The organism is Nodosilinea sp. AN01ver1, from assembly GCF_050565655.1.
In the GTDB taxonomy this organism is placed as follows: domain Bacteria; phylum Cyanobacteriota; class Cyanobacteriia; order Phormidesmidales; family Phormidesmidaceae; genus Nodosilinea.
Genome location: NZ_JBNXVS010000029.1, coordinates 1 through 57671, shown reverse-complemented (window position 1 = coordinate 57671; position 57671 = coordinate 1). Strand labels below are relative to the sequence as shown.

General features: G+C 58.8%; 42 protein-coding genes (1 of these 42 running past the window's edge). 16 read left to right on the top strand and 26 right to left on the bottom strand.

What is annotated here, in order from left to right:
* The 7 genes from atpH to ACQ4N7_RS19885 form a co-directional block, all read right to left on the bottom strand.
* Positions 1 to 212 carry the start of an ATP synthase F1 subunit delta gene (gene atpH, locus ACQ4N7_RS19915; RefSeq protein ID WP_430713236.1) on the bottom strand. It extends 346 nt beyond the left edge of the window, so only the first 212 of its 558 coding nucleotides appear in the window; its start codon is at positions 210 to 212; its stop codon lies off the left edge, out of view.
* Between the two features lie 2 nt (positions 213 to 214).
* Positions 215 to 736: a F0F1 ATP synthase subunit B gene (locus ACQ4N7_RS19910; RefSeq protein WP_430713235.1), complete on the bottom strand. Its 522-nt coding sequence runs from the start codon at positions 734 to 736 to the stop codon at positions 215 to 217.
* Between the two features lie 68 nt (positions 737 to 804).
* Positions 805 to 1296 carry a F0F1 ATP synthase subunit B' gene (locus tag ACQ4N7_RS19905; RefSeq protein WP_430713234.1) on the bottom strand — a complete coding sequence of 164 codons (492 nt, stop codon included), beginning with the start codon at positions 1294 to 1296 and terminating at the stop codon, positions 805 to 807.
* A 121-nt stretch (positions 1297 to 1417) separates the two neighbouring features.
* On the bottom strand, positions 1418 to 1663 hold the full coding sequence (atpE, locus tag ACQ4N7_RS19900) for an ATP synthase F0 subunit C (protein ID WP_017299905.1): 246 nt from the start codon (positions 1661 to 1663) through the stop codon (positions 1418 to 1420).
* Positions 1664 to 1826: 163 nt separating this feature from the next.
* Entirely contained in the window at positions 1827 to 2576 is a 750-nt protein-coding gene (gene atpB / locus ACQ4N7_RS19895; protein ID WP_430713233.1) for a F0F1 ATP synthase subunit A, read from the bottom strand.
* Between the two features lie 65 nt (positions 2577 to 2641).
* Entirely contained in the window at positions 2642 to 3133 is a 492-nt protein-coding gene (locus ACQ4N7_RS19890; protein WP_430713232.1) for an ATP synthase subunit I, read from the bottom strand.
* A gap of 125 nt (positions 3134 to 3258) precedes the next feature.
* Positions 3259 to 4485, bottom strand: coding sequence for a class I SAM-dependent methyltransferase (locus tag ACQ4N7_RS19885; RefSeq protein ID WP_430713231.1), 1227 nt, complete (start codon positions 4483 to 4485; stop codon positions 3259 to 3261).
* A 574-nt stretch (positions 4486 to 5059) separates the two neighbouring features.
* Between ACQ4N7_RS19885 and ACQ4N7_RS19880 the strand changes: the two genes are divergently transcribed.
* The 8 genes from ACQ4N7_RS19880 to ACQ4N7_RS19845 all read left to right on the top strand — a co-directional run bounded on the left by ACQ4N7_RS19880 (position 5060) and on the right by ACQ4N7_RS19845 (position 16169).
* Complete coding sequence (locus ACQ4N7_RS19880) at positions 5060 to 8272, top strand: phycobilisome rod-core linker polypeptide (RefSeq protein WP_430713230.1); 3213 nt, start codon at positions 5060 to 5062, stop codon at positions 8270 to 8272.
* Positions 8273 to 8683: 411 nt separating this feature from the next.
* Positions 8684 to 9169: an allophycocyanin subunit alpha gene (apcA, locus tag ACQ4N7_RS19875; RefSeq protein WP_035986290.1), complete on the top strand. Its 486-nt coding sequence runs from the start codon at positions 8684 to 8686 to the stop codon at positions 9167 to 9169.
* 64 nt (positions 9170 to 9233) lie between these two features.
* A complete protein-coding gene (gene apcB / locus ACQ4N7_RS19870; protein WP_106866397.1) occupies positions 9234 to 9719 on the top strand; it encodes an allophycocyanin subunit beta in 486 nt (161 codons plus the stop codon).
* Between the two features lie 254 nt (positions 9720 to 9973).
* Entirely contained in the window at positions 9974 to 10177 is a 204-nt protein-coding gene (locus ACQ4N7_RS19865) for a phycobilisome linker polypeptide (RefSeq protein WP_017299912.1), read from the top strand.
* Between the two features lie 236 nt (positions 10178 to 10413).
* On the top strand, positions 10414 to 11631 hold the full coding sequence (locus ACQ4N7_RS19860) for an FtsW/RodA/SpoVE family cell cycle protein (protein WP_430713229.1): 1218 nt from the start codon (positions 10414 to 10416) through the stop codon (positions 11629 to 11631).
* A gap of 75 nt (positions 11632 to 11706) precedes the next feature.
* The gene (locus tag ACQ4N7_RS19855; protein WP_430713228.1) at positions 11707 to 12450 is read left to right on the top strand and encodes a cytochrome c biogenesis protein CcdA; all 744 of its coding nucleotides are present in this window, start codon (positions 11707 to 11709) and stop codon (positions 12448 to 12450) included.
* Positions 12451 to 12526: 76 nt separating this feature from the next.
* Positions 12527 to 13942: a cytochrome c biogenesis protein gene (locus tag ACQ4N7_RS19850; RefSeq protein WP_430713227.1), complete on the top strand. Its 1416-nt coding sequence runs from the start codon at positions 12527 to 12529 to the stop codon at positions 13940 to 13942.
* A 121-nt stretch (positions 13943 to 14063) separates the two neighbouring features.
* A complete protein-coding gene (locus ACQ4N7_RS19845) occupies positions 14064 to 16169 on the top strand; it encodes a cation:proton antiporter (protein WP_430713226.1) in 2106 nt (701 codons plus the stop codon).
* 131 nt (positions 16170 to 16300) lie between these two features.
* On the opposite strand, the gene ACQ4N7_RS19840 is transcribed toward ACQ4N7_RS19845, so the two are convergent.
* Positions 16301 to 17866, bottom strand: coding sequence for an N-acetylmuramoyl-L-alanine amidase (locus ACQ4N7_RS19840; RefSeq protein WP_430713225.1), 1566 nt, complete (start codon positions 17864 to 17866; stop codon positions 16301 to 16303).
* A gap of 461 nt (positions 17867 to 18327) precedes the next feature.
* Here ACQ4N7_RS19840 and ACQ4N7_RS19835 point away from each other — a divergent pair, with 461 nt between their 5' ends.
* Positions 18328 to 20664, top strand: coding sequence for a glycoside hydrolase family 9 protein (locus ACQ4N7_RS19835; protein ID WP_430713224.1), 2337 nt, complete (start codon positions 18328 to 18330; stop codon positions 20662 to 20664).
* 296 nt (positions 20665 to 20960) lie between these two features.
* Here the strand turns inward: ACQ4N7_RS19835 and folE are convergent, their stop codons facing one another.
* From folE to ACQ4N7_RS19795, 8 genes are all read right to left on the bottom strand, one after another.
* Complete coding sequence (folE, locus tag ACQ4N7_RS19830) at positions 20961 to 21668, bottom strand: GTP cyclohydrolase I FolE (protein WP_430713223.1); 708 nt, start codon at positions 21666 to 21668, stop codon at positions 20961 to 20963.
* Between the two features lie 81 nt (positions 21669 to 21749).
* Entirely contained in the window at positions 21750 to 22487 is a 738-nt protein-coding gene (locus ACQ4N7_RS19825; RefSeq protein ID WP_430713222.1) for an SDR family oxidoreductase, read from the bottom strand.
* Positions 22488 to 22775: 288 nt separating this feature from the next.
* Complete coding sequence (gene accA / locus ACQ4N7_RS19820; protein ID WP_430713221.1) at positions 22776 to 23756, bottom strand: acetyl-CoA carboxylase carboxyl transferase subunit alpha; 981 nt, start codon at positions 23754 to 23756, stop codon at positions 22776 to 22778.
* 175 nt (positions 23757 to 23931) lie between these two features.
* Positions 23932 to 24975, bottom strand: coding sequence for a long-chain acyl-[acyl-carrier-protein] reductase (locus tag ACQ4N7_RS19815; RefSeq protein WP_430713220.1), 1044 nt, complete (start codon positions 24973 to 24975; stop codon positions 23932 to 23934).
* 258 nt (positions 24976 to 25233) lie between these two features.
* Positions 25234 to 26172, bottom strand: a complete 939-nt coding sequence (locus ACQ4N7_RS19810; RefSeq protein WP_430713219.1) for a DUF6208 family protein — start codon at positions 26170 to 26172, stop codon at positions 25234 to 25236.
* Positions 26169 to 32702: an alpha/beta fold hydrolase gene (locus tag ACQ4N7_RS19805; RefSeq protein ID WP_430713218.1), complete on the bottom strand. Its 6534-nt coding sequence runs from the start codon at positions 32700 to 32702 to the stop codon at positions 26169 to 26171. The genes ACQ4N7_RS19810 and ACQ4N7_RS19805 overlap by 4 nt, the downstream gene beginning before the upstream one ends.
* A 23-nt stretch (positions 32703 to 32725) precedes the next feature.
* Positions 32726 to 35014, bottom strand: coding sequence for an AMP-binding protein (locus ACQ4N7_RS19800; protein WP_430713217.1), 2289 nt, complete (start codon positions 35012 to 35014; stop codon positions 32726 to 32728).
* 409 nt (positions 35015 to 35423) lie between these two features.
* On the bottom strand, positions 35424 to 35606 hold the full coding sequence (locus ACQ4N7_RS19795; RefSeq protein WP_430713216.1) for a hypothetical protein: 183 nt from the start codon (positions 35604 to 35606) through the stop codon (positions 35424 to 35426).
* 270 nt (positions 35607 to 35876) lie between these two features.
* Between ACQ4N7_RS19795 and ACQ4N7_RS19790 the strand changes: the two genes are divergently transcribed.
* A complete protein-coding gene (locus ACQ4N7_RS19790; RefSeq protein WP_430713215.1) occupies positions 35877 to 36866 on the top strand; it encodes an ABC transporter ATP-binding protein in 990 nt (329 codons plus the stop codon).
* Between the two features lie 256 nt (positions 36867 to 37122).
* Here the strand turns inward: ACQ4N7_RS19790 and ACQ4N7_RS19785 are convergent, their stop codons facing one another.
* The 3 genes from ACQ4N7_RS19785 to ACQ4N7_RS19775 form a co-directional block, all read right to left on the bottom strand.
* The gene (locus ACQ4N7_RS19785; RefSeq protein ID WP_430713214.1) at positions 37123 to 38571 is read right to left on the bottom strand and encodes a glycoside hydrolase family 13 protein; all 1449 of its coding nucleotides are present in this window, start codon (positions 38569 to 38571) and stop codon (positions 37123 to 37125) included.
* A 218-nt stretch (positions 38572 to 38789) separates the two neighbouring features.
* A complete protein-coding gene (locus ACQ4N7_RS19780) occupies positions 38790 to 39203 on the bottom strand; it encodes a nuclease A inhibitor family protein (protein WP_430713213.1) in 414 nt (137 codons plus the stop codon).
* 2 nt (positions 39204 to 39205) lie between these two features.
* Positions 39206 to 39667, bottom strand: coding sequence for a peroxiredoxin (locus tag ACQ4N7_RS19775; protein ID WP_430713212.1), 462 nt, complete (start codon positions 39665 to 39667; stop codon positions 39206 to 39208).
* A gap of 80 nt (positions 39668 to 39747) precedes the next feature.
* On the opposite strand from ACQ4N7_RS19775, the gene ACQ4N7_RS19770 reads away from it, so the two are divergent.
* Positions 39748 to 41205 carry a DASH family cryptochrome gene (locus ACQ4N7_RS19770; protein WP_430713211.1) on the top strand — a complete coding sequence of 486 codons (1458 nt, stop codon included), beginning with the start codon at positions 39748 to 39750 and terminating at the stop codon, positions 41203 to 41205.
* A 553-nt stretch (positions 41206 to 41758) separates the two neighbouring features.
* Here the strand turns inward: ACQ4N7_RS19770 and ptsG are convergent.
* Both ptsG and ptsP read right to left on the bottom strand, forming a co-directional pair.
* Positions 41759 to 43612: a glucose-specific PTS transporter subunit IIBC gene (ptsG, locus tag ACQ4N7_RS19765; protein ID WP_430713210.1), complete on the bottom strand. Its 1854-nt coding sequence runs from the start codon at positions 43610 to 43612 to the stop codon at positions 41759 to 41761.
* A 447-nt stretch (positions 43613 to 44059) separates the two neighbouring features.
* Positions 44060 to 46624, bottom strand: coding sequence for a phosphoenolpyruvate--protein phosphotransferase (gene ptsP, locus ACQ4N7_RS19760; protein WP_430713209.1), 2565 nt, complete (start codon positions 46622 to 46624; stop codon positions 44060 to 44062).
* 362 nt (positions 46625 to 46986) lie between these two features.
* Here ptsP and ACQ4N7_RS19755 point away from each other — a divergent pair, with 362 nt between their 5' ends.
* The 3 genes from ACQ4N7_RS19755 (at position 46987) to ACQ4N7_RS19745 (ending at position 49303) form a co-directional block, all read left to right on the top strand.
* Positions 46987 to 48042, top strand: a complete 1056-nt coding sequence (locus ACQ4N7_RS19755) for an ABC transporter permease (protein WP_430713208.1) — start codon at positions 46987 to 46989, stop codon at positions 48040 to 48042.
* Between the two features lie 12 nt (positions 48043 to 48054).
* Positions 48055 to 48354 carry a hypothetical protein gene (locus tag ACQ4N7_RS19750; RefSeq protein ID WP_430713207.1) on the top strand — a complete coding sequence of 100 codons (300 nt, stop codon included), beginning with the start codon at positions 48055 to 48057 and terminating at the stop codon, positions 48352 to 48354.
* 82 nt (positions 48355 to 48436) lie between these two features.
* A complete protein-coding gene (locus ACQ4N7_RS19745; RefSeq protein ID WP_430713206.1) occupies positions 48437 to 49303 on the top strand; it encodes a hypothetical protein in 867 nt (288 codons plus the stop codon).
* A gap of 28 nt (positions 49304 to 49331) precedes the next feature.
* Here the strand turns inward: ACQ4N7_RS19745 and ACQ4N7_RS19740 are convergent, their stop codons facing one another.
* The 3 genes from ACQ4N7_RS19740 to ACQ4N7_RS19730 all read right to left on the bottom strand — a co-directional run bounded on the left by ACQ4N7_RS19740 (position 49332) and on the right by ACQ4N7_RS19730 (position 52546).
* Positions 49332 to 50525: a bifunctional sterol desaturase/short chain dehydrogenase gene (locus ACQ4N7_RS19740; protein ID WP_430713205.1), complete on the bottom strand. Its 1194-nt coding sequence runs from the start codon at positions 50523 to 50525 to the stop codon at positions 49332 to 49334.
* A 141-nt stretch (positions 50526 to 50666) separates the two neighbouring features.
* Positions 50667 to 51677 carry a hypothetical protein gene (locus ACQ4N7_RS19735; protein ID WP_430713204.1) on the bottom strand — a complete coding sequence of 337 codons (1011 nt, stop codon included), beginning with the start codon at positions 51675 to 51677 and terminating at the stop codon, positions 50667 to 50669.
* 89 nt (positions 51678 to 51766) lie between these two features.
* Positions 51767 to 52546: an RNA polymerase sigma factor SigF gene (locus ACQ4N7_RS19730; protein WP_430713203.1), complete on the bottom strand. Its 780-nt coding sequence runs from the start codon at positions 52544 to 52546 to the stop codon at positions 51767 to 51769.
* 697 nt (positions 52547 to 53243) lie between these two features.
* Here ACQ4N7_RS19730 and msrP point away from each other — a divergent pair.
* Complete coding sequence (gene msrP, locus ACQ4N7_RS19725; protein ID WP_430713202.1) at positions 53244 to 54233, top strand: protein-methionine-sulfoxide reductase catalytic subunit MsrP; 990 nt, start codon at positions 53244 to 53246, stop codon at positions 54231 to 54233.
* A 185-nt stretch (positions 54234 to 54418) separates the two neighbouring features.
* Here msrP and cobW read toward each other — a convergent pair whose 3' ends face one another.
* The gene (gene cobW, locus ACQ4N7_RS19720; protein WP_430713201.1) at positions 54419 to 55474 is read right to left on the bottom strand and encodes a cobalamin biosynthesis protein CobW; all 1056 of its coding nucleotides are present in this window, start codon (positions 55472 to 55474) and stop codon (positions 54419 to 54421) included.
* A gap of 104 nt (positions 55475 to 55578) precedes the next feature.
* On the bottom strand, positions 55579 to 56322 hold the full coding sequence (locus ACQ4N7_RS19715) for a substrate-binding periplasmic protein (protein ID WP_430713200.1): 744 nt from the start codon (positions 56320 to 56322) through the stop codon (positions 55579 to 55581).
* Positions 56323 to 56583: 261 nt separating this feature from the next.
* On the opposite strand from ACQ4N7_RS19715, the gene ACQ4N7_RS19710 reads away from it, so the two are divergent.
* The gene (locus tag ACQ4N7_RS19710) at positions 56584 to 57480 is read left to right on the top strand and encodes a phytanoyl-CoA dioxygenase family protein (protein ID WP_430713199.1); all 897 of its coding nucleotides are present in this window, start codon (positions 56584 to 56586) and stop codon (positions 57478 to 57480) included.
* Positions 57481 to 57671: the final 191 nt, after the last annotated feature.

Here is a 57671-nt window from a genome sequence, read left to right as displayed (position 1 = left end):
TCAGCAATCTGGCGCAGCACTTCTTTTTTAGAATCGGGAGCCATCAGCGGGTTGGCCAAAAACCCAATTAGCTCATCAGAACTGGCCAACACCTCCAGAAGATTGGCGACTTCGCCACCTACCTGATCAGCAGCGTTGTTGTCATCAGCCACCGACATCAGAGCCTTGGCGTAGGGACCAGCAATTTCAGAACTCAGCGTTGTGTCGTTCATGGCTATTCTCCTTTAAGCGAGGCAATACTGGAATCCACCAGACGCCGCTGCAAATCCTCGTTCAGCCGATCCGGCAGAGCGGCTTCGCTGCGCTCGATGGCCAGGGCCGCAATCCGCTGCTGCAGCTCTCGCATGACCCGAGCTTCCTGAGAGCTGAGGTCTTGAGCGGCATTAGCTCGCATGCGTTCTACGTCGATTTGAGACTGCTTTAGGATCTCCTCGCGACTGCGCTCTGCTGTTGTCTGGGCTTCGGCCAAAATCTTTTTAGCTTCTGTTTGAGCCTGAGCCAGCTTTTGCTGCTGCTCTGCCAGCGCGGCGGCGGCCTCCTGCTTACGCTGCTCGGCCTCAACAATCGCTGTTTTAATCGCCGACTGACGGGTCGATAGGGTTTTCCCTAAAAACTTGCCGCCAAAGTAATACAGCACGCCAATAATAATGACCAAATTAATCAGGTTGGTTTCTAGGATATTGAAATCCACCCCAAAACCACCTGCTTCCGCCGCCAGTAACCAACCAATAGTCATATCCCTACTTTCCGTCAACGACGCGGGCAACTCCGGAAGAGCCTAGCCATCCCGGCATTACCAATAGCCTAGGCCGCTAAAGAACCCAGCAGCTTGTCTAAAATTTGCTGACTCAGGCCATCCACCTGCTGCTCTAGGGTGGCCATTGCCTGACTCTTTTGCTCGTCTAGCTCGCGCTGCACCTGCTCCCGCTGGGCCTGAGCTTCCTGCTGAGCAGCAGCAATGGTTTGAGACGCGATTTTTTGCGCTTCTTCCTGGGCCTCGGCAATTACCGTTTGGGCCTGGCGACGGGTTTCAGCCAGCTCTTGTTGATACTGCTTGGCAATCTGCTCAGCCTTGGCCAAGCGCTCTGCCGCATCAACCTGGTTGGAACTAATGTAACCGTCACGCTCGTCTAAAACTTTACCCAGAGGCTTGTAGAACAGCGCGTTGAGCGCCACTGCCAGCAGCACAAACTGAACTGCCATCAGCGGCAGAGTGGCGTCGAGGTCAAATAGACCACCGCCTTCTTCAACTGTTTCAGCGGCCTCAACCGCCAGTAACCAAACAAAGTTCATCATTGTGGGTATGCCCTTTAACCCGGCCCAGGGCCAGCACTACAGAGTGAAATTCCACAGGGAAATCGCCAGTGTCGAAGGCAGGGAAAGGTACAGCACCTCTCCCTAGCCCGTCGATGACTATCTATGCGAAGGGGTTGGCAAACAGCAGCACCAGGGCTACTACCAGACCGTAGATGGTGAGTGCTTCCATGAAAGCCAGGCTCAGCAGTAGGGTGCCGCGAATCTTACCTTCAGCTTCGGGCTGACGGGCAATACCCTCTACCGCTTGACCAGCTGCATTACCTTGACCAATACCAGGGCCGATCGCTGCCAGGCCAACGGCCAGAGCAGCTGCGATTACGGAAGCGCCTGCAATAATAGGATCCATGTCTTACCTCGATTTGGACAATCAACAACTCATTAAGTCAGGTCGTAGACAACGCTCGATAGGCGTTTCTTGTGGGTGCGGCCCTAAGACCACGTCGGCTGGCAGCACCTGCCCTACCAGCCAATACCAAACTGAATGCCCCCAAGCGGAAATTACTTCGGGGTCATCCATGCTCTTCACCACCATGCCCCTCGATGGCCTCGCCGATGTAGGCCGCAGCCAGGGTTGCAAAGATCAGCGCCTGAATGGCACTGGTAAACAAACCCAAGACCATAACCGGCAGCGGTACGAAGAGAGGTACCAGCAAAACCAGCACAGCGACCACCAGTTCATCGGCCAGGATGTTTCCAAACAGACGGAAACTTAGGGAGAGGGGCTTGGTGAAATCTTCCAAAATGTTGATGGGCAGCAAAATTGGCGTTGGTTCGATGTACTTGGCAAAGTACCCCAAACCGCGCTTGCTGAAACCAGCGTAAAAATAGGCCAACGACGTCAACAGGGCCAGAGCCACAGTGGTGTTGATGTCGTTAGTGGGAGCAGCTAGCTCACCCGCTGGCAGATGGATGAGCTTCCAGGGAATTAGCGCTCCAGACCAGTTGGACACAAAGATAAATAGAAACAATGTGCCGACGAAGGGAACCCAGGGCCGGTATTCCTTTTCGCCAATCTGGTTTTTGGCCAGGTCGCGGATGAACTCCAGGGCGTACTCCATGAAGTTCTGTAGACCGGACGGGATGCGCTGAATGTTGCGGGTGGCCAAAAATGACACCAGCAGCAGCACGCCAATTACAAACCACGAGGTCAAAAAGACTTGACCATGGAGCTTAAGGCCACCAACCTGCCAGTACAAATGCTGGCCAACCTCTAGCTCTGCCAGGACTAAGGGATGAATCATTAACATATTGAGCGCCATCTCTTAAATCAACTTCTCCTTAAGACCTACCAGGAAAAAGCATGCTATGCTGGGGAACCACCGATCTAGGTCGAACCAGGTTCCTGGAATGACTCCGACGATGATTTTGGCAGCACCGCAGTCCAGAGGGTGTAAGCAATTAACGCCCCCTTATAGGTCAAAAAACCCAGAAAAACGGGTACGACCTGAAGCTGCTGCCACTGAGTAGCCACCAGCACCAGCCCGACCACAAGGGCTAATCGGCCACTGCCTAGCCTGGCGCTGCCGCGCCCGATGTTGGCCACGCTTTTTGCCAACATCCTCAAGTAAACCACACCACCGCACGCTCCTATTAAATAATTCAGAGCAATTGGTAGCGAGTAGGCTAACCAGACGGAGGCAAAGATCACGCCGCTAAATGACAGGGTGGTCAGCAACAAATTTTGCTGTAGCTGATAGTACTCTGCCATAGCATCTGCTGAAGCCGGAGGAAGATCTTGACCGTCGGGTTGACCCAGGTCTAGGTCTGTCTCAGCTAGAGCAATGGGGTCGGTGTGTTCGGAGGGCAATGGGGCCACAAAAGCGCCTAATCCTTAGCCGTTAAAGGGTTTGACCTGCGCATGCAGGCCATGGGAGATCATATCACGGCAATAATACTTAATAGACGCTTCCCAAAAGTAAATCCGCTATCTTCGACCTAACTTTATGGATTGTGCTGTGGCAGATGCAACAAGATCAGCTGGCGCTGGTGCAGCTGGCGCACGTCTTCAAGACTTAGCCCGCTCTGGCTCAGCAGGTCTGAGACCGTTGCAGAGGGCTGCTTGTGAAGGCCGTTTTGACCATCGCAGGCCTGCAAAAACTCAAACTCCTTTTCATCTAGCGAAATGATTTGATAGTTGTGATCGAAAATACTTTGGCTGGGCCAGCCCTCCATACAGGGATTGCGGATGGGAATGGCCGCCAGCAGGTCGGCGTCGTTCTGCCAGCTAGTGCGAGGGTAGGGGGGGCGAGCCAGGAACCACTCAAAGTGGGTGATCTCTGGGTCGAGTAGTTCGATCAGACGGTACTGGTCTTTTTCAGTTAGGCGTTGGGCGCGCGCCAGCAGGGCCGGGTCTGAGGCCAGCAGGCGATCGAGCTGCCAGACTTGAGGGTTTGAGAAGCCCACAAACTCCAGCCCCGAGGCCTCGATCAGCTCAAACAAGCTATCGAGGGTGTAATCGACTTCCTGCGGGTGGACATACATATCGGCAAAGCACTCGTCGCGATGGTTTTCCATCGCCCAGCGATCGCGCTCTCGCTGCTTGAGTCGGTTGCCCTCAGGCAGGCTAGCGAAAATCTGCCGACCCACCTGTACCCCGTCGCGGTAATCGCCCCGGTGGCTGCCCTGAACCAGGGCGATCGCGCGCTGCATCAGCGAGATTTCCCAGCGGCCGATGGCAGCGTAAACAAATAAATGAATGAATCCGCCAGGGGCCAGCTTAGTTGCCAGCGCCCGTAGCCCTTTGAGCGGATCGGGCATGTGGTGGATAACGCCGACGCAGTTGATCCAGTCGAATTCGCCCTCAATTTGGTCAACGTCGTAGATGCTGAGCTGGCGAAACTGAACGTTGGTAGCCCCAGAGGACTGGCAGCGCTGGGTGGCGGTAGCGATCGCCCGCTCGCTTAAATCAATGCCCAGCACCTCAGCCTCTGGGTTGAGGTGACTGATGTACTCGGTACTGACCCCAGTACCACAGCCCGCATCCAGCACCCGCACTGCGGCTGAGGCAGGAGCTGCCCCCGTGCAAAAGCTGTGTACCGTAGGCCAGTACCAGCGCCAGTTGTACCCTGGCGGGGCCTCGTCGAGAATCGGCTCAGGTGGAAAAGGATAGGTGTTGTAGAGGCGAGCTACCGCATCGCTAACCACCTGGGTTGTTGTCGAGTCGTCCATAGCTAATTTGTTGGTTCACGTTACATAACAATTGAGGCGGTCAGGTCATTGATAATGTCGCCACAGCCGAGTCGGTGAACTTTCAAGCCAGCACTCCTCAGAATGAGCCCGCCTCAACCCTGAGTTTACAGTCGGCCAGCAGGGCAAACCCTTTTCAAAAGCAGCTTCCACACGTTAGGACTCTCAGCTTTATCACGAAACGTTACAAAACTTATCCGCCCTCTCAGGGGGGTAGTGACCATCATCTATGATGACCAAAGGCATTTGCCAGGTCGGATGTTACACAGTTTTTAATAATCTGTGTTGCTGTCCTGAAACGGTTTAATCTGATTCCAGGTCAGCGAACAGCCCGCCATCCATAGATACCGCATTCGGTGCCCGGCTTGGGTACCCGGCAGGTGAGGTTAACAACGCTTTACCTTCAAGCGGGTTCAGTGATTTTGCCCTTGCTCAGGGAGCCTTCCTGATCGATGCCCCTGACCAGTGCAGGATTCTGCGCCCTCTACCTCTAAACCGATTGATAGATTCTTTAATTGATGCCGTCATTGTCCGCATAGGGAGCCTTTGAAAACGCATGAGTGTTAAAGCAAGTGGTGGAAGTGCACCGGCGCGGCCCCAGCTCTACCAAACTCTGCCGGTGGCCACGATTTCCCAGGCCGAGCAGCAAGATCGCTACATGGGCCGAGGTGAGCTAAATGAGCTATCAGGCTTTTTTAATTCCGGCCTCAAGCGGGTGCAGATTGCTGAAATCTTGACCCGTTACTCCGAGTTGATTGTCTCCCAGGCGGCCAACCGCATCTTTACCGGTGGGTCTCCCCTGGCCTATTTGGAACGGGTTGACAGCGAGTCGCCGGTCGAAAAAACTCGGGCTGGCACCGTTTTGAATGAATCAGAGGCTTCCCGGTTGGGCACCTCAACTTTCATTGAGAGCGGCGGCGGTCTGTTTCAAAACCTGTTCAGCTCTACACCCTCAGGGCCGGTTCCGCCTGGGTTCCGCCCGATTAGCGTGTCTCGCTACGGCCCCAGCAACATGACCAAGTCGCTGCGCGACATGAGCTGGTTCCTGCGCTACGTAACCTACGCTATTGTGGCGGGCGACCCCAACATTATTTCGGTTAACGTGCGCGGTCTGCGGGAAATTATTGAGGGTGCCTGTTCCTCAGCGGCGACCATTGTGGCCATTCAAACGATGAAGGCCGGGGCTCTACGCTATCTGAATGGCGACTCCGAGGCCCAGGGCATTGTTGACCAGTATTTCGATGTGCTGCTGAGCGAATTTAAAGCGCCCACCCCGTCAAACAAGCTGCGTCAGCGGCCCTCCAGCGATCTGCAGGGGCTGGAGCTGCCTCAGATCTACTACAACGCTGCTGAGCGTCGGCCCAAGTACGCCATGAAGCCAGGGCTGTCGGCGGTTGAGAAAAATGATGTGGTGAAAGCCGCCTATCGTCAGGTTTTTGAGCGCGACATTACTCGAGCCTATTCCCTTTCGGTTTCTGATCTAGAGTCGAAGGTGAAGAACGGCGAAATCTCCATGAAGGAGTTTGTGCGCCGCCTGGCCAAGTCGCCGCTCTATCGCAAGAACTTCTACGACCCCTACATCAACAGCCGCGCCCTGGAGCTGGCCTTCCGCCATATTCTAGGTCGTGCTCCCAGCTCCCGTGAAGAAGTGCGCGACTACTTCTCTATTGTGTCTAGCGGGGGGTTAGCCGCTCTAATCGACGCCCTGGTCGATTCAAAAGAGTACGCCGACTACTTTGGCGAAGAGACGGTGCCCTACCTGCGCGGTCTGGGCCAAGAAGCCCAGGAGTGCCGCAACTGGGGGCCGCAGTTTGAGCTGTTTAACTACAGCGCTCCTTTCCGCAAGAAGCCGCAGTTTATTACCCTCTTTGCGGCCTACGAGCAGCCTCTGCCCGATCAGCACCCCTACGGCTCGGGCAACGATCCGCTGGAGATTCAGTTTGGGGCCATCTTTCCCAAAGAAACTCGCGATGTCAGCGCTACGCCAGCGTTCTTTAACAAGGACACTCGCCGGATCTTGATTCACCGCGGCCCCGGCATCAACAACCAGTTGAGCAATCCCGCAGCCCGGCCCGAGAACCCAGGTTCGCTGGGGGCCAAGGTATTCAAGCTGGATCAAATTCCCAGGACGGGCAACACCAAGAACAGCGTTCGCTACTCCGAAAGCTCGACTCAGGCGGTGATTAGCGCCGCCTATCGCCAGGTGTTTGGTCGTGAGGTGTACTCGGGTCAGCGCTCTAAGGTGGCAGAGATTAAGCTGGAGAACGGCGAAATCTCGATGAAGGAGTTCATTCGGGCGATCGCCAAGTCCGAAGCCTTCCGCAAGACCTACTGGTCGTCGCTGTACGTGATGAAGGCGGTGGAATACATTCACCGTCGCCTGCTAGGACGGCCTACCTACGGTCGCAATGAAACCAACGCCTACTTCGACATCTGCGCCAAGAAAGGGTTCTACGCCCTGGTCGATTCGATCATCGACAGCCAGGAGTACAACGAAGCCTTTGGGGAAGACACCGTTCCCTACGAGCGCTACCTGACGCCCAAAGGCCTTGCTCTGCGCAGCATGCGGGCTGGCAGCCTGGCTGAGAAAGGCATGGTTCCTGCCGTTGATACCAGCGTTCCCCGCTTTGTGGAACTGGGTGCCGTCAGCGAAGATCGGGCCATTCCTGATGTTCAGCGTCGTTTGGCCCAGGGGGTTAACCGTCAGCGCCAGCAGACCAAGGTGTTTAAGCTCACCTCTCTGGCCGACAAGCCCAACCTCAAGCTGGTTACCGCCGCCGCCTACCGGCAGATCTTTGAGCGCGATATCGCCCCTTACATTGTCAAGAGCGAGTTCACGGCGCTGGAGAGCAAGCTGGGCAATGGCGAAATTAACCTGAAAGAGTTTATTGAGGGTCTAGGTTGCTCAACGCTTTATATCAAAGAGTTCTACGCACCCTACCCCAACACTCAGGTGATTGAGTTTGGCACCAAGCACTTCCTGGGCCGTGCTCCGCAGGATCAGGCCGAGATTCGCAAGTACAACCAGGTGTTGGCCAGCGAGGGCATTCGAGGGTTTATTCGAGCTATGCTCAACACCCCTGAATATGCCGAAAACTTTGGTGAAGATACCGTGCCCTACCGGCGCTATCCCACCCTGCCAGCGGCCAACTTCCCCAATACTGAAAAGCTCTACAACCGTCTGACGAAGCAAAATCGCGATCTGATCGTGCCTAGCTTTACCAGCGCCAAGACCGGCATGGATGTCGCCGATATGCCACTGATGGCCGGTGCAGTAGCGTCTCAGGAGGCTAGCTCCGCTGAGCTGGCCGCGACGGTGGGGCGGGCTTCGGTTGAAGCCGAGGTGCCCATCGCCGGACCGACGACGCGGTTCTATCGTCACCAGCCGGGGGCTAGCCGTGAGCAGCTCGAGCAGGTGCTCACGGCGGTCTATCGTCAGGTGATGGTTCTGCCCATAGGAGACATTCCGGACGAGTGGCGGCTGAGCGAGATGGAGGCAGCGTTGCAGGGCGATCGCATCACCCTGCGCCAGTTCATTTGCCATCTGGTGAAGTCTCCGGCTTACCAGTCGCGGTTCGTGGCCGCTTACCCGGCCCCCAAGCTAGTGGCTATCATGGGCCGTCAGCTGCTGGGCCGCAGCCTAGAGAATGGTGAATATGAGGCGATCGCAGCCCAACAGGGAGCAATGGCTGTTGCCGAAGCCATGCTTAACTCCGCCGAGTACCTGCGTTACTTTGGCGAACAGGGCGTTCCCTACCGCCGGGCCTAGGCGATGGCTGTAAGGGAGTGGTTTAATCCATTCCCTTACAGCTGTTTCAATGGCATTGATTAATGGCTGAAACCAATCTGGTTTTTAGCTAAGACATGGCTTTAATCGTCAATTCATCTCACATTGTTGCGAAATACTAAAGTCGGACCCTGAATTGTGTCCGACTTATACCTTTTTTGAGGGTTTAGGCGTTTTCCTAAGCCTCTAAGATGGCGCTGCTGTCGACCCTTGGCGAACCTGAGGAGAACTGTTACAAAATATTTCGCTGCTTTGAAGAAGGCTGACACGATACCGGACAATTAATCGGGAAGGCCGCCAGAACTGAGGTTCTTTAATAGAGTTAGCTCTGGCCCTGCACCCTTAAATGCCAGTTTCATACTATCTGGTCATATTTTTCGGAGGAATCCATCAATGAGTATTGTCACGAAGTCAATCGTGAATGCCGATGCTGAGGCTCGCTACCTCAGCCCCGGTGAACTGGATCGCATCAAGGGCTTTGTTACCTCTGGCGAGCGCCGTCTGCGGATTGCTCAGGTGCTGACCGAATCTCGCGAGCGCATCGTTAAGGAAGCGGGCAACCAGCTGTTCCAAAAGCGCCCCGATGTTGTTTCTCCCGGTGGCAACGCCTACGGTGAAGAAATGACCGCCACCTGCCTGCGTGACATGGATTACTACCTGCGCCTTATCACCTATGGTGTGGTCGCTGGCGATGTCACCCCCATCGAAGAAATCGGTCTGGTGGGCGTGCGTGAAATGTACAACTCCCTGGGCACCCCCATCCCCGCTGTGGCTGAGGCTGTCCGCTCCATGAAAGCGGTTGCAACCGGCCTGCTGTCCAGCGACGATGCCGCTGAAGCCGCGTCCTACTTCGACTATGTTGTCGGCGCTATGCAGTAGTCGCAGCTGCGCTACTCCGTCGATTCGTTGTTGAGATTACGTCAGTTCTAAGGAAGCTTCACCAATGCAAGACGCAATTACTTCTGTTATCAACTCCTCCGATGTGCAGGGCAAGTACCTGGATGGGTCTGCTCTCGATAAGCTCAAAGCCTACTTCCAAACTGGTGAACTGCGGGTTCGTGCCGCCAGCACCATCAGCGCTAACGCTGCTGAAATCGTGAAGGAAGCCGTGGCTAAGTCCCTGCTGTATTCCGATATCACCCGTCCCGGTGGCAACATGTACACCACCCGTCGCTATGCAGCCTGCATTCGCGACCTCGACTACTACCTGCGCTACGCCACCTACGCCATGCTGGCCGGAGACCCCTCCATCCTGGATGAGCGCGTGCTGAACGGCCTCAAGGAAACCTACAATTCCCTGGGTGTACCCATCGGCGCTACCGTCAACTCGATCCAAGCCATGAAAGAAGTGACCTCCAGCCTGGTGGGCGCTGACGCTGGTAAGGAAATGGGCGTTTACTTCGACTACATCTGCTCTGGCTTGAGCTAGTCCAAGCTCATCCATTGCGCTTTAGCCACCAGCTAAAGCGAACTTAGGCCAGAGTCAGGGGCGAGTGTTGAGGACACTAGGTTGTGCTGTACTGTCTTCCTGCTGTCCATAGCATTGGCTTTCGACTCTGGCTTTTCAGTGTTCCTAACCAGTCCAGCTCAGGATCTGTTGGTTTTGCTGCTGGCAGAGCTCCGCTCTTGGACTGGGGCTTGGATTTATATCTGTCCCGTGAGATAGCAGGAGAGTTTTCGGCCATGCGCATGTTTAAGATCACCGCTTGTGTTCCTAGCCAAACCAGGATCCGTACCCAGCGGGAACTGCAGAATACTTTTTTCACTAAGCTGGTGCCTTACGACAACTGGTTTAAAGAGCAGCAGCGGATTCAAAAGATGGGCGGCAAAATCGTTAAGGTTGAACTGGCTACGGGGCGACAAGGGGCCAATACTGGCTTGCTCTAACGGCCTAATCCCCAACGGTTCCCTCGCTAGGGCCATAAGGGCATCCGATAAAAATTCTTACTGCATTGTTTTTAATGCTGCAATACGTGCAGGGTCAGCCAAAGGGCTAGCCCTGCCGTTGTTTTTTAAGGGGAATATTTTTATGATCTTTAGCCTGATCAGAAATCGCAAAAATAGTCCCCTCCGCTATACTTGGCCCTTGAAAGAGTTGGCCCTTGGGCACGCGGGGTAAGGTAGTGAACATTGCTCACTTGGTTCCATGGATTGACCCTACGGTAAGTCAGTGGTCGGCTGAAGCGCGTTGGCTGCGGTGGTTAACCTTTATCTGGCTGGGAGGCGGCTTGCTGGTGCTGTTTTCGGCCTCCTATGCGGTAGCGGTGGTAGAGCATGGGTACGGGCTGCACTACGTGCTGGTGCAGCTGCTTTGGGTAGCTATTGGGTTAGTCATTTTTAACCGAATTGTCCACACCTCTTTAGACCGCCTGCTCCAGGGGTCAGGCATTGTGCTGCTGGGTCTGGTGGGTCTGGTAGCGCTGACCTTAATCCCTTCTCTTGGCGTAACGGTGAATGGGGCAACGCGATGGTTACCGCTGGGACCATTTATGATTCAGCCTTCGGAACTGATTAAGCCGTGCCTGGTTTTGCAGGGGGCGCGGTTGTTTGGCCGTTGGCCGCAGCTCACCTGGCCAACTCGCCTCACGTGGCTAGGCGTTTTTACGGCCATTTTGGGGCTAATTTTGCTTCAGCCTAACCTGAGTACGGCGGCCATTTGTGGTCTTACCCTCTGGCTAATCGCCTTGGCAGCGGGCATTCCCTACAGCTACCTGCTGCTGACCGCTGGCGGTGGACTGCTGACAGCGGGGGTAAGCATTAGTTTGAAGTCTTACCAGCGCCAGCGCATAGTTTCATTTCTAAACCCGTGGGCTGATCCTGGCGATCAAGGGTACCAGCTGGTGCAGAGCCTGCTGGCGATCGGTTCGGGTGGTTTTTGGGGGCAGGGTTTTGGGCTGTCTCAGCAAAAGCTGTATTCATTGCCCATTCAGTACACCGATTTTATTTTTGCGGTCTTTGCTGAAGAGTTTGGTTTTGTAGGCTGTCTAGTGCTGCTGACGCTATTGGGGATTTATGCGTCTGTCGCTTTGCTGGTGGCGCTGCGGCTAAAACAGCCTCTGCATCGCTTGGTGGCAGTGGGAGCCATGGTGGTACTGGTCGGACAATCGCTGCTAAATATGGGCGTGGCGACGGGGGTACTGCCTACGACAGGGCTGCCCTTTCCCCTGCTGAGCTACGGCGGTAGCTCGATGGTGGCTAGCTTGGTGACGGCGGCGTTGCTGGTGCGGGCCGCACGGGAAATTAATTTGGAAGCGCCATTGCCGCTGCGGCGAAGGTCAAACGTCAGTGCTCGGGAACGATTTTCTCTTCGCGTCTTCAATGGCGGCAATCTTTTCTCTTAAAACGAGGCTGAAAACTGAGAGTCGGTTGCGCGATTGTTACAATAGGGGGTGCCTCTGCACCTTACTACGTTGGCAATGCTCCAGAGCCTTCAGCTTTACTTATATGACATTGCCCAGTGGGCCAATCAGCTCGTCAATGACCAGTTGACCCATGTATCTTGGGTCAGTCTTTCGGTGGTGGGGCTGGCGGGCTTGCTGACCAGTCTGTCGCCCTGCCTGCTGTCAATGCTGCCCATCATGGTTGGCTACATGGGGGGCTACGAGAGCGATCGCCGCCGTGATGCCGTAGGGCGATCGCTCTCCTTTGCCCTGGGCCTGGCCACCACCCTGGCGGTGCTGGGGCTAATTGCCGGGCTTTTTGGCTACGTCTACGGTCAGGTGGCCTGGGGTCTGCCGATCGCAGTTAGCCTGGTAGCCATTGTGATGGGGCTCAATCTTTTGGGAATTGTTCCTCTGGCCTTACCCGCCGGGGCAGGCCCCACCTTCGAACGCTGGAATTTACCCGCCTGGCTGCGAGCCTATGCTCTGGGCCTGACCTTTGGCATTGTGGCGTCGCCGTGCAGTACCCCGGTGCTGGCCACTCTGCTGGCCTGGATCTCGACGACGCAGGATCCTGTTTTGGGCAGTGCACTGCTGCTGGCCTACGCTGTGGGCTACGTAACTCCCCTGGTGCTGGCGGGCACCTTTACCGCCAGTCTTAAGCGGCTGCTCGATCTGCGCCAGTGGTCGAGCTGGGTTACGCCCGCTAGCGGGGCGCTGCTGCTGGGGTTTGGAGTCTTTTCGCTGCTGTCGAGGCTGCTGCCAGCGTCCTTAGTCTAAGCATCTAGATTTGTAAGGATGAGTACAGGGATGACCAGTGTGTTTGTGCTGACCCTTGAGAGATACTGAAGGTACTATGGCTCCATCTGATACTCCCGGCGGCTCCCTGTGGAACGGAGTACGCGCCTATTTTCGGCAAGACCTGCTGCCGCTGCTGGCCGATCTGCGGCTGGCGATCGTTCTGCTGCTGGCGATCGCGGCCTTCAGCGTCAGCGGTACCGTCATCGAGCAGGGCCAAACCCTGGAGTTTTACCAGGCCAACTATCCTACCGACCCGGCTCTGTTTGGCTTTTTGAGCTGGAAGGTAATTTTGATCAGCGGTCTAGACCATGTCTACCGCACCTGGTGGTTTCTGGCGCTGCTGATTGTGTTTGGGGCCAGCCTGATTGCCTGCACCTTTACCCGCCAGTTTCCGGCCCTGGGCGCGGCCCAAAACTGGAAGTACTACAGTCAGCCGCGTCAGTTTCAAAAGCTGGTCCTCAGCGCCGAACTGAGCGAGGCCGACCTAACCACGCTGACCAGTCAGCTGGTTAAACGGCGCTATCGAGTGTTTCAAGACGGCGCTCAGCTCTACGCACGCAAGGGCATTGTGGGCCGCATTGGCCCGATTGTGGTGCACGCCAGCATGATCCTGATTTTGCTGGGGGCGATCTGGGGGGCGATGACTGGTTTTTTTGCCCAAGAGCTGGTGCCCAGCGGCGAGACGTTTCAAATTCGCAATATTTTTGATGCCGGTCCCTGGGCTGAGCCCCAAATTCCTAAAGACTGGTCGGTGCGGGTCAACCGCTTTTGGATCGACTACACGCCCGAGGGCAAGATTGACCAGTTTTACTCTGATCTATCGGTTCTAGACCGGGCCGGCAGCGAAGTTGATCGCAAGACAATTCACGTCAATGAGCCCCTGCGCCACCGGGGCGTGACGCTCTACCAGGCCGACTGGGGCATTGCGGCGGTGCAGGTTAAGCTCAACAACAGTCCCGTGCTGCGGCTGCCCATGCAGCCGCTAGAAAACGACGGCCCTAGGTTTTGGGGCACCTGGCTACCCACCAAGCCCGACATGAGCGAGGGCGTTACCCTGCTGGCCAGCGATCTACAAGGGTCGGTGCTGATCTATGACAACGCGGGGCAGCTAATGTCTACCGTTCGCAGGGGTATGGCGGCAGAGGTAAACGGGGTCAGGTTGACCCTGGTGGATGTGGTGGGTAGCACTGGCCTCCAAATTAAGGCCGATCCCGGTATTCCGATGGTGTATGGCGGCTTTGGCCTGCTCATGCTGGGGGTCATGATGAGCTATGTCTCTCACTCCCAGGTGTGGGCTTTAGAGCAGGATGGCACCGTCTACGTGGGCGGCAGAACCAACCGGGCTCAGGTGGCTTTTGAACGCGAGCTGCTGGCGCTGCTAGCAGAATTTGACCAGCCTACTCAAGCTGTGGGTAGGGATGCCAGCGAAGGTGCCGATGGCGCTGAACTAGCCCGGGTTCCGGTAGCCTAGCTGGGCTGAGGCTTGGGCGGTCGCTCGCTCCATCGATCTCCCTAGGCAGGTTGAGGGGCGCAGCCCGGCGTGATGTTATAGATGATTAAGCAATCAGTACATTAACCCCCTACCTAAAGCCATGACTCACCTTGGGCTAGCATTTAGCGCGGCGATCGCCGCGTCAGGGACTTTAGCTAGGGCAGTACCCTTACCCCTGGGTCAGCTTTTACAAGAGCCCATCACCGACCCGGTCGCAATCTTTCTCACAATTCTGGCCATTATGCTGGTCGCCCCGCTGCTGGTCGAACGACTGCGGCTGCCGGGCATCATCGGCCTGATTTTGGCCGGTGTCGTAGTCGGGCCTTACGGACTGGGCATTTTGGAGCGCGACAGTACGATTGTGCTGTTGGGCACGGTGGGGCTGCTGTTTCTGATGTTTTTGGGCGGGCTCGAAACCAGTCTTGATGACCTCAAGCGCAACGCCGATAAACCGATCATTTTTGGTTTGTCTACATTTGTGGTGCCCATGCTAATTGGCACTGGGGTGATGGTGGCGCTGGGCTACAGTTTTTGGGCGGCGGTTCTGGTCGCCTCCTGTTTTGCCTCCCACACCCTGGTGGCGCTGCCCGTGCTCAACAAGCTGGGCATTATGCGTCATCCGGCCTCTACCGCCACCCTGGGAGCCACGCTGATTACCAACGTGCTGGCGCTGCTGGTGCTGGCTGTGGTAGTCAAGGCCGACCAGGGCGACCTCACCCTCGGCTTTTGGTTGTTCCTAATTCCGGCCCTGACAATTTACACCTTTGCCGTGCTGTGGGGTGTGCCCAAGCTGGGCCGCTGGTTTTTTAAGAAATTTGGCCACGATGAAGGAGCCGAATTTACGTTTGTGCTGGCGGCCCTGTTTGTGGCCTCGTACCTGGCCAGCCTGATTGAGATCGAACCCATTGTGGGGGCCTTTTTGGCCGGGGTGGCGATTACTCAGATTATCCCTCGCCTGAGCCCGCTGATGAACCGGGTGCAGTTTATTGGCAACACCCTGTTTGTGCCCATTTTTTTGATTTCGGTGGGCATGCTGGTTGACCCGCTGATTTTGGTGCGCGAGCCCCAGTCGCTGCTGCTGGTCAGCATTGTTGTGCTGGCGGAGTTGGTCAGTAAGTTTGTGGCCGCCTGGGTCGCAGTGCGCTGGTTTAAGTGGAAATTTCCCAGCACGATGGTGATGTTTGGCCTATCGATGGCCCAGGCCGCCTCAACCCTGGCCTCTATCACCATCGCCTTCGACATTGGCCTGGTGGATGAGGTGGTGGTGAACGCCATCATTCTGATGATTTTGGTCAGCTGTGTACTGTCGCCCTGGGTCGTCGCGCGCTGGGGCGCTCAGCTCCAGACTCAGCCCGCCGAGGCCGAAGCGGCCCCGGTGGATGCTCAAAATGTACCGCTGGTGCCAGCCCTGGGCAAGCGCGTCCTAATTCCGGTGGCAAACCCTAGCACCGAAGACAACCTGCTGCAGCTGGCGATCATTCTGACCAAGCGGGTGGAGGGTACCCTGCTGCCCCTGCACGTGCTGCCCGATCGCAACCAGCCCATTGCCGAGGCCGACAAAATCCGCCAAAGCCGCCTGCTCGACACCGCCGAAACCATTGCCCACGCCGCTACGATTCCGGTTGAAACCATTGGCCGCATTGATGACTCCATTGCCTGGGGCATTTTGCGCACGATTCAAGAGCGCAATGCCGACCTGCTGATCTGCGGCTGGAAGGGCTTTTCGACCTATCGAGAAAATTTCTTTGGCAGCGTTATCGACACCATCGTGCGATCGGCGACTATTCCAGTGCTGATCAGCCGCTTTCCCCAGCCGATTGAGAATACCGAGAAAGTGGTGCTGGCCATTACCGGCAGGCAGGCTAACCTGGGGCAAATTAAGCAGACCCTAACCATTACCCAGTGTTTGGCCGAAGAGCTGAAGGCCCCGCTCCAGGTCGTGCAAATGACCGTGGGCTCGGTTCGCGATCGCAAGCTCACCACCCTGCTACAGGAGAAGGACATTGCGGTGCAGCCGGTGCAGGGCAACACCGTCAAGCGCGTGTCAGAGGCGGTGCAGCCCAATACCCTGCTGATTCTGATCGCCAGCACCCACATCGTGGGTCAGTCGGCCCTGGGTCGAGAGCCCGAGGCTATTACTAAAGCCAACTGGGATACCAACATTCTGGTGCTGCACTTTCCCGCCAAGCCCACAAAACGCGCCTAATACTAAATCTAGAAGGAATACCCCTGATTTGTAGGGGCGTAGCATGCTACGCCCCTACGGGGTTCTGGATGATGAATCGGGTTGACTGAATCGGATTTCGTACAAGTCAGGTTTAGATTGGCCATATTGCCCTAGGGCCGACCACTGAGGTAATTGACAATGCCCTGGGCGATCGCCTGCCCCATCTGGGCCTGCCAGCGTGGGTCGCGCAGCTTGGGCGCATCGATCGCGCCGGTGACAAAGCCAATTTCAATCAGGGCTGCGGGCATGGAGGTGCGGCGCAGCACCAAAAACCGAGCCTGGCGGACGCCGCGATCGTTCATCGCCATCGTCCCTAGCACCTGTCGCTGCAGGGCGGTCGCTAGCACCTGTCCTGAGTCCGAGTAGTAGTAGGTTTCCAGGCCGTTGACCTCCGGGCGCTGCATGTTGACTGCGTTGGCGTGAATACTGACAAACACCGTCGCTCGCGCCGTCTCTGCTATGGTGGCGCGGGGCTGCAGGTCTACCGTTTGGTCGCTCTGGCGCGTCATCTGTACCGCAATGCCCTGGGCTTGCAGGGCCGCCGCCGTGTGCTGGGCCACCGCCAGCACCACGCCCTTTTCCTGCAGGCCGCCGATGCCTACGGCCCCTGGGTCAACCCCGCCGTGGCCAGGGTCGAGCATGACCAGCACCTGGCCACGGTTCTGTGTAGGGGCAACCGTGGGCTGCGGAACTGAGGTGGCCACCGCCGGGGGAGCTGCGGTGCGCTGGACCGGCGGCGGCGCGGTGACCGCGTTGATAACCGGCAGCACCACCGTAGTCGGCGGGGCGGCAATCTGGCTGGGGGCCATCCCGATAGGCGTGACCCAAATGCCGCCGCTGGCCAGGGGCGTAATCTGCCAGTCGGGGCTGTGCTCGTCTAGGGTCAGGGTGACGCGAATGGCGGGCGGAGCGGTCGCGAACTGGGTCAGGCTCCAGCGAGAAATGCCGTAGCGCCCCTGGGGCAGCGCCTCGGCGACTAGCCCTGGGGCAATGGCCGCATCCAGCAGGTCAATGACAATCTGCCGCGCCTGGTTGGCATCGCGGGTGCGGTACACATGCACCTGGGGGGCAGCCCCTGCGGTGGGGATAAAGAACCCTTCGGCGGCAGTTTGAACGCCGCGCAGTACCGTAGCCGTAGCTCGAACTGCCGCCGTAGTTACCTGGTTGCGGCTAATCAGCGGCGGCAGCGGCTCGGTGCCCACCGCCGTCAGAGACCGCGAGGCGATCGCCTTGGAGAGGTCAGGAATGGTTAAGGTGCTGTTGGGAAACGCGCTGCTAGGGTCGTCAGCGCCAGTGACGCTCTCAGTGGCGCTGGGCAGCTGCACGACCCACTGTTGGTTAGTCATGCCCCACACTTTTACCTGTTTGGGGTCGAGGTTGTAGTCGGGGCTGAGATCTAGCACCATCCGGGTAGTACGGGCGTTGGCTTGGGTCACCCGCACCGCTTGCACTGGCCCACCGATCACCTGGTCGCCCAGCGCATCGCTAGACACAATGCCTGGCAGGTCAATCACCAGCTGATGGGGGTTGGTCAGCAGGCTCACCTGGGGTTGAACCCCGCTCTCGGTGGTAAAGATGAGGCGATTTTGGCCAGTGTCAAACTGCCAGGCCTGCAACCGCGCGCTGGCCCTGGCCGGGAGGCTGCCCAACAGGCACACCCCAGCTACACCAACCATTCCAGAAAACAACTGCCTTAGCCGCAATTGGGCCGATCTCCCCACACGCCACAGAATTTTGCCCGACCCTTACCGCGATCGCAGGTCGTCAACTACGCCAGATCCAGCTCCCTATAACCGACTATTTGAGCGTTAAAATCTAGCTCTCAAGCGCAAAAATGGCCTTTTAAGCCGTTTCTGATGGGCTGAATTGGCTCGATATTAGCTCACTTTTAATGAAGTAAAACCTCAATTGTTTAGCTGCGGTAAAACTTTGATGGCCCTCAACGAAACCATCCCATACCCGCCGCTAGAGCCGCTACTATGGCTCGAGGGTGTTGCTCGAATGCTTTGAGGGCAGGTATTGGCTGTAACCAGCAAGCAGCGCCAGAGAAATGGCTTAAAGGGGGTCTGAAATGTTGCCGAAGCTCTACCGCTGGCCTCGCAGAACCGCACTCTGGTTTGGCATCCTGGCTTTTGCAATGGCTTGTACCGCAGGCACGTTGGGGCAACTGCCCCAGGCCCAATCCGAGCAGCCCGATGTGAGTGTGGGCGTTATTAGCCCTGAAATCGTGGTGGTTTCGGTGCGCCAGGGCGATGTTATCCACGCGCGGCAAGTGGCTTATCAAGCTGAACCCCAGGACCGCCTAGAAACTTCAGGCAATGATACCTGGGTGATTCGACGAGGGCAGGTCCTGGGTACGCTGGTTGGCCCCAACCAAGACATTCTCTACGGGTTCGATCGCTACACCGAAAAACCGTTTAATGCCGAGCGCGCCAGTCAGCCCGGCAGCTATCGCATTCAGTCCCAGGGCGACTCCAGCTACCGACAGCCCGCTACCCCTGCCGAGGTCTATCGCAAAAGCAAGCCTGTGGATCTTGCTCGCACAGGGCGGGACGGCGATCTGCGCTGGGCTATGGAGCATCGCTTTTACCTGCGGTTGCCCACGGCCCTAACGCCAGGAAAAACCTACAAGATTGAGCTGGCGGGTCAAGCGCAGCCACCGCTGACCCTGACCTACCAGCCCGATCGCCAGTTCAGCGAGGCAGTGCACATTTCTGCAATCGGGTTTCGCCCCGACGACCCCTTAAAAACGGGCTTTTTATCGACCTGGATGGGGACGGGAGGTGGGCTTAGCTACCCGGAGGGGCTGTCGTTCCAGGTCATTGATGCAGCCAGCCAGCAGACCGTATTGACTGGGAAGGCGCGTCGCCGCTACCGCAACGGCGATAGTGAGGACGCCCGCGATCGCACCTACACCCTGGCTGATGTGGACCAGCTCGACTTCAGCGACCTCAAGCGGCCCGGTCGCTACCGGCTCTGCGTCGATACCGTCGGCTGCTCTAACCCCTTTGCGATCGCAGACGATGCCTGGCAGCAGGCCTTTTACCTGGCCGCACGCGGGTTTTACCACCAGCGCAGCGGCATTGAGCTGGGGCCTCCCTACACCGATGTGGTGCGTCCCCGTCCCTTTCATCCCGACGATGGAGTGATCGTGTACCAGTCGAAAACGGGGCTGATGGACACCGGCAACGGCCTCAATGCCCAGGGTACGGACGAAGGCAACTTTGCCAACCTGGTGCAGGGCAAAACGAATACGACCGTGGCCAATGCCTGGGGCGGCTACTTCGACGCGGGCGACTGGGACCGCCGGGTGCAGCACCTCGATGTCGCTCGCTGGCTGCTAGAGCTGCTGGAGCTGTTCCCTCAGCCGATGGAACTGGCCCTCAACATTCCAGAATCCGACAACGATTTGCCCGATCTGCTGGATGAAGCGCTGTGGGGAGTGGATTTCTTCCGTCGCCTGCAAACGCCTGAAGGCGGTGTTCGCGGCGGTATTGAGTCGGCAGAGCATCCCCGTCGGGGCGAAACCAGCTGGCAGGAAACGCTGCCAATTATGGCCTATGCCCCCGACCCCTGGAGCAGCTACGTTTACGCTGGGGTCGCTGCCCGCACCGCCCGCTTGATGAGCACCTACGCCCCCAACCAGGTGCAGGGCTACCGCGACAGCGCCCTGGCGGCAATGGACTGGGCCGAGGCTCGCCACCGCGAGGGCATTGAGGCGCTGGACTGGGCTCAGCACAGAATTGAGGCCGATCGCGCCCTGGCAGCCCTGGAGATTTACCAGCTGACGGGCGATCGCGCCTGGCACGATCGCTTTGTCGCGGCGCAGTCGGCCCTTCCCGCCGAGGCCCGCGAGGACTACCGCGTTGCCAACCCCCAGCGCGAAATTGCCTTTCTCTACAGCCGCATGCCCGCCGACCAGGTCGATGCCGACCGGCAGGCCGAGCTGCGAGCGACGCTAATGGCTGAAGCCGATGCCGCCGTAGGCACTGGCCGAACTACGGCCTTTGGCTGGACGAAGCTGATTCCTTCAACCCCGGTGGGCTGGGGCGATGGGCTGGGCGCACCCAAGGCCCGTACCCTGCTGCGGGCCCATGCTCTGACCGGCCGCGATCGCTACCTAAAAGCGGCCCTGCTGGCCTGCCAGTTCTCCGCTGGGGCTAACCCCGACAACATGACCTATACCACTGGCCTTGGCCCCAAATCGCCCCAGAACCCGCTGATCATCGACCAGCGTATTACCGGCGACCTGCTGCCGGGCATTACGCTGTACGGCCCCATCGACACAGGTATGTATGGCGACGAGTGGTTCTTTGACGTGATGGCGTCGGTGGCGGTCCCGCCGGCCCGCGAGTGGCCCTCCATCGAAACCTATTTCGATGTCTATTTTGTGCCCAACATTAATGAGTTCACCGTTATGCAAAGCATGGCCGATGCCGCCTACGCCTGGGGCTATTTGACCGGACGAGGGTAATAACAAGTTCAAACGTTGGAACGGTTTCAAGCTTTTCTGGATGCCTAATCCAAGCAGACTCTGGCCATAACTCTCAGAGCACAATAAAAGGGGCAAACAACCGTTTGCCCCTACAGATCTCATGGTTTGAAGCGGGTTTCTCCAAACCGGATGCTGGTTTAATAAGCCCCTAGGGCGTGTCATCCATTGTGGCCAAAAGCTCGGCATATCAAGCCTTGCCACGCCCGACCCAAAAGACAAGCTAGGGGCTATAATCCTTGATTTTTGAACGTTTAGCAGCTAATTGATGACAGTCCCTAGAAGAACGACGGCTGGTGGCGAATCAGGCTGAGAAACTCTTCCCGCGTCTTCGAGTCTTCCTGAAATACCCCCAGCATGGCGCTGGTCACGGTCCAGGAGCCGGGCTTTTGCACCCCGCGCATGACCATACACATGTGGCTGGCTTCCACCACCACGGCTACACCTTTAGGATCTAGAATTTCCTGCACCGCCTCAGCAATCTGACGGTTGAGGCGTTCCTGCACCTGTAGACGACGGGAGTACATTTCTACAATGCGGGCCAGCTTGCTCAGCCCCACCACCCGCTGATTGGGAATGTAGGCGACATGGGCGCGTCCCATGAAGGGCAGCATGTGGTGCTCACAGAGGCTAAACAGGTTGATGTCGCGCACCAGCACCATCTCGTTGTGGCCCTCGTCAAAGATGGCCCCGTTGACCAACTCTTCTAGCGACTGTTGGTAACCGCTGGTAAGAAACCGCATGGCTTCGGCGACCCGCTTCGGCGTTTTGAGCAGACCCTCGCGCTCGGGGTCTTCGCCCACCGACAGCAGCATGGTGCGCACAGCATCGGCCATGTCTTCGTGGCTGGTGTCGGGAATGGGATACTGATCGGCATCGTCGCGGTAGCTGCTGGTGCGATCGGGGCGAACTTCAGGCTGGACGATTTTGGGCACACCATTGCCGGCAACTTTGTCGTTAAGGCTGTTTGAGGATGCGATAGTCATAGGGGTTCTAAACACTCTAGAGGTTCAACAAAATAGAGGCCACTCGCTGAGTTGGCCAGGGCGCTACAGGGTAAAAACTTGCTACAGGGCTCCGCCAGCGGGCATCAGGGTGAGGTCTTCAATCACCGCCTGGGCAGGCAGGAGAATGGTGTGCAGAACGGTTTGCGCCACCACCTCTGGGGACAGCATAGAGGACCGATCGAAGTTGGCTTGCACCGTGTCGGTATCCCAAATGGGCGTATTGACACCGCCTGGAGAGACCGTAACCACGCGAATACCGTGGCTCCGTTCTTCGACCGCCAGCACTCGCGACAGCGCTACCAGAGCGGCTTTGCTCACGCTGTAAGCCCCCCAGTCTGGGAAGGCAGACGTAGCAGCAACGGAGGAAATGTTGACGATGGTGCCGCCGCCCGCCGCCCGCAGCCCGGGCAACACAGACTGAATGCACTGGAACACGCTGGTTAGGTTGAGGTCCATCACCCGCTGCCAGTCGGCTAGGGGTGTGGTGGCGATCGCTCCGGTGTAGCCCATGCCGGCATTGTTGACTACTACGCTGAGGGGGCCAAAGTCGGCCAGCACCTCTGCCATGCGGTCCTGCAAGCCCTCCAGTTGAGCCAGGTCGACGGCGTAGGCCTTAACCACGACTCCGTAGGTGGCCAATTCCTCCTGCACGGGCTGGAGTGAGTCTAGGGAGCGGCTAATTAAGGCCACGTCGTAGCCCGACTGGGCCAGGGCGTGGGCGATCGCACGACCAATACCACGGCTGGCCCCGGTTACCAGGGCGCGACGCGGCAGGTCAGGAAACGTAGAAGACTGCAATAGAAAGTACCATCAACAAAGAACGTGGGGCCTTAGCACCCAAAGTTACAGGGCTGAAACAAGCCGCTCCAGCTCAGGGTCGCATCTGACCCCACCAACTATGTTAACAAATGTGAACAGTTTATTAACGATATTGTCGCTGGCTAGCCCGAGGGGATGTTCTAACCCTAGCGCTAGCCTCAGCCCGATACATGAATGGATGATTAACTCCTTGCTCTCGCCTTGCTTTTGGGGGGGTAACAGGAATAGTGGCCACAGCGCAGCGGATAGATTGCCCCTAGCATGCCCCTAAGCGGCTTCAGCAAAGACGCCAATCTGACGGTATTTTTGGTAGCGCAGCTGCTGCCGGGCGGCTGGAGTCAGCTGAGATAGCTCGGTGAGCTGCTCGATCAGCGCCTGCTTGAGGCTATCTGCCGCCTCAATCGGGTGGGCATGGGCTCCGCCCACGGGTTCGTTCAGCAGCACATCTAAAAGGCCCAGCTGCTTTAGATCCCAGGAGGTAATCTTGAGGGCTTCGGCGGCTTCCCCAGAACGGGCGGCGTCTTTCCACAAAATGGCGGCGCAGGCTTCGGGGCTGGCGACGGTGTACACCGAGTGCTCAAACATCATCAGGCGATCGCCCACGCCAATGCCCAGCGCCCCGCCGGAGCCCCCCTCACCGATGATGGTGCAAACGATCGGTACTGAAAGGCCAAACATTTCGCGCAGGTTGTAGGCGATCGCCTCGCCCTGGCCCATTTCTTCGGCCTCGTAGCCGGGGTAGGCCCCTGGAGTATCGATAAAGGTAATGATGGGCATTGAAAAGCGATCGGCGTGGCGCATCAGCCGCATCGCTTTGCGGTAGCCCCCCGGCGAGGCCATGCCAAAGTTGCGGGCCACGTTGTCTTTGGTGTCGCGTCCCTTTTGATGGCCCAAAATCACCACGGGGCGACCGTCGAGCCGGGCCACGCCTCCTACCAAAGCCGGGTCGTCTTTGCCGGAACCGCGATCGCCGTGCAGCTCAATCCACTCGTCGGTAATGGCCTGAATGTAGTCGAGGGTGCTGGGGCGGCGAGGGTGGCGCGCCACCTGCAGGCGCTGCGCTGGCGTCAGGTTAGAGAAAATTTCCTGGCGCAGGTGGGTGGCACGGGCCTCTAGCTGGCGCAGCTGCGCCGAGACATCGACATCATTTTCCTCAGCCAGATCGCGAATTTGATCAATGCGGGCCTCTAGTTCAACCAGGGGCTTTTCAAACGACAGCAAAATCGACTTGCGCTCAGGTGGGGCCATAGCCAGGGGATACAAAAACAGATAACCAGCCAGCGTTAAAGGGAGATCTTCCAGCCGTGGGGCCAAAAATCCCGATCCATTCGCATCCTAGGATACCAAGCTGGTGTCGCGATCGCCTAAGGTTAACCCTACTCAGGCTGGCGGAAATCCTCCTGATCGATCTCAGGGATAGACCTCAGGCCACCAGGGGAGACAGGCTGAGGTCAAGCAGCGGGCGAAACCCGTGCCGCCGCGACGACTGACCAATCAGGTCCATTTTTTCGAGCGTAATCTGGTTGCGACCCCACGAAAAGTTGGTGTGCCACTGCTCAAACTCCAGCAGCATCGACTCAGCAAAGCAGGCGAATAGCTGACGGGCCGGCACATCCATATTCACAATGCTCATCATGCGCCAGTCGATATCCAGCGCATGCTCTACAATGCCGCCCTTAAGCACATAAACCCCCTCATCGTTAATCTGCTGGTGCAAATTTTTGGGATAGCCGCCATCGATCATCAGGCAGGGGCGTTTGAGAGTGCTGGGGTTGACCTCAACGCCCTTGGCCATGCTAGCCACCCACACGACAATATCAGCCTGGGGTAAAGCGGTTGATAAATCCATCGGTGTGCCACAGCCCAGCTCGGCCTGAAGCTGCTGCAAACGCTCCTGGTTGCGGGCAATCAGCAGTAGGTCTTTGATGTCTGCACGGGCCATTAACCAGCGGCATACGGCACTGCCAATGTCGCCGGTAGCGCCACACACCGCCACCGTAGCATCCGATAAATTGAGCCCTAACGCCGCCGAAGCCGCAACCACCTGCTGACAAATAACGTATGCCGTGTGGGTATTGCCGGTGGTAAAGCGCTCAAACTCAAGGGCGACATTGCGCACCCGCTGAATCTGGCTGAGGTTAAAGTTCTCAAAAACAATCGATGAAAACCCGCCTAAAGCCGTGATGTCAAGACCGTGCTTTTGGGCATGGGCCATGGCATTGATGATTTTGCGGGTGGCCGTTTTGATTCGCCTGACCGCTAGCATTTCGGGCAAAAAACACGACTCGATGTAGCACCCCTCGATCTGCTGGCCAGTGGCGCTGGTGACCTTGATCGGGGCAAATATCTGGGGCGGAGCGCTGCACCAAAAGTCTAGACCTTGGGTAGCGTACTGGGGGTAGCCCAGCTCTCGGGCCACGAGCTGGGCGTGCTCAAGACTGGTCAGGTGTCCAATTAGGCCAAACATAGCGACTCTAGATGACAGGAGGCCTTACACCCGCAACGCTGGTGCAGGCCAATAACCTATATACGCCCACTTACGATAAATGGTTCATGGTTAGATGAAATTACGGCTCCGGCCTGCCGTGCTTGGCGAGAGCGGTTTGACCCCCATCGGTGTCTCACCAGCCAGGCGAGCCGTCACCAGCTCATGCTGACGGAGTCCGACCAGATGGGGTAGAGCAGCGGACCCAGGAGTTTGGCTCAGAGGAGGCCATCGTTTGGGCTAAGGCCTAGAGCGCAGAAACTTGACTAACGGGGCTGCCGTGCCCAGCATCTCTGGCGTCTTGGGATGGACCCGCAGAATGTAGACGCCCTGCTCGGTCATTGGGGCGGTGGTGTGATGGTCTTGGGTGATGGGGTACCAGTCGTAGGGAAAACAGTCGCGGCTGTAGAGGCTGAAGTAGAGGCGGTGGGTATCTAGCAGGTTGGCAGGCAGGTCGATGGTGAGCTGTTCGCCGCGATCCAGGGCCCCGTAGAAAAAGTGGGTTTCGGGGTTGGGGACCGGCAAAAAAGTGGGTTTTACAAAGGAGCGGGGTAGCCACTGCATCCAGCGCAGCAGCGGGTAGACATAGAAATTTAGCGCGCTGAACAGCAGGCCCCGGCGGGCCGCCAGCCCGCGATAGAACTGGTTGAAGTCGGGCGGTGCCGATCGCGACTCTGCGGCCAGGGCGGGGGTGCCGTCTACGAGAATGGCGGGCAGCTGCACCGGGTCGCGCCAGTCATAGTGGCGCAGCCCCACCAGGTAGCGCCCTGGAGGCAGGGTAATGGTGGCGGTATCCTGATCGGGGGACACCGTGAGCGAGCTGATGCTGGTCAGCGTTTTGTAGCCCTTGAGGGTGTAGACCACCGCCGTCCAGGTGGGGGCCGACTGCCAGAGCGATCGCACGTCCAGCGTAATGGTGGACTGCACCGTGAAGGGGCCTGCGATCGCAATCAGCGCGTGCAGGTTCCACCGCGCCCGACTCATGGTCCACAGCAGCTTGAGGGGTGACTTTAGAAAGTCTGCCGACACGATTTGCCAGTCGGCCTCAACCTTGGTGTCGGTGGGATTGTAGTAGCGGCTGATCAGGGTCAGGGTAGCTTTTACCCCCCGCGAAAAGCCGTAGGACAGCAGCCCCAGCGGAATTTCCCACAGTACGGCCAGCGGGCGAGTGAGGGTCATGGATGGTGCTCCGATAGGGGAATCGACGCCTGACCCTCGGGGGCAATGGCGGAGTGGATAACACGGGCTAACCCCCCAGGGGTTTCCAGGGGTAAGTCATGGCCTCCAGCCAGGGATACCTGGCTGGCCTGGGGCAAATGCTCTTGCAGAAAGGCCAGATCTTCGGGCCGATTGAACTGACTGCTCTGGCCGAATATTACCGTAGTGGGCCGCTGAATGCCCCGCAAAATTTGGCCGTAGCCCTGGCGATCGAGCAGACCACCGCTGAGGCTCAGGGTTGTGCGGCTCTGCAAGCGCGGGTCGCTGCGCCAGATCACTCCCCCTGCTACCGCCTGGGTCAGGCGCTGGGCCATCGCCTCGGCCACAGACTGGCTCAGGTAGGGCTTGAGGGCCAGCAAGCGCGCAGTTGCGGCCGCCACCGACGCCATCACGGTCGGCTGGGGAGAATGGGCCAGGGCATCGAGATGGGCCACCAGCTGGGTGGCAGGTTCGAGGGAGGGGCTAGGGGCGGGTACCACCGGCTCTACCAGCACCAGGCGCTGCACCCGCTCAGGCCGCAGACTGGTCAACACTGCCCCCAGCACCGCCCCCATTGAATGCCCCACCAGCACAACGGGTTGAGAACCCAATGTTGCGGTCAGGCCGTCGAGGTCGCCCAGAAAATCGAGCAGTTGATAGCCGCTACCGGCACCGGCATGGGCCGAGCGGCCGTGTCCCCGCAGGTCGGGGGCGATGATGTGATAGCCCTGGTCGGCCAGGGCCGTCGCTACCCCATCCCAGGCGGCCCCGTGCTCTAAAATGCCGTGGAGACAGAGCACCCTGGGTCCATCCTCCGGACCCCAGTGGCACAGGGTGTACGGTTGCTCCCGCAGCCAGATTTTTTCTTCTCGCATGGCTCCCAGCGGCACATAGCTGGTGGACAGGGGAACTGCCTCGGCCCGCACGGTCGCAGAGGGGGCCGGGGTCAACGTCTGTTCTTGAGGTAGGGGATAGTCAAACTGAGCCGCCAGGGCCTGGCTGGTGGAGTTCAGCCGATGGGGCAGCTGAATGCCCTGCCAAATCTTGGCCAGGTGAGCCTCAATGCGGCTGCGCTGACGAAAATTGGGGTCATCCACGGCCATAGACTGAGCGCTGACTCCGTCCGTCATGCGCCGCCCCTCGTAGGGGGTCAGCACCGCCGGGTCAAAGGGCAGCTCCAGAAAGGTGCACAGGTTGCGCATAGCTGGTTCTGGATCGACCACCAGATCTTCATAGCGCAGGGTGTAGTGGCGATCGGCATCCAGGGAACTAGCAAAGGTGCGAATGTTTTGGTTACAGGCCTGCCACACCTGTTCCGCCAGCCGATAGGGATGATCGGGCTCCAAATCAAAGATTTTGTACATGCGGTTGTGCACAAAAGACTCGATCACGGCGTAGGGATGGCGCACCAGGTGGATGTATTTGGCTCCCTCAAATATCTGTTCGGCCCGCTCCAGCGTCTCCAGGCTGAGGCTGTAGGTGGGTGATTTGTCGACCAACAGTCGCCCTGCGGCCATTTGCTGGAGTTTGTCGTACACCGCTGGCACTGTGGTTTGGTGCTGCCGCCATTCGCTCAGCAGGGCAGCGGCCTGGTCGGCATTCACCTGTAGAAGCTCCATCACCGCCCGCTGCAGACCCTCCTGCAGGTAGCTGTAGCCGAGAGCCGCCGCCTGGGCCTCCAACGTGTTAAAAGGCAGCAGGTGGAGTTCCGGAGGGCAAAACAGGCTGGGATGGCCCGCCAGCATTACCCGCAGCAGGGTAGACCCCGACCGGGGAGCCGACAGCAAAAAGACCATGGGTGGGTTGCGGCGGGCGGGCAGTGGCTCCAGCGGGGCCGGAGCCTGCCAGGGGCTCTTGGGCAGGTCTGTGTCTGCCTCTGCTGATGACTCTGCTGCGGCTAAACCTTCGTCCTGCCGATCGCTGATGGGTCGATGCACCCGCACCAGTTCCCGAGCGATGTAGGCCGCCAGTGCCGCCACCGTGGGATGGGCCAGCACCTCGCGGGGGTAGAGCACCAGATCCAGATCCTGCTTGCACAGGGTCAGCAGTTCCATGGTCATCAGCGAGTCGATACCCAACTCCATCAGGGGCGCATCGACGGGGACGGCCTCCGATAGCCCCATCACCGTGGCTACCTGGGTTTGCAAATAGGCGGCGACGGTAGCGATTCGCTCAGCCTCGGACTGAGCCAAAATCTGCTCCAGGCTGGGCGCGATCGCCTGCTGACCCTCGGCCTGCTTGCCAGCAGGGTCAACTGCCTGGCGCGGCGGGGCCGACACCGCTTTTTCCTCGTTAACAAACGCCGAGACGATCGCTGGCGGGCGATCGATGGGCAGGTAGCGGAGCAGGCGAGGCCAGTCTAGGCGGGCGATCGCCACCGTGGCCGGAGTCTCTGTGGTCAGCAGTCGCCCCAGCCACTGCCACCCCTCAGCTGCCGTCAGGGGCGGCATACCCCGCTGGGCCAGAGCCGTTGCGCTTTGGTGGGCGGCCATACCGGCTCCCTGCCAGGGGCCCCAGTTGATGCTCAGCGCCGGTAGCCCCTGCTGGCGGCGATACTGGGCCAGGGCATCCAGGCCCGCGTTGGCCGCCCCGTAGTTGCCCTGGCCAGGGGAACCCAGCACCGATGTAATTGACGAAAACAGCACAAACCAGTCTAAATCGAGGGTCTGGGTGAGCTGGTGCAGGTGCCAGGCCCCCTGCAGCTTGGCGGGCATCACCTGCTGAAACTGCTCGATCGATTGATTGGCCACAAAACCATCGGCCAAAACGCCTGCCGCGTGGAACACCCCGCGCAGCGGGGGCAACTGCTGCTGCATGCGGTTGAGCAGGGTAGCCAGGGCGGCGCGATCGCGCCCATCCACCGCCTCCACCCACACCGTGGCTCCGGCCTGACGCAGCGGCTCCAGGGTTTTCTCCAGCTCGGGGCTGCTGCCCCGACGACCCGTTAGCACCAGGTGACGAGCCCCCTGCTCCACCATCCAGCCCGCCAGCTGCTGGCCCAGAGCGCCTGTGCCCCCGGTGATTAAATAGGTGGCCTCAGCCTGAATGGCCTGGGTTTCAGCCTGCGCCGTAGCGGCACAATTCAGCGCCTGAAGCCGGGGTACCCAGGCCTGCTCCTGGCGCAGGGCGATCTCATCTTCACCCTGAGAATTCGTGATCTGGGCAATCAGGGTATCTAACCAGGGATCCGCTGCTGACGCATCCGCCGCTGCGGGCAAATCGATCAAACCGCCCCAAGATTCGGGATGCTCCAGGCGCAGGGTGCGACCCAGGCCCCACAGCACGGCCTGCTGCGGGGCGACGACGGCATCGGCGGCATCCACCGCCTGCGCTCCTGTCGTCACTAGCCAGAGTTTGGGCGGGTTAGGGCCAGAGGACTGGGCCAGTTCCTTCACCCAGTGCAGCGCTGGTGCGGCGATCGCCAGAGTATCTAGTTCGCCGTCGGTAGGCTCGGGAGCCAGCACGAGCAGGTGGGACGGCTGAGCGTCGAAAGCCGCCATCAGCGCCGCGAAGGGACGATCGTCGGCTAGCGATACCTGGTAGTGGTTGGGCTGAAGCGCCTGAAAGCGATCGCCCGCCGCCACCCGAATGGCCTCAATTTTCTGCTTTCGCAGGGTCTGGCTCAGGCCGTTCCAGAGGGCATCGCTGGCTCCCCAGATCAGCCATCGTTCGCCCGCAGCGGGGGCAGCCGGGGCGATCGCCTGGGGCTGCCAGCCAATGCCATAGGCGGCACTGGGGACAGACTCTGGTGCGTCATCGATTGCTGACGCTGCGCTGATTGGCGCTGCGCTGTGCTGGGGCAGCGCCAGGTCAATCCAGTAGCGCTGTCGCTGGAAGGGATAGGTGGGCAAGCTCAGCCACTGGCGCTGGTAGGGGCGATCGAAACTGGCCCAGTCGATAGTAAGTCCCTGCTGGTAGAGATGGCCCAGGCTGGTGAGCAGGGTGTGCCAGTCTGACTGGCCCCGGCGCAGGGAGGGCAGCCAGGTGTGGGAGTTTTGGGCCACGCAGCGCTTGCCCATAGCGCTGAGCACCGGATGGGGGCCAACCTCTAGAAACAGGGTGTGGCCCGCTGCCTGCAGGGTGGCGATCGCCTCGGCAAACCGCACCGGCTGACGGGCGTGACGTCGCCAGTAGCGAGCATCCATAGGCAGATCGGGGCCGACAAACTCGCCGGTCAGGTTAGACACCAGGGGCAGCGTCGGGGCGTGGAAGTTGATGCCCTGGGCGCTTTGCTCAAACACATTGAGAATAGGATCCATTAACGCCGAGTGAAAGGCGTGGGACACCTGGAGCGGCTTGGTGCGAATGCCCTGGCTGTGCAGGTCGTCGATTACGGCCTCCAGGTCGGTTTGAGGGCCAGCGATAACGGTGTTATCTGGCCCATTCAGGGTGGCCAGAGAGACGGTACTGGGCAGTGCCGCCGCCACAGTATCGGCATCGGCAAACACCGCCACCATGCTGCCGTTGGCGGGCAGGGTCTGCATCAGCCGCCCTCGCAGGGCCATCAGCCGCAGGCCGTCTTCCAGACTCAACACCCCGGCCACGCAGGCGGCTACGTATTCGCCCACGCTGTGCCCCATCACCGCCGCCGGGCGAATGCCCCAGGCCATCCACAGCTGGGCCAGGGCATATTCCAGGGCGAACAGAGCGGGTTGGGTGTAGCCGGTTTGATGCAGAGGGGCGGCGGGTGAATCTAGCCCATCCCCGTCTTCCCCAAACAAAAGACTCTGTAAGGACCGGTCCAGGTAGGGTTGCAGCAGCTCGTTGCAGCGATCGATCGCGGCTCTGAACACGGGCTGGGTGTCGTAGAGCTGCCGACCCATGCCAACGTATTGAGAGCCTTGCCCGGTGAAGAGAAAGACGACGCCGGGGGGCGGAGCATAGTCGGGGGCAGATCGCGGGGGAGCGTACTGCTGAAGCGCGGTGACCAGGGTAGGGAGGTCTGGGGCGAGGAGGGCCAGGCGGTGCTCAAAGGCGGTGCGACCAGCGTTGGCGGTGTGGCAAATGTCGCCCAGGTTGGCCTGGGGCATCTGGCTCAGGGCCGTGGCCATGGTCTGGGCGTAGGCGGCCAGGGCCGACTGCGATCGCGCCGACAGGCAAAACAGGTGCAGCGGCCGCTCCAGGGCTGGGGCCGTGGTAAAAATGGGGGCAGCCTGTAGGGCGACGTGGGCGTTGGTGCCGCCAAAGCCAAAGGAACTCACCCCGGCGATCGCCATATTCTCGGCCTCGGCCCAGGGCTCGCACTGCTGCTGCACCCGCAGAGGAATCTGGTCAAAGGGAATGTAGGGGTTGGGGGTGTGGAAATGCAGGCTGGGCACCAGGGTACGGTGCCGCAGACACAGGGCCACCTTGATCAAGCTGGCAATGCCCGCCGCCGCTTCGGTGTGGCCAATGTTGCTCTTCACCGACCCCATCCGGATCGGCTGCTCCAGGCTGCGGCAGGGACTGAACACATTTCCCAGGGCCTTGGCCTCGATCGGGTCGCCCAGCAGGGTGCCGGTGCCGTGGGCCTCAATGTAGTCAACCTGCTGCAGGGGAATGCCCGCGCGCTCGTAGGCCGCTTTGACCACCGCCTCCTGGGCAGCGGGGTTGGGGGCCGTCAGCCCGTTGGTGCGGCCATCCTGGTTGGTGGCGCTGCCCCGAATCAGGGCATAGATGCGATCGCCGTCGGCCAGAGCTTGACCCAGGCGTTTGAGCACTACCGTCCCCACTCCCTCAGAGCGCACAAAGCCGTTGGCGGCGGCATCAAAGGCTTTGCACCGCCCGTCGGGGGAAAGGGCGGTCAGTTTGCTGAACCCGACGGTGATGGTGGGGGTCAGCATCAGGTTGACGCCCCCGGCCAGGGCCAGACTGCTCTCCCCAGTCCACAGGCTCTGGCAGGCCAGGTGCACCGCCACCAGCGACGACGAGCAGGCCGTATCGACGGTCAGGCTCGGCCCCTGCAAATTGAGCAAATAGGAGACCCGATTGGCCACCATAGTCGAGGCCAGCCCCGTGGCGGTATAGGTCCCCACCACCTCAGGCCCCTGCAGCAGCATTTGGCCGTAGTCGAGAGTCGAGGCGGCGGCAAACACGCCCACCGGCTGCCCTCCCAGAGTGTGGGGCACGATGCCCGCATCCTCCAGGGCCTCCCAGACGCTTTCTAAAAACAGCCGCTGCTGCGGATCGATGTAGGGAGCCTCGCGGGGGGCAATGCCAAACAGCGCCGGGTCGAACTGATCAACCCCGTCGAGAAACCCGCCCCAGCGACAGTAGGTCTTGCCCACGGCCTGGGGGTCGGCATCGTAAAAGGCCTCAACGTTCCAGCGATCGGCGGGCACCTCGCGAATGGCGTCTTGCCCTTCACTCAACAGCCGCCAGTAGGCCTGTAGATTGGGAGCCGCCGGTAGCCGACAGGCCATACCCACGATGGCAATGGGTTCTGGTAGCCCTCGTTTACGCTGCAGCTGTAGCTCTAACAGCAGCCGTTTCTCTGGGGAAAGGCTGCTAATTCGCCTTGCGAGATCCTCCACAGGCTAACTCCACGCTCCGTTGTTTAATGACTCTGTCTGCCCAGCAGGGCTTGCACCTCTGCATCAGACAGCAGCTCTAGTTCTCTGACAATTTGCTCCAATTCCCGCTGGTCAACGGCTTCCACTAAGGGGTCGGCGACAGTGGCGGTGTCGCGAGCCGAAGCCAAATAGACCGACAGCGCTTCTATGGTGGGGTACTCATAGGCCAGGGTGGGCGAGAGGGGTATCCCCAGGGCTGATTCCAGCGCCTCTGCTAGCTCCACCGCCGCCAGGGAGTCAAGCCCGTGCTCCGCCAGGGGTTGGCGCACATCGAGGGTGTGCTTGGGCACTCTCAGGGCACTGGCCAGCCAGCTCACCATCCAATCGGCGATCGCATCAGCGGTCATCAGCGGGGTCGGCGACGGGGCAGCGGTCAAGGCCGTTGACCTGGCCTCTGCCCCAGACGGGCTCTCGGCCACGGGCTCAACCATGTCATCGAGGTGCGCTTCAGCGTTTAGGGCCTCTGCGGTAGCCAGGGCCTGACTGGCCTCTGCCGCAGGCCAGCCGTGGACCACATCGAACTGCCCGGCTAAAAACATCGATCGGCACAGATGGCGCTGCACCTTGCCGCTGGATGTTTTGGGCATGGCGTTGGGCTTGAGCAGGGCGATCGCTCCTACCTGTAGGTCATGGTGCTCGGCCACCTGGCGGCGCAGGGCGGTGAAAATGGCCTCGGGGTCAGCGGTGCGCAGGGCGCTGCGCTCCAGTTCATGGACAATCACCAGGTGCTCGGTGTCGTCCCACACCACCGAAAAAGCCGCCCCGCTGCCCTGGCGCAGGGCGCGATGGGCCTGTTCTGCCGTAGCTTCGATATCTTGGGGATAGTGATTACGGCCCCGAATGATAATCAAATCCTTGAGGCGACCCGTAACGTAGAGGTCGTCGCCGTGGAGAAAACCCAGATCGCCCGTGCGCAGAAACGGCCCCCCGGACCCATCGGCCACGGTCCCATCGGCCAGGGTGGCCTCAAAGGCCTCGCGGGTGGCGGCTTCTCGTCGCCAGTAGCCCTGGGCCACGCTGCGAGACCAGCGCACCCAGATTTCGCCAATGGAGTTGGGAGGGCAGAGCCGATGGCTGTCGGGGTCAACAATGCACACCTGGTTGGCGATCGCCGGGGGGCCACAGCTGACGATCGGACGCGCCGCATCATCATCGCCAGCATCCACCAGGGTGACCCGGTTTTGCTGCAGATCGCTCGCTTTGAGAATCAGGTGCTTGGGCTCCGTCTGCACCGCCTCCCCGGTCACCAGCAGGGTGGTTTCAGCCATGCCGTAGCAGGGGTAAAAGGCCTGGGGGCGAAAGCCACTGGCGGCAAAGGCTGCGGCAAACTGAGTCAGGGTGGCCTGCTGCACGGGCTCGGCCCCGCTAAAGGCCAGCTGCCAGTGGCTGAGATCCAGCGCCCGTCGCTGTTCTGGGTTGGTTTTACGCACGCAGAGGTCGTAGGCAAAATTGGGTCCGCCGCTGGTGGTGGCCCGGTAGTGGGAAATCGCCTCTAGCCAGCGCACCGGGCGCTGTAAAAACGAGACCGGGGCCATCAGCGTCATTTCCGCCCCCACGTACAGCGGCTGCAAAATACCGCCGACCAGCCCCATGTCGTGGTAAGGCGGTAGCCAGGAAACCCCTCGACTCTCGGCGGTATTGCCAAAGCAGCGGCCAATCAGCTCAGAGTTGTGCAGCAGATTGTCGTGGCTGATCATCACCCCCTTGGGCAGAGCGGTTGAGCCTGAGGTGTACTGCAGCAGGGCCAGGGTAGAAGAATCGATGGCCGGGGGCCGCCACTGCCGGGCCAGGCCGGGCTGCAGACCATCGGTGCTGAGGCAGTAGAGCGATCGCAGCTGGGGAGTCTCAGCCAGCCGCCGCTCCAGCTTTTGCAGGGTGGCGTTGTCGGTCAGGGCCACGGTGGCTCCGGCATCCTGCACCATAGCCTGGATGCGATCGAGCGAGCGGTTGGGGCGCGGCGGATAGGCGGGCACGGCGATCGCCCCGGCGTAAAGACAGCCAAAAAAGGCGGCAATGTAGTCGAGCCCGGCAGGGTAGAGCAGCAGCACCGGCTGGTTTTGGCAGTTTAGGTCTTGCAGCAGTACCGCAATGGCCTGGGCCTGCTGCTGTAGCGCCCCGTAGGTCATAGTCTGGGCGGTTTCGGGGGTGCCCTCCGCCAAAAAACGGTAGGCTATGCCCTGGGGAGCCTGCTCAGCCCGCCAGGTCAGTAGTTCTGTAAAAGTTTTGATCGTTGTTAGGGGCTGTAGCGACGTCTGCACAGTTTGGTTCAACATATCCACAGCCCTGAGAAATCTAAAGGAGAAGTACCCCTGCCAGCGGTAGACATGGAACCCAGGAACTGCCCTGGCTCAAACGCCATACTGACACCACCTATCCATTGCCTAAGAAATGACCGCCAAACCTTCGGCTGGAAGAAGGAAAAAATTGGAGGCAGCAGACTTGATCGTGGCTCAAGCGGCACCATAGCCAGAACGATTACAGCAGTAAAACAACGGCGAAACAGACAGCAATACCTCCCTATCCTAAAAGAGGGCCATCTCAAAAGAGGACTGTCTAGGCGCACTCTAGAATACCAATAGAGGTATCCGATTACCTAGGCTTAACCCAGCAACGGCTGCCCTACCGCTTTTAGGACTGGGGGCGACAGACCGCTTAACCCTGGCTGTAGTCTCTTCTCAGCCCCTAGGTTATGAGTTCAAAAACTGGACTCAGCAACCCTATTAGGGTAGACAGGGGGGCGGGCACCATGTCGCCGCGAAAGTCCAGAATTTGAACCAGCACAAGATAACCAACCGCCAGCAGCAGGGAGATTACCCCCGTAATCACCGCGACCAATTTTGAACGATCTAGCTTAAAGCGATCCATAGCGCAAATAAGAGCAATTTATCGATTGAGGCGTGAAATGAGACCTAAGCTAAGCGTATTCCCTAAGCGGCCTGCCTTAGCGCTGCAGGCGGTTAAAGATACTGACTCCATACGTTTACCCTGGCACAGCGGGAGCTAAATTGCCCCCTGGCAAGGGAGAGGTTTTCGGAGGGTACTCTGTTTTCGGAGGGTACTCTGTTTTCGGAGGGTTACTCTAAAGAGTGAGTCCTTAATTATGATTGTCGTCTATTTGGTCTTAGCACGGTTTCTATGAGCGCTCCATTGCTACCGACTGATCCTACCCAGTTAGACAACCGTCTGCCAGACAATCGCCCCGCCGTGGTGCAGACCCAGGGGTTAACCAAAGCCTATCGCACCGGGTTTTGGCTCAACCAAAAGGTCACCTCGCTGCAAAACTGCACCCTCAACGTCTACCAGGGCGAAACGTTTGGGCTGCTCGGCCCCAACGGAGCAGGCAAAACCACCCTGCTGAAAATCTTGCTGGGCATCATTCGCCCGACGGCGGGTAGCGCCACGCTGCTGGACCATCCCCTCGGTGAGAGCGCCGTCAAGCAGCGGATTGGCTATCTGCCCGAAAACGCCTACTTCTACGACTTTTTGACCGGCTGGGAGTTTTTGCAGTATACCGCCGGGCTGTTTGGCCTGTCGCGGGCGGCCCAGCAGCGCCGCATTACCGAACTGCTCGACCTGGTAGGGCTGTCCCAGGCCGACGCCAAAAAGAAGCAGCTGCGCCAGTACTCGAAGGGCATGGTGCAGCGGGTGGGCATGGCCCAGGCGTTAATCAACGACCCCGATGTGGTGTTTTTAGATGAACCGATGTCGGGGCTTGACCCCACCGGGCGGTTTCAGGTGCGGGAGATTATTTTGGCCCTGAAGCGGGAGGGCAAGACGATCTTTTTTAACAGCCATATTTTGTCGGATGTGGAGGTGATCTGCGATCGCATGGCCATTCTCGACCAGGGCGAGCTAATCGCCAAAGGCAGCCTGGATGACCTGCTGGGCACCGCCGACCAGTACGTGGTCAGGGGTCGCGGCGGGCGCATAGCTGAGCTTGAGCCCTGGCTCGATCAGATGACCGTGCAGGGCGACCTCTGGCGCGGCCACATCAAGGGCGACCCCTACGACTTTACTAAGCAAATTCCAGTGATGGGGGGCAACCTGATTGCGCTACAGCAGACCCGCCCCACCCTGGAGGAATTTTTTATCGCCAAGATTCGCCAGCGCCGTTCTGAGGGATAGGTATTGGGGAAGGTGAGGGGATGAGGATGATGAGGGGATGAGGATAATAGGGGGATGGGGCGTAGGGTGCATTCGCGCAGCAATGCACCACACCTAGCCCAGTGCGCGTCATCAATTCTGGCTAAAAGCCTGTATTAGAAGCCTTGTCACGCCCGACTTCCAAAAAACAGGCTAGGGGCTGAAGTCCCTGGTTCTCAGGCATTCAACCGTTAATTGATCACACCCCTTAGGAACCTAAACCGATCAACCGCCCTGCCTACGCTGCGGTTACGACCATGGCAGAGCGCGGGGGCAGCGTCAGGCTGTCGTTGTCCCAGGTGGCCCCGTGGTAGGCGAAGACCTGCTCGGCAGCCTTGACCGCTGGGCTGAGGGCATCGGCGGATAGGGTGACCGTAGCCTGGTCGCCGGGGTTTAGCGCCACAATGACGCGATCGCCCCCCAGGCTGCGGCTAAAGACGTAGCCCATGCCCTCGGCGTGCAGCACCTCGTAGGTGCCGGTGTGCAGGGCCGGGTAGCGATGGCGCAGGGCAATCAGCTCGCGGTGCACTTTGAGCATGTCCTGGTGCCAGTCTTTTTGGGGCGGAAAGGTGCGGCGGCAGTCGGGGTCAAGCTCACCCGGCAGGCCCACCTCGTCGCCGTAGTAGATGCTGGGCGCACCCGGAAAGGTAAACAGCAGCAGGGTTGAGAGCACCATGCTGGCGTCGTCTTCTCCCACAACCGAGTAAATGCGGGCCACGTCGTGGCTGGAGAGCAAATTGAGCTGGGTGAGCTGAATTTCCCAGGGGTAAAGCCCCAGCAGGTGCTGAATTTTGTCGGCGTAGCCTGTCGCATTCAGGGCGGGGTAGGGGTAGTAGTGGGGATCTTCTACCAGGTCCATGCGAACGCGATCGCCCGCTGCAAAGGCGATCGTCGGCCCCGTAAACAAATAGTTCATCACCCCGTCAAACTGGGTGCCGTCGAGCCACTGGCGGGCGTCAGTCCACACTTCGCCCACGATGTAGGCATCGGGGTTGATGGCCTTGATGCGATCGCGGAATTCCTGCCAAAACCCTTCCGTCTTCACCTCAAAGGGCACATCCAGCCGCCAGCCATCAATGCCCTGGCGCACCCAGTACTCGCCCACCCGCATCAGGTACTCGCGCACCGCTGGGTGGTCGTGTTTGAACTGAGGCAGGGCGCGATTGTCGACCCAGCTGGTGTAGTTAGCCGGCAGCGACCCGTCGTAGGCCGACAGCGGCCAGCCTTCGACCGCAAACCACTCCAGCCAGGGGGAGTTGGGGCCGTTTTCAAGAATGTCGTTAAAGAAGAAAAAGCCGCGGCTACAGTGGTTAAACACGCCGTCGAGCACCACTTTCATGTTTTTGGCGTGGGCCGCCTCGAGCAAATCAAAAAAGGCCGGGTTTCCCCCCAGCAGCGGATCGACCTGGTAGTAGTCGTGGGTGTGGTAGCGATGGTTAGAGGCCGACTGAAAAATCGGCGTCATGTAGATGGCGGTAACACCTAGATCTGCCAGGTAGTCGAGTTGTTCAGCCACGCCCCACAGGTCACCGCCTTTGTAGCCAAAGGGAGTGGGGGGTGTTTCCCAGGGTTCTAGTGATACGGCCATGGCGGGGGAATCGAGATGCCGCTGGGTACGGGCAAACCGATCGGGAAAGATCTGGTAGAAGACAGCGTGCTTCACCCAGTCCGGGGTTTGAAAAGCCATGGATTTGTGCCTCGATTTCTACCGTTAGGCTACCGTTATCTGAGCGGAGTGACCACGATGAAATACTCTAGGCAAAAGATTTTGGATGGGAGATTTTAGATTTTGGATGGCTCTGTGGCAGGGTTACACCCCTCAACGAATCCTTCATTACCCTACTTTTTCTCACCCACTCAGGTCTATCAATCTAAGCGGGTAAGGCACAACACGGTGACTGTCTTCTAGGTTTCGATCATGTGGGTATAAACGCCGACATAGCAGCCGCTAGGGTGGCGACCCAGCAGATACAAATTCACATCTACAGCCCCCACCCGGTAGAAATTCAGATCCTGTAGGTGTGCTTGCAACACCTCCTGCAAACGCTTATACCGCTGGGTCAGGTTGCCGCCCTGGGGGGTGCTCCAGTAGAAGTTGTCGAATATCCGGCGAAAGAAGTCGTCCGCTGGCCGCTGTTCGAAGGTATCCGCTTTGACGCCGAGCTGGTGGCCCAGGCTGGTGGCATCGAAGTTGGGGTCGGCGTAGATGGCGATTGCCAGGGGGGCATCGGTTTCACTGGGGTACCAGAGACCGGCGATCGCCTCCTCCAGGGCCGTCAGGCAGGCTACAAAATCGCTGTGGTGGGGCTGAAGTTCCATAATCACGCTGCTGGTAAGGTTTTCAAAATGCCCATAGCCTCGGCTACGTGGCCTTTGGGGTTAAACTGCGAATTAAAGATGTGGCGCACTACGCCCTCGCGATCGATCACGTAGGTCACCCGACCCGGCAGTAGCCCCAGGGTAGCCGGTACACCGTAGGCCTTTCGCACCGCCCCGTTGGCATCGCTGACCAAGGTAAAGGGCAGATTGTGCTTGTTGGCAAACAACCGATGCGAGTCGGGCGAGTCGCTGCTGATGCCAATCACCTCGGCACCCGCTGCCGCAAAGTCTTCGTAGCTGTCGCGAAACGAGCACGATTCTACCGTACAGCCGGGGGTGTCGTCCTTGGGGTAGAAGTATAGCACCACCGCCCTTTGGCCTTGATAGCTGCTGAGCGTTACCGATTCACCCTTCTGGTTGGGCAGCGTAAAATCGGGGGCCGGGTCGCCAACTCGAATTGCCATAGATGCCAAGCTCCTGCACTGAAGTTAATAGTTCTTTAGAATACTTAATAATGTGATTCACTGCCCCAGCCCTTGCGCCTATGCCTTCCCTCGTCTGGTTTCGCAACGACCTTCGCCTCCACGACCATCAGCCTATCGATGAGGCGATCCGGGCGGGGCAGCCGATCGCGCCGCTCTACTGCTTTGACCCGCGCCAGTTTGGGCAGACATCCTTTGGTTTTGCCAAAACGGGGGCGTATCGAGCCCAGTTTTTGCTGGAGAGCGTGGCCGATTTGCGGCGATCGCTGCAAGCGCTGGGCAGCGATCTCATCGTCCGGGTCGGCAAACCTGAGGAGATTATTCCAGCGCTGGTCAAGGCCCACGGCATAGAAACCGTCTACTGGCACGAGGAAGTCACCGCTGAGGAACGGCAGGTCGAGCAGGCCCTAGAAAGCAAGCTGGCGGCGCAGGGCTGCCCTAGCGAGGTGTACTGGGGGGCCACCCTTTACCATCCCGATAACCTGCCTTTTGCGATCGCTCGCCTGCCCGAGGTATTCACCCAGTTCCGCAAAAAAGTAGAGCAGCACAGCACGGTCGATGTATCCCTGCCCACCCCTGTCAAACTGCCGCCGCTGCCCGCGATCGAGCCGGGGCCGCTGCCCACGCTGGCCGATTTTGGCCTCGAACCACCGACTCCAGACAGCCGTGCCGTGCTCACCTTTACGGGCGGCGAAACCGCTGGCCTGGAGCGCCTCAACCACTACGTGTGGGAAGCCGACTGCCTCAAAATCTACAAGCAAACCCGCAACGGTATGGTGGGGGCCAACTATTCGGCCAAGCTCTCGGCCTGGCTGGCCCTGGGCTGCCTGTCTCCCCGGCGCGTCTACGAAACCGTGCAGGACTACGAAGCCGATCGCATTCGCAACGATTCTACCTACTGGCTAATCTTTGAGCTGCTGTGGCGCGACTACTTTCGCTTTATCTGCGCTAAACACGGCGATCGCGTGTTTTATCCGTCTGGTTTGCGAGGGCTACAGATCGATTGGAAACAGGATTGGCCGCGTTTTGACGCCTGGCGAAATGGCGAAACGGGCTTCCCTTTAGTCGATGCCAATATGCGCGAACTGGCCAACTCAGGGTTTATGTCTAACCGGGGCCGACAGAATGTGGCCAGCTTTTTAACCAAAAATTTGGGCATCGACTGGCGCATGGGGGCCGAGTGGTTTGAGTCACTGCTCATTGACTACGACGTGTGCAGCAACTATGGAAATTGGAACTACACCGCCGGAGTTGGCAACGACGCGCGGGGCTTTCGCTACTTCAACATTCCCAAGCAGGCGAAGGATTATGACCCTGAGGGCCTCTACGTCAAACACTGGCTGCCCGAATTAAAAAATGTCCCCGCCGCAAAAGTACACGAACCCTGGAAACTTCAGCCGGTTGAGCAAAAGCGCTTTGGGGTAAATATTGGTGTTGACTACCCACGTCCGGTAGTAGATTTGTACAAGTCAGTCCAGGCTAACGAAAAAATCTACAACGCCGCCCGTGAAATTCGCTAAGAGCTTTGCTCACGTTGAGCTGTAACAATTGGCCGTCGCAACAGCGCAAAAATACTATCTGCCGCACGCTCTGTAGGCCTCTAAATATCGCTGGCTGTTGGGGCTACTTCAACGATGGCCAGAACTCAGCAGCGCTTTTTTTTGATTTATTTAACCGTAGTCTTTGTAACGGCAGTCAATGTTGAGCTAACATACACTTTATGCAGTGTTGACAATGTTACGGTTCACTGACCGATCCCTGTAGGCAAAACCTGATGGGTCAAGAAAGTTGCCGGAGCAAAGCCAGCGCTAACGCATTCTCATAAATCAAACCTTTAAATCAAAACCTTAAATCAAATCGTTGAATTAGTCATTTAACCTACAACCCCAGCTTTGGACGGCTGGGGTTTTTTGTGGCTATTTGGGGCTGCGATCGCCCCCCACCTGCACCTTCCTCCCCAGGCCACCATCGCCTGCCGAAACCCTGCTTGCCCACCTCAACCGATCGGCTGAAAAGATTTACCAGCGTTGTGGTGAGCGATGTCCTAAGGCGCTTTACCGCTGGGCGGCAGATCTAGACTCTGGCCGCCAGCTGTTTCGCAATTTCAGCGGCGTACTGCTCAGCATTTAGACCTGTCACCAGATGTAGAACATTATCCTGCAGGCGCATCATGCCCTGCACCCCCGCCGATTGCAGGGCCGCTTCATCGACTACAGCGGGGTCGGTCACCTCCACCCGCAGCCGGGTCAGGGCCACGGGGTCAACGGTGCGAATGTTGTTGGCACCGCCCAGGGCCGCAACCATAGCCGCCGCCTTCTCAGCCGCCTGCGGATCGGCGGGAATTTTGGCCAAATCGGGAGAGGTTTGATCGACAAAACCTTCAGCGGGTACCTCCACCGCGTCGGCTTCGGAGCCTGCGGTTTTGAGGTAATCGGCCATATCGGTTTTGAGATTGTCAGACTGAGGGCCAAAAATGGCCTGGGCATTTTGCCCCATTTGCAGCACGCCTGAGGCTCCCAACGCCTTGAGGCGAGGCACGTTAACCTTGGCAATATCGTCAACTGTTACCCGCAGGCGGGTAATGCAGGCATCCAGGTTTTTAATGTTGCTGCGACCGCCAAAGGCTAGCACCAGAGCCTTCGCCATTTCAGCTTTATCTCCAGTAATAGCGGCAGTCGATTCATCCACCTCGACATCTTCCTCGCGGCCTGGGGTCATCAGGTTGAAGCGGTGAATGGCAAAGCGAAACACAGCGTAATACAGCGCCACAAAGAACGGAGCCAGCGCCGGGATGAGCCACACCCGCGTGCCCAAGCCGTTGAACAGCACAAAGTCGATCAGCCCGTGGGAGAAGGTAAAGCCCATGCGTCCGCCCAGGGTGACAAACAACCAGTCGGCAAACCCGGCCAGCACGGCGTGAATGGCGAACAGCTGGGGCGCAACAAACAAAAACGAAAACTCAATCGGTTCGGTGATGCCGGTCAGGAACGAGGTCAGAGCCGCCGAAATCATTAGACCGCCGACCTGCTTACGGTTTTTGGGCTTGGCGCTGTGCCAGATCGCGATCGCCGCCGCTGGCAGACCAAACATCTTAAACCAGTAGGCCCCGCCCAAAATGCCCGCCGTGGGGTCGCCCGCAAAAAAACGAGCAATGTCGCCCCGCACCATCTCGCCGGTAATCGGGTCTTGAAAGGAGCCAATTTCGAAGAAAAAGGGCACGTTCCACACGTGGTGCAGGCCAAAGGGAATCAGCAGGCGCTCGATAAAACCGTAAATGGCCACCGTTAGCGGAATATTCCCGCCTTCTGCCGCCGCCTGGGCAAAGCTGTTGATGCCAGCCCCAATCGGCGGCCAAATCACGCTCATTACCAGCCCGGTGAGAATGGCGGCAAAAGCCGTAATGATGGGCACAAACCGCTTGCCCGCAAAAAAGCCCAGGTAGCGCGGCAGGCTAATCCGAAAGAACTTGTTGAACATATAGGCCGCAATACAGCCCATAATCAGCCCGCCAAACACCCCCGTATCCAACGTTGGAATGCCAAGCACCGCCTTCGTTTCCAGGCCCAGGCCAGCCGCAACCGTCCCCAGGGTAGCGAGAAACACCATCAGCCCCACCGTAGCCGCCAGGGCCGAAACGCCATCATTGCCGGTATAGCCAATTGCAACGGCGATCGCAAAAATCAGCGGCAGACTGGCAAAAATAGCGTCCCCCGAGCTTTTCATAATCGCCGCCAGCCACTCCGGCAGCCACCAAAACTTCGGATCGCTGAGAATGCCCTGCTCAATCTGCTGTAGCTCGATCAGGCGAGCGCTGCCCAGGCCCAGCAGCAGCCCCGCCACCGGCAGCACCGACACAGGAAGCATGAGCGACTTCCCCATTTTTTGCAGCAGCCCGAAGGCGTGGTTCCAAGTGGTTTTGATGTTCATAAGGAGGGTAGGGAGTGGATGGGTAGGGGGTGGTTGAGTGGATGAGTAGATAGGTGAGGGAATGGAGGAATGCGGGGATAGGGTGATGAGGTGATGGGATGCGAAGCGGCTTCCTGAAGGGTGGGGATGAGAACCGCAGGGTTTTTGGCTGCTGACAAGCTTATGACCCAACAAAGGTTTAAACCGATGATCAGCCAGTCCTTTACGTGGGTCCAGGGCGGCGTAACGCCCTGGTCGATGGGGGGCTGGGGCCAGCGAAATGGCCCCAGCAGCAGGCCTGGCTTTTACCCCCAGTTGTGCGCCGCACTTCCCCAAGCAGTTGATCTGAATGCCGCGTAGTTCATGGTGGGCGGTGCCCACCCTACGGCGCTTTGACTTCTCGAAGACGGTGCATTGGCGGGGCCAAGGGGAATAGCACCGCGCGCGACCCTTGCCGCCGAATGCACCCTAAGCCTCCTCCAGCGGTACCAGGTCGCGTACCTGGGCGGCAGAATCCAAATTCAGCGCCTGCTGAGCTAAATCTTGGCAGCGAGTCATCGTCAGGGCACGCACCTGAGCCTTCACTGCTGGTATCACCGGCACGCTAACGCTCAGTTCCTTCACCCCCAGCCCAAGGAGAATAGGCACCGCCTGCGGATCACCCGCTACTCCCCCGCAGACCCCCACCCACTTGCCGTGCTTGTCGGCCCCCCGCACTGTCAGGTCAATCATCCGCAGCACGCTGGGGTTGAGGGCATCCACATAGGGGGCCAGCTTGGGGTGGCCCCGATCCATCGCCAGAGTGTACTGAGTCAGGTCGTTAGTGCCAATCGAAAAGAAATCGACATGCTGGGCAAAACGCTCCGCAGACACCGCCGCTGCCGGCACCTCGACCATGATGCCAATTTCGATCGTAGGTACCCCCAGCTTTTGCCGCTCCTCTTCCATCACCGCCTTGGCCATCTCCAGCTCCTCCAGACGGGCGATCATCGGAAACATGACCCGCGCCTTTCCAGCAACAGAGGCCTTGAGAATGGCGCGAAACTGGGTGCGCAGCAGCTCAGGGCGATCGAAGCCCAGGCGAATGCCCCGCTCCCCTAAAAACGGATTCTCCTCATGGGCCATCGCCAGGTAGGGCAGAGGTTTGTCGCCGCCCACATCTAGCGTGCGAATAATCATGGGGCGATCGCGGCCCAGCACCCGCAAAATGTCGGCATAGATCACCTCCTGCTCATCCTCCGTGGGGGCAGTACTGGCCTCCATAAAGATAAATTCCGTCCGCAGCAGACCCACCCCCTCGCCGCCCACCTTGAGCGAGTCTTCGGCATCTTTTTGGCTGCCGATATTGGCGACCACCTCAATGGACCGCCCATCCTGAGTAATCGCCGGTTCAAAAGCCTGCTTCAGATCCTTCGCCTGCTTCGCCTGCTGACGCGCGATGCGGTTCTGGGTTTGCTCCAGCTCGGCGACCGAGGCGTTGAGCTGAATGCGTCCCTTAGTGCCATCGAGAATGACTGGCGTACCATCCGCCAGATCGAGAATGCGGGGCTCGACACCCGCGATCGCCGGTATGCCCATTGATCGCGCCAAAATTGCCACATGAGACGTCGCCCCGCCCGCCACCGTGGCAAACCCCACCACTCGCGTCGGGTCCAGATTCGCCATATCCGAGGGGGTGAGGTCTTCGGCCAGCAAAATAGTATTGGCCGGAAGAACCAAAGTTTCTGCTTTGACGCCCGTGAGCAGGCGCAGCACGCGATCGCCCACATCGCGCAAATCGTTCGCCCGCTGAGCCAGTAGCTCGCTCTTGAGCCTGGCCAGCTGATCGGCCTGGGCGGTGTAGGTCTGCTGCCAGGCAAAGGCGGCGCTCTTGCCCTGGTCGATCGCACTGTCGACCATTTCCAACAGCTCCGGATCTTCCAGCAGCTCCTGGTGGGCGGCGAAGATAGCCGCCTTGCTGGGGTCGCCCTGGCCATGCACCTTGGCCCGCAGACTCTCAATTTCCAGCATCGCCTGATCGAGCGCCTGGTCGAGCTGGCGATGCTCCTCGCGGGGGCTTTCGCCCGCTTCTGCCACACGAATCTCCTGCCGTCGCTGACGGTAGGTGTTGCCGACCGCCACCCCTGGCGAAGCCGCTACACCCAAGATGATGTTGGGGTCGTCGCTTTTGGGCCGAGGCGCTGGGGCCGAGATATCGGCCTGGGCAACGCTGGCCGCCGCTGCCGTGACCGGGATGGCTCCAGCTTCACCCAAACCGTTGCGCACAGCGGCTTCGAGTTCGGCGATCGCGGCCCCGGCATCTGCGCCTGTGGCCTCCAGCGTCACCGTGTCGCCCCGGCCTATCTCTAGCCCCAAAATAGCGACTACGCTGCGCACATTGGCGCTGTCGCTGCCGCGGTAAATGCGAACCCTCGACTGATACTTTTTCGCCAGCTGGGTCAGCACCGCCGCTGGCCGCGCGTGCAGACCCACCGGGTTAGGAATAATGATCGCCTGAGAGGTAACCGTTGACCCCATTGCGCTGTCTTCAGCCGCCGCGCCTGCGGTCAGCACCAGCTGCAGCACCGAGTCGCGAGCGGCGTTGACCAACCCGCTAGCTGGCCTAAACTCGGCCACGCGATCGCTGTTGGTAATTACAACTTGAGTCAGCAGGCTGCGGGCGTGCAGGGCCACATAATCAGCGTCAAACTCAATCAGCATGTCGCCGGTTTTGACCCTGTCCCCCACTTTGACCTTAGGCAGAAACCCTTCTCCCTTCAGCGCCACCGTATCGAGGCCAATGTGCATCAATACCTCAATGCCTTCAGCCGTTTTGATCGTCACCGCATGGTGGGCACTGTGCAACTGCACAACCTCACCATCGCAGGGAGCCAGCAATACCTGACTCAGCGGATCGATAGATACGCCATCGCCCACCATTTTTTGGGCAAACACCGGGTCAGGCACCGTTTCGAGGGGCACCATCTGGCCCGAAAGAGGAGCCATTAGCATCAGGGTGCTGACTTGAGTTGAGGAGGCTTCAAGGGCGGTCATAGGAGAATCCCGATTGGGAAAAATGGTTTGCGATTGGGGCTTGATCAGGAGCTGATAGGCTGAGTTTTGACGCAGTAAAATTAGCCATTGATTCAGATCAATGGGGCCAAAATTAACTGCCGTAGGAATGCGCTTAGCGCCGCATTTGAGCGCTTCCTTAAAGGGATATATAAACATCAAAGATGATGGACTGCTTAATAGCTCAAGTCAGCAATCTAATGTTGCAAAGGGGCGTTGCAGAGGGGGCCAACTCTGTCAGCCAGCCCAGACCTTAGCCCTTGCTTAAGCAACCCGCACCGATAGGACAGGCGCGATTGGTTTAGAATCACCACAGACAACTCTTTATTTCTCTGTGTTTGAGAATGGCTCAGTCTTCTACGCCCCGCCGCCCGCTGGTTAGTCCCTGGGACCGCCTGGTGACCTTTGCCACCAGCGAAACCGTGCTCTACGTGGTGAAGCGTCTGCTGCAGGCGGCGCTAACGCTGCTGCTGGCCTCAGCACTCAGCTTTTTTGTCATTCAGCTGGCCCCGGGCAACTTCCTCGACCAGTACCGCCAGAGCCCCCAGTTTTCTCCCGAAACCCTGGCTCAAATTGAAGCCCAGTTTGGCCTCGACCAGCCGGTGTGGCGGCAGTACCTCAACTGGCTCTACCAGGTGATTTTCCACGGCAACTTCGGCCTCAGCTTTGCCTACCAGCGCCCGGTGGTTGACCTGCTGTGGGAGCGAGTGCCCAACACGCTGCTGCTGTCTTTGGCGGCTTTTCTGGTCACCTGGCTAGTCGCTCTCCCCATGGGCATTGTGGGCGCTGTCAACCAAAACCGACCTGTTGATAAAGGGTTGCGGGTGCTGAGCTACCTGGGGCAGGGTATGCCCAGTATTGTGACCGGCCTGCTGCTGCTGTTTTTTGCCCAAAGCGTAGCGCCGCTGTTCCCCATTGGCGGTCGCACCAGCATTATCCATGACGACCTGAACTGGTTTGGCAAGCTTGTCGATGTGGGCTGGCACCTGATTTTGCCGACTCTGGCTCTCAGCATTACCGGCTTTGCTGGGCTCCAGCGCATTACCCGCGGGCAGCTGCTCGATGTACTGCGGCAAAACTATATTCAAACGGCTCGGGCCAAAGGGTTATCAGAAAACCGCGTGATCTATGTCCATGCCTTGCGCAACGCGGTGAATCCGCTAATCACGCTCCTCGGGTTTGAGTTTGCTAGCCTGCTGGGCGGTGCATTTATTACCGAAACCTACTTCAACTGGCCTGGTTTAGGGAAACTAACTCTCGAAGCGGTCCAGGCCCAGGATTTATATTTGGTGATGGCCAGCCTGATTATGGGCGCGGTATTGCTGATCGTTGGCAATCTGCTGGCCGATCTGGTGCTGAGCTTTGTAGACCCGCGCATTCGCCTGTCAGATATCAACTAGGGCGGCGAGATTATGGTTTCTCAGCTTTACTACCTGCTGCGATCGCGCGCCGACGGCAGCTATCTGGTTGCCCGTCCCCACGGCAGCAGCCCTGATCAGCCCCCGCCCACTGGGTTTTTGCTGGTGTTTACCGCCGACTACGACGCCCTCAGCTACCTCAATGCCCACGCCCCTGAGCTGAGCGACAAATTCGCGATCGAAACCATTACCGCCTCCAGCCTCAAACCCCTGATCAACCGCTGGGATTTTCAGGGTTTGGGCATGGTCAGCGACCCTCGCCTGCCCCAGGTCGAGTTCTTTAACCGCAGCTAGCAACGCTTGTTCAAACCCCTCAGAAAAATTCAGTGCAGCCCATTAGATCAACACCAATACCCCTATCTCAGCCACAGCAGCTATGGCCGATAGAACGCAGTACCTGTTGGAATTAGTCCATCGCAGCCTCAAACCCTACATCGCTAACCCAAAGACCAGAGCTGTGATGATCACAGGCTCGGTGGCAGAGGGGCGATGCGACGAGTTCTCAGACTGCGACGTGATGCTGTACTACGATGAACTGCCCACTACCGCCGAGCTAGACCAGGCGCGGCAGCAAAATCGGGGTGCAGAACTGGTTGAGATTTTGGGCGATCGCCAAATGGGTGCCTTCGGTGAAACGTTCAGGCTAAACGGAGTGGAATGCCAGTTTGCCCATACCGCGATCGCCCAGTGGGAAGCAGAAATGAGTACCGTCCTTGAAAAATTTCAGGTTCAACCCGGCATTATGAAAATGCTGCACGGCACCTTGATCGGCATTCCGCTCCACGGAGAAGCCCTGATTCAGCGGTGGAAAGACAACATCGCAAACTATCCTGAACAGCTCGCCCAGGCCGTGATAGAGCACCATCTCAAATTTTTTCCTTTGTGGGGCGTGCAGGATAAGCTGTCTCGGCGGGATGCCACCCTCTGGTACTACCAAATTTTGGTTGAGTCAGCCCAAAACATTCTTGGCGTGCTGTCTGGGTTGAACCGCCTGTACTTCTCAACATTTCAGTTCAAGCGCATGGGCAAATTTATTCAACAAATGGATATTGCCCCACCAAATCTTGCCGTTCGGCTGGAAGGTCTGTTTTACCAAGAGCCGTCCGTCGCAGCCCTTCAATTGGAAGCACTAGTGCAAGACACCGTAGTGCTGGTCGAACGTCATATGCCCCAGATCGATACATCGGCGGCAAAACGGCAAGTCGGCTGGAGACAGCGGCCCTGGCACATCCCCGAGGTATAGGCATCAGGGATGTGCGCTTCCCCCCTGGTTAATTGCTCTCGTTTCCCTTGTGGCGGGTAAAAAGGCGAAAGTAAACACCCTGAGCCAGTTCTTTAATAGGAAAAATTAGATAGGTCAGCGGGTTAACGGTGACGATGATGTTGCGCACGTTGCGCTTGGCCAACGCCACCACCGCCCAGGCTACCCAGTCGGCAGACATCACCCCAATCGGGTTGAGGTTACTCTTGAACGGCCCCAAAATGACCTTGCGCACCACGCAGGGGGCATCGAGTCGCCGCAGGCTGACCAGATCGCCCATCAGCCGCTTAGACACCTCATACAGCGGGCTAAAGGCCGGGCTGACTTCGGCCTCGGAGGTATTCACCCAAACTTCTTTAGTGGCCCGCTGGGGAGAGGTTTCTACGGTGCTAAAGAAAACGTCCATGAGGCGATAGCCCGAGAGGGCGTTGGCCTCCAGGGAGGTGTGGATGGCTGCGGGGGTGCGATCGCCGTGGACGTTCAGCCCGTGGTTGAGAATTAGAATGTCCACCTTCTTCAAGGCTTCGCGCAGGTCGTCTTCGGCCCCAGGCTGCCATTGCCAGCAGAGAATGCCATCGACAAAGGTCGCGTCGGCTGAGGTGGTGAGGGCAATGGGGCGGGCCTTTTGTCGGGCTAGTTCCTGCAGCAGGGCGCGGCCCATCGTGCCAGATGCGCCAGTGACGGCAACGGTTTTACCCTTGAGGGAAACAGCGGTGCCCATGATCTTATCTAGAAAGGTCAAGTAGCCAGCAAAGTAGGCGTTGGTGTCGTCAAAATGGTGCCGCCAGTGATAGGTGCGGTTGACTCGCCAGTTGCCGGGAATAGTTGTTAGCTCGCCGGGCTCGTGGGTGAGGTCAGTGGTCAGCAACCAGCCCTGCGAACGGGCGATCGCCGCTACCAAAAAGCTCAGGCCGTAGAGCGAACCGATCCACAGCCCGGCCACACCCGTGGAAATGGCTAACCCGGCCAGTGCCCCAGCCATGACAATGGCCTCAGGAGCATCGTTATAAAGCTGGGCCTGACGGTAGAGGGTCGGGCTAACGGGGGTAAAGTCTTTTTTGTAGGCTCGATGGTGCCAGTTGTGGAGCCGCATTAGCGGAGGCCAGTAGTGGCTGACCACGTGGTATACATCGCGCAGGGCCTCTGCTATCACAATCGCGATCGCACCCCACAACCCCTGCCAAATAACCGTTTCAAGCGGCATAGATAATTCACACCAAGTCGAGCAATTCACATTCTGACACGACTTGTTACGGGGTGCAGGGCTGTAGCGCCATAGCAAAGCCCTGGGCCTAGGCCCAGGGCTTGCTTCAAACGTTAAGCTACAGAATGAGCCGGGCCAGACTCAGGCAGAAGGTTGTTCGTCGGCAGCGGTCGCCGGAGCGGCACCCACCGGACGAGACACTTCAATCCCGTTTTGTTCAAACACCACCACTGGGTCGCTACCGCGCACGTCAATGCGCTTAACCAGCACTTGCCCATTCGCGACACGCTGACCAGCCTTAACGTACTGACTACCCGCAGAGGTCTCTACCACCGCAAAGTTTTCGTTGCCAATGGTCATCACCCCGGTTACGAGCACCGCTTCAGCTAAAGTTGGCTGCGGCAGTGCCGGCAAGGGTGCCAGAGACGGTGTACCGGGCCGACCCCCACCACCAGGAGAACCAGGCGTCGCGCCCGCACCTGCGCCCGCGCTACCGCCTGCACCACCGCCGCCAGGAGTACCAGGGGCTGCCGCTACGGGTGAGCCCGCGCCACCGCCGCCACCAGCGGTAGTCGTCCCCGCTGGGGTGCCAGCACCGGGGGAGGGAGATCCGGGTGGAGTCGGCGGGGCCACAACCTGAGGTGGCGGCGGCACGGGCACAGCCGCAAAGGGGTCGATGCGGCTATTGTTGATTTGCTGTAGCCGCTCGTTGGGGTCGGTAGATTGAATTAGATCGGCCCGAGCAATGGGCGATAGCTGAGGCGCAACGGGCACCAGAGGTTCAGCAAATTCTTCACCGGCAGCTGCCTGCTCGTCGGGCACAGGCACAGGCTCAATTACAGTACCTTCGGCAGGAACCTCTTCTTCGGGAGATAGACCAAGTTGACCCGCTCGCTGCGCCAGAAAAGCGCCCATCAGAGGCGTAGAGAGCAGCATGACCCCCAAACCGCCCAGGCTCATAATCAGACTGTTGCGAGCCCACTTGCGGCCCCAAAACTTAATGCAGTAAACCAGCAGCACAAAGGGCACAAACAGCGAGAGCAGGCCCCATACTGGGCTAACTCGAAACGCGTCTACTAGACCAATAATGCCGCCTACAGTAGCCAGCAAAAAACCTAGTACAAACAATACCAAAAACGCGATCGCCCCCATGGCCAAGCCTCCTTGCTTCCTGAGCCGATGTTCCTCAACGATAGCTCACTTCTGTCAATGCGGTTCATTTCCTGCCGATACAGCGTGATTTAAGCAATTTCGTCTTCGTTAGAGACCATTAGAGTCTGAAGGTGGCTGAGCCCCTGCTTGACCCGCCGCGATACGGTAACGGCGCTAATGCCCATGCGCTCGGCCGTTTCTTTTTGGGTTAGGTCATAGAGAAAGACAAACTCCAGCACTTCGCGAGTGCGCTGTTCAAGCTGATGCAGCGCTTGCTGCAAACGGATTTGATCTTCCTGGGCTAGCTGAAAGCTTTTGTATTTGAGGTCGGGCAGCAAGTCGCCTAGGCAAGCCGATTCTTCGTCCTGCACAGGGGCATCGAGGCTGAGCAGCGATCGGTTGCGGTTCGCTAGCTTGACGTCTTGCCACTCGGCCACTGAAATGTCGAGAGCAACAGCGATCTCTGCATCGGTAGGACCTCGGCCCAACTCGACTTGCAGCTGGCGAATCACACGGGTTGACTGGCTTTGCAGCGCCTGCCATCGACGCGGAATGCGCATTGAGGTGCTTTTGTCGCGCAGGTAGTGCTGAATCTCGCCCCGAATATAGGGTATAGCAAAGGAGCTGAACGCATAGCCCTTGCCCATATCGAACCGCTCGATGGCCCGAATTAGCCCTAGACTGCCGACCTGCATCAGGTCGTCAAAGGTTTCGGTCGACTGCTGTAGCCAGCGGTAGGCTTCACGGCGTACTAAACCAATGTTGAGCTGTACCAGCTGGTTGCGTAAGTTGAGATCAGGGTTGCTTTGATACTGCCGCAGCAGCTCTAGAGTGCTGCCTTTAGATTGAAACCGAGAAGTAGCGACCATAGCGATTTCAGGAAACGTCCAAAATCCAACTGGATAACCGAGAACTGTGCCCCTAACGGAGTAGCCCTGACCCCAAGGTGAGCACCCGACCGATCGCAGGTGCAGGCGGATGCCCGCTGCCCTGTCTCTGTCGATTGCGGTTGGTTACAAGGCGGCGCATAGACAGCAAGTAAAAATCATGTGCTCGTGATATCAGCCTAAGGTCAGAGGAGAAAGCTCACAATAGCGGAACTACGGATTAGCCTGGACTCGCTTACTCAGTATAGAATCTGCTGATTCTATTCTCAGAAGTGGTCGCGGCGACGACGACAAATTGATGCCTACCGCTGCTTCTAAGGCTGATGCAAGTGGTGCTGGGCAAGGGCTAACCCTTGTGCCATAAAGAATTCAGCCTTATTCACGGAATGTCCATAGCTCTGTGAATTTTTGGTTAAATGGCCTGGTTTTTGGCGGAGAACCGGCCCAGGTTTTTTTCTTCGCTTGAAGAAATGGTGGAATTCCCAGAGATTACTGACGGTGTTCTCGGTATATTCCTCAGGTCGAAGATGGAAACGTTACATAAGTTTTCGCTAGACCAGGCGTAGTTAGCTTGGCGACGGCTTTCTTACCCCAGCCTCATCTACACAGAGATCGACTGTGAAAGGATAGAGTGAGCTGGCGATCGCCAGTGCCGTTCCTCTCATCCTTGAGCTTAAGCATGGTTTTCTTTAAGGCTCGGCCCAACTGGCAACAGCCACACTCTAGGGTCACCCCAGAGGGGATATTTTGGCGACGGCGGCGGTTTATGACCTCGTTGATAGGGGCTGGGGTGGGTTTGGCGGCGGCCTCGGCGGGAGGGTGCCAGCGCTCCACCACCATAGATGCTGACTTGGCGCGCACCCTGGGAGAACCGCTGCCGGGGGTGCCTCGTAATCAAGCTTTTGCCGATGCAGGGCGGGAGCCGACGCCCCAGCAGTATGCCAGCAGCTATAACAACTTTTACGAGTTTGGCGGCAGCAAAGACATCTGGGCCAGGGCCCAGGCGCTGCCTACGGACCCCTGGCGGCTGGAGGTGACGGGGCTAGTCAAAAAACCAACCACCTACAATCTGGCTGACCTGACCCAGCGCTTTGATCTAGAGGAGCGCATTTACCGATTTCGCTGCGTGGAAGCCTGGGCCATGGTGGTGCCGTGGATTGGCTTTCCGATGCGAGCCTTGATGGCGGCGGTGGAGCCGACGGCGGCGGCAAAGTACGTACGGTTTACCTCCTTTTACGATCCAGAGGTTAACCCTGGTCCTAACTTCGGCTTTGCCCGCGACTTGCCGTGGCCCTACACTGAGGGGCTCACTGTAGATGAAATGGCCAACGAGCTGGCGTTTTTTGCGGTGGGGGTCTACGGGCGCACCCTGCCCAAGCAGCACGGTGCCCCCATTCGTATGGTGGTGCCGTGGAAGTATGGATTTAAGGGAGCCAAGTCAATTGTCAAAATTGAGTTTGTGGCTGAGCAGCCCGCCACCTACTGGAATACGCTAGCCCCCAACGAGTATAAGTTTGAGGCCAATGTAGAGCCTGATGTGCCCCATCCCCGCTGGTCGCAGGCGAAGGAGCGGCTGGTGGGCGAGAGTACGGCCCTGTTTACCTGGAAGGAGCAGCCGACGGTGATTTACAACGGCTATGGGGAGTGGGTGGCGGGGTTGTACGGGTAGGTGGGGGGATGGGTAGGTGAATGAAGTAGTTTACAAGCTAAAGTTGCTCAAAAAAAGCCGTTCTCTGAGCGCAGTCGTTGGCGTTCGCGGAGCGAGTGCTGGGCACTCAGCTGCCCCAAAGGGGCTAGGAAACGGCTGTGGTTATATTGAGGGTGCCGTGATGGCATAGACGACTGGTACTGGATTTAGGCAGCGATCGCGGCTCGAATGGCCGCTTCATTTAGATCTTTGCCGATGACAACCAGGCGGGTTTGACGGAGTTCGCTGGGCTGCCAGGCCCGGTCAAAGAAGGAGTCAAACCGCTGGCCGACACCGTGGACTACCAGGCGCATGGCTTTGTCGGGGACATCCACAAAGCCTTTGATGCGATAGATTTCGTGGGCGGCGGCCAGCTGTTCTAGACGTTTTACCAGTGTCTTGGGGTCAAAGCTCTGGTTAAGCACAACCGGGATGGCCACAATGTCGTCGTCATGGTCGTGATCGTGCTCATGGTCGTGGTGACTGGGGCGACTGTCGAGGTTGTCTTCGACGGCGGCGTTAAAGCCGAGCAGCAGGTCGGGGCTGATGGGGCTGCTGCCCTCGCCCCCAGCTAGGCCCAGTACTTTGACCGGACGAGGGAGCTGCTGGCTGAGCCAGGTTTCAATGCGGGTGCGATCGCCCTCGCTGACTTTATCCACCTTGGTCAGCAGCACCAGATCGGCGCAGTTGAGCTGGTCTTCAAACAGTTCTTCGAGGGGTGTTTCGTGGTCGAGGCTGTCGTCGGCCTGGCGCTGGGCTTCTAGGGCGGGCAGATCGCCTACCAGGTCGCCTGCGGCCAGAGCCTGACAATCTACTAAAGTAACTACGCTATCGACGGTGGCGGCGGTGCGAATTTCGGGCCAGCGGAAAGCCTGCACCAGAGGTTTGGGCAGAGCGAGACCAGAGGTCTCAATTACAATGCAGTCGATCTGGTCGCGGCGGGTCATGAGCTGCTGCATGGTGGGCAAAAATTCCTCCTGCACCGTGCAGCAGAGGCAGCCGTTGGTGAGTTCGAGGATGTTGGTTGCGGCCGGTGCAGTGGGCTCATCTTCGTCGCACACCTGGCAGCTGCGCAGCAGGTCGCCATCGATACCGACTTCGCCAAACTCGTTTACCAGCACGGCAATGCGCCGACCCTGGGGGTTTTGCAGCAGCTGGCGGATCAGGGTGGTTTTGCCCGCTCCGAGAAAGCCGGTGATGATAGTGACTGGAATTTTATGCATAGCCTACCGAAAATTTGCTGCCTCTCAACCTAGCACGGGGGCAGGGGGTGGAGGGCAAGAGCATTGACGATCGTGCTTCGTCGGGCACCTGGTCATAATGGCGGTTAGGTGAACGGGAACGGTTTCCAGGGAATCCACTCGGCCCAGAGCTGGGCCATCGTGCCATCGGCCAGGGCAGCGGCGATCGCAGCATTTAGCGTGGCGTTTAGCGTGGGGTTGACTTTGGGGGTGGCGATCGCAAAGGGCACCCGCGTTGGCAAGCTAAAGGCAAGCTCCAGGGAGTCATCCTCTTCGGCGGCGACTACCAGCACCAGTTCGTCGTCAATTAGCGCGTCGATATCTCCGGCCCGCAGGGCCGACAGCATTTCGGGCAATACCTGGTCGCTACCGGGGAAGGGAACCGCTTTTGCACCCGGAAATCCTTCGACCAGGGCAATATTGGTGCTGTCGGCCAGTCCTCCCACCCGCTTGTTGGCCAGGTCTGCGACGGTGGCAATGCCGCTGCTTTTTTTGACCAGCACCGCTTCGTCAAACAGGCCGTAGGGCTCAGTGAAATCGACTACCTGCTGGCGATCGGGGGTAATGGCCTGGTTAAACCACACCACGTCATATTTTCCGGTTGACAGGCAGGTATAGAACTCAAACATGGGCAGGTTGTGCCACACCGGGGTGAGCCCCAGCTGCTGGCAGAGGTGGCGGGCTAGCTCGGGCTCGTAGCCAGTGCGGTGGCCCTCGGCGGTGAGAAAGCTCATGGGGCGAGCGTCAAAGTCGCTGGTGGCGATATGCAAAATGCCCGGCTCGACGGTAAGGCTGGTCAGAGATTCGGCGGTGGGTAACGGGGGACACATAATCTTTGGGGGGAGAACTTATTATGACAAGTACATAGGGCACCCCCCAAATTTGTCAACTAAGTCGCGTCAAATTTCGCCCCGTAGGCTGGGTGAAACCCAGCGCAGGGTCCAGATCTATAGGGTTTCGCCAGCGCTGCACCCAATCTACGTTGCTTATTTTGAGATCGCCCTCTGTAGGGTGGGCACTGCCCACCCAGGAGGCATTCCTGTGCCCTGCCCCGAGCCCTGTGTTTCCTGCACCCAGAGACTCTGTTTGCAATGGACTATCAACCGATTCAGCTCACCCCGGCGCAGATTCAGCAGTTCCAGACTGATGGCTTTCTGATTCTGGAAAACTTTCTGCCCGCCGATTTTGCCGAACGCTTAGCCAGTCGCCTGGAGCCCATGTTCCACGGCGAATTTGAAACCGGCATTTTCCCAGACGAGTGGCACTGGCGACCGCGCATGAGCCTGCCCGACATCACCCGCGAAATCTGCAACGGCTGGAAGAGCGATCGCACCATCGCCAGCCTGGTGCTGTCGGCAGAAATTGGCCGCCTCAGCGCCACCTTAGCGGGCTGGGATGGCGCTCGTATAGGCCAGGACAGTTTATGGATGAAACCGCCCGGTGCCAAAGCGATCGCCATGCACCAGGACGGCGTCTACATTGACTATCTGGTGCCCGCCGAAATGATGACCTGCTGGATTGCCCTCGATCGCGCCACTGCCGCCGACGGCACTCTGGTCTACGCCAAAGGCTCCCACAAGTGGCCAATTTCCCACGTTGAGGGCGAGTTTCACGCCCCTACCAAAGACTACCGCTGGGCCATGCTGCAGGCCGCTGAGAATGCCGGAGTTCCTGAACCCGAACTGGTCGTTGTCGATGTGCCCGCTGGCGGTTGCGCCTTTCACCACGGGCGCACCTGGCACGGCCTCGGCCCCACCACCCGCACTGAAGGCATGTTCCGCAGCATCGGCCTGCACACCATCCCCGCCGCCGCCGAGTTTCACCCCACCAATCCCCAGGGCTACATCTACGGGCGTTACAAGCGGGTGGGCCACACCGAAATGGACGAGAGCTTTTTCCCCATTCTCTGGCGCAACGACGGCTACCGCAGCCCCCACCTGGCGGAGTATTGCGACGACCCGCTGGGAAAGGCGATGGCGATCGCCTAGCGATTTTGAATTTTGGTCGCTGAGCTTGTCGAAGCGTGGATTGGTGGCCAATTCCTTGAATGGTGGGTTACGGCCATTGCCTAAACGAGCGTCTTCCCCACAGACATCTAGGGCCTAACCCACCCTACTCAGCAAAATCCAAAATCCAAAATTTCCCCCCCCCACCCCCCCCCCCCCCCCCCCCCCCCCCC

Bases quoted from the DNA above. Each gene is read 5' to 3' on its own strand.
- ACQ4N7_RS19910 (WP_430713235.1), bottom strand. From the start codon at position 736: ATGACTATTGGTTGGTTACTGGCGGCGGAAGCAGGTGGTTTTGGGGTG.
- ACQ4N7_RS19905 (WP_430713234.1), bottom strand. From the start codon at position 1,296: ATGATGAACTTTGTTTGGTTACTGGCGGTTGAGGCCGCTGAAACAGTT.
- atpE (WP_017299905.1), bottom strand. From the start codon at position 1,663: ATGGATCCTATTATTGCAGGCGCTTCCGTAATCGCAGCTGCTCTGGCC.
- atpB (WP_430713233.1), bottom strand. From the start codon at position 2,576: ATGGCGCTCAATATGTTAATGATTCATCCCTTAGTCCTGGCAGAGCTA.
- ACQ4N7_RS19885 (WP_430713231.1), bottom strand. From the start codon at position 4,485: ATGGACGACTCGACAACAACCCAGGTGGTTAGCGATGCGGTAGCTCGC.
- ACQ4N7_RS19880 (WP_430713230.1), top strand. From the start codon at position 5,060: ATGAGTGTTAAAGCAAGTGGTGGAAGTGCACCGGCGCGGCCCCAGCTC.
- apcA (WP_035986290.1), top strand. From the start codon at position 8,684: ATGAGTATTGTCACGAAGTCAATCGTGAATGCCGATGCTGAGGCTCGC.
- apcB (WP_106866397.1), top strand. From the start codon at position 9,234: ATGCAAGACGCAATTACTTCTGTTATCAACTCCTCCGATGTGCAGGGC.
- ACQ4N7_RS19865 (WP_017299912.1), top strand. From the start codon at position 9,974: ATGCGCATGTTTAAGATCACCGCTTGTGTTCCTAGCCAAACCAGGATC.
- ACQ4N7_RS19855 (WP_430713228.1), top strand. From the start codon at position 11,707: ATGCTCCAGAGCCTTCAGCTTTACTTATATGACATTGCCCAGTGGGCC.
- ACQ4N7_RS19850 (WP_430713227.1), top strand. From the start codon at position 12,527: ATGGCTCCATCTGATACTCCCGGCGGCTCCCTGTGGAACGGAGTACGC.
- ACQ4N7_RS19845 (WP_430713226.1), top strand. From the start codon at position 14,064: ATGACTCACCTTGGGCTAGCATTTAGCGCGGCGATCGCCGCGTCAGGG.
- ACQ4N7_RS19840 (WP_430713225.1), bottom strand. From the start codon at position 17,866: ATGGTTGGTGTAGCTGGGGTGTGCCTGTTGGGCAGCCTCCCGGCCAGG.
- ACQ4N7_RS19835 (WP_430713224.1), top strand. From the start codon at position 18,328: ATGGCTTGTACCGCAGGCACGTTGGGGCAACTGCCCCAGGCCCAATCC.
- folE (WP_430713223.1), bottom strand. From the start codon at position 21,668: ATGACTATCGCATCCTCAAACAGCCTTAACGACAAAGTTGCCGGCAAT.
- accA (WP_430713221.1), bottom strand. From the start codon at position 23,756: ATGGCCCCACCTGAGCGCAAGTCGATTTTGCTGTCGTTTGAAAAGCCC.
- ACQ4N7_RS19815 (WP_430713220.1), bottom strand. From the start codon at position 24,975: ATGTTTGGCCTAATTGGACACCTGACCAGTCTTGAGCACGCCCAGCTC.
- ACQ4N7_RS19810 (WP_430713219.1), bottom strand. From the start codon at position 26,172: ATGACCCTCACTCGCCCGCTGGCCGTACTGTGGGAAATTCCGCTGGGG.
- ACQ4N7_RS19800 (WP_430713217.1), bottom strand. From the start codon at position 35,014: ATGTTGAACCAAACTGTGCAGACGTCGCTACAGCCCCTAACAACGATC.
- ACQ4N7_RS19795 (WP_430713216.1), bottom strand. From the start codon at position 35,606: ATGGATCGCTTTAAGCTAGATCGTTCAAAATTGGTCGCGGTGATTACG.
- ACQ4N7_RS19790 (WP_430713215.1), top strand. From the start codon at position 35,877: ATGAGCGCTCCATTGCTACCGACTGATCCTACCCAGTTAGACAACCGT.
- ACQ4N7_RS19785 (WP_430713214.1), bottom strand. From the start codon at position 38,571: ATGGCTTTTCAAACCCCGGACTGGGTGAAGCACGCTGTCTTCTACCAG.
- ACQ4N7_RS19780 (WP_430713213.1), bottom strand. From the start codon at position 39,203: ATGGAACTTCAGCCCCACCACAGCGATTTTGTAGCCTGCCTGACGGCC.
- ACQ4N7_RS19775 (WP_430713212.1), bottom strand. From the start codon at position 39,667: ATGGCAATTCGAGTTGGCGACCCGGCCCCCGATTTTACGCTGCCCAAC.
- ACQ4N7_RS19770 (WP_430713211.1), top strand. From the start codon at position 39,748: ATGCCTTCCCTCGTCTGGTTTCGCAACGACCTTCGCCTCCACGACCAT.
- ptsG (WP_430713210.1), bottom strand. From the start codon at position 43,612: ATGAACATCAAAACCACTTGGAACCACGCCTTCGGGCTGCTGCAAAAA.
- ptsP (WP_430713209.1), bottom strand. From the start codon at position 46,624: ATGACCGCCCTTGAAGCCTCCTCAACTCAAGTCAGCACCCTGATGCTA.
- ACQ4N7_RS19755 (WP_430713208.1), top strand. From the start codon at position 46,987: ATGGCTCAGTCTTCTACGCCCCGCCGCCCGCTGGTTAGTCCCTGGGAC.
- ACQ4N7_RS19750 (WP_430713207.1), top strand. From the start codon at position 48,055: ATGGTTTCTCAGCTTTACTACCTGCTGCGATCGCGCGCCGACGGCAGC.
- ACQ4N7_RS19745 (WP_430713206.1), top strand. From the start codon at position 48,437: ATGGCCGATAGAACGCAGTACCTGTTGGAATTAGTCCATCGCAGCCTC.
- ACQ4N7_RS19740 (WP_430713205.1), bottom strand. From the start codon at position 50,525: ATGCCGCTTGAAACGGTTATTTGGCAGGGGTTGTGGGGTGCGATCGCG.
- ACQ4N7_RS19735 (WP_430713204.1), bottom strand. From the start codon at position 51,677: ATGGGGGCGATCGCGTTTTTGGTATTGTTTGTACTAGGTTTTTTGCTG.
- ACQ4N7_RS19730 (WP_430713203.1), bottom strand. From the start codon at position 52,546: ATGGTCGCTACTTCTCGGTTTCAATCTAAAGGCAGCACTCTAGAGCTG.
- msrP (WP_430713202.1), top strand. From the start codon at position 53,244: ATGGTTTTCTTTAAGGCTCGGCCCAACTGGCAACAGCCACACTCTAGG.
- cobW (WP_430713201.1), bottom strand. From the start codon at position 55,474: ATGCATAAAATTCCAGTCACTATCATCACCGGCTTTCTCGGAGCGGGC.
- ACQ4N7_RS19715 (WP_430713200.1), bottom strand. From the start codon at position 56,322: ATGTGTCCCCCGTTACCCACCGCCGAATCTCTGACCAGCCTTACCGTC.
- ACQ4N7_RS19710 (WP_430713199.1), top strand. From the start codon at position 56,584: ATGGACTATCAACCGATTCAGCTCACCCCGGCGCAGATTCAGCAGTTC.